70 protein-coding genes and 1 pseudogene (1 of these 71 running past the window's edge) are annotated in these 53858 nt (G+C 69.6%); 26 read left to right on the top strand and 45 right to left on the bottom strand.

What is annotated here, in order from left to right; genetic code table 11:
- The 29 genes and pseudogenes from OG700_RS37220 to OG700_RS37080 all read right to left on the bottom strand — a co-directional run.
- A protein-coding gene (locus OG700_RS37220; RefSeq protein WP_405622374.1) for a hypothetical protein crosses the window boundary here: on the bottom strand, positions 1 to 263 show its 5' portion. 55 nt of this gene lie to the left of the window's left edge; only the first 263 of its 318 coding nucleotides appear in the window; it begins with the start codon at positions 261 to 263; the stop codon falls past the left edge of the window.
- A 73-nt stretch (positions 264 to 336) separates the two neighbouring features.
- The gene (locus OG700_RS37215) at positions 337 to 732 is read right to left on the bottom strand and encodes a hypothetical protein (RefSeq protein ID WP_405622372.1); all 396 of its coding nucleotides are present in this window, start codon (positions 730 to 732) and stop codon (positions 337 to 339) included.
- Positions 702 to 1280 (bottom strand): hypothetical protein, encoded by a 579-nt coding sequence (locus tag OG700_RS37210; RefSeq protein WP_331762468.1) that lies wholly within the window; start codon positions 1278 to 1280, stop codon positions 702 to 704. The genes OG700_RS37215 and OG700_RS37210 overlap by 31 nt, the downstream gene beginning before the upstream one ends.
- Positions 1281 to 1348: 68 nt before the next feature.
- Positions 1349 to 2059, bottom strand: coding sequence for a hypothetical protein (locus OG700_RS37205; protein ID WP_331762466.1), 711 nt, complete (start codon positions 2057 to 2059; stop codon positions 1349 to 1351).
- Between the two features lie 10 nt (positions 2060 to 2069).
- The gene (locus OG700_RS37200) at positions 2070 to 2561 is read right to left on the bottom strand and encodes a hypothetical protein (RefSeq protein WP_331762464.1); all 492 of its coding nucleotides are present in this window, start codon (positions 2559 to 2561) and stop codon (positions 2070 to 2072) included.
- Positions 2562 to 2564: 3 nt separating this feature from the next.
- Positions 2565 to 3413 carry a histone-like nucleoid-structuring protein Lsr2 gene (locus tag OG700_RS37195; RefSeq protein ID WP_331762462.1) on the bottom strand — a complete coding sequence of 283 codons (849 nt, stop codon included), beginning with the start codon at positions 3411 to 3413 and terminating at the stop codon, positions 2565 to 2567.
- On the bottom strand, positions 3413 to 3967 hold the full coding sequence (locus OG700_RS37190) for a WhiB family transcriptional regulator (protein ID WP_331762460.1): 555 nt from the start codon (positions 3965 to 3967) through the stop codon (positions 3413 to 3415). Before OG700_RS37190 ends, OG700_RS37195 begins: the two co-directional genes overlap by 1 nt.
- The gene (locus OG700_RS37185) at positions 3964 to 4401 is read right to left on the bottom strand and encodes a hypothetical protein (RefSeq protein WP_331762458.1); all 438 of its coding nucleotides are present in this window, start codon (positions 4399 to 4401) and stop codon (positions 3964 to 3966) included. Before OG700_RS37185 ends, OG700_RS37190 begins: the two co-directional genes overlap by 4 nt.
- Complete coding sequence (locus OG700_RS37180) at positions 4398 to 5072, bottom strand: GGDEF domain-containing protein (protein WP_331762456.1); 675 nt, start codon at positions 5070 to 5072, stop codon at positions 4398 to 4400. Before OG700_RS37180 ends, OG700_RS37185 begins: the two co-directional genes overlap by 4 nt.
- 133 nt (positions 5073 to 5205) lie before the next feature.
- Complete coding sequence (locus OG700_RS37175; protein WP_405622368.1) at positions 5206 to 5463, bottom strand: hypothetical protein; 258 nt, start codon at positions 5461 to 5463, stop codon at positions 5206 to 5208.
- A gap of 270 nt (positions 5464 to 5733) precedes the next feature.
- Positions 5734 to 5787 (bottom strand): annotated as a pseudogene (locus OG700_RS37170) (hypothetical protein); the annotation flags it as partial.
- A 224-nt stretch (positions 5788 to 6011) separates the two neighbouring features.
- A complete protein-coding gene (locus tag OG700_RS37165; RefSeq protein WP_331762452.1) occupies positions 6012 to 6644 on the bottom strand; it encodes a hypothetical protein in 633 nt (210 codons plus the stop codon).
- Positions 6645 to 6730: 86 nt separating this feature from the next.
- Positions 6731 to 7390, bottom strand: a complete 660-nt coding sequence (locus tag OG700_RS37160; protein WP_331762450.1) for a hypothetical protein — start codon at positions 7388 to 7390, stop codon at positions 6731 to 6733.
- A gap of 96 nt (positions 7391 to 7486) precedes the next feature.
- The gene (locus tag OG700_RS37155) at positions 7487 to 7870 is read right to left on the bottom strand and encodes a hypothetical protein (protein ID WP_331762448.1); all 384 of its coding nucleotides are present in this window, start codon (positions 7868 to 7870) and stop codon (positions 7487 to 7489) included.
- A gap of 113 nt (positions 7871 to 7983) precedes the next feature.
- Complete coding sequence (locus OG700_RS37150) at positions 7984 to 8553, bottom strand: hypothetical protein (protein ID WP_331762446.1); 570 nt, start codon at positions 8551 to 8553, stop codon at positions 7984 to 7986.
- Positions 8554 to 8556: 3 nt separating this feature from the next.
- Entirely contained in the window at positions 8557 to 8703 is a 147-nt protein-coding gene (locus tag OG700_RS37145) for a hypothetical protein (RefSeq protein ID WP_329156373.1), read from the bottom strand.
- Positions 8700 to 9167 (bottom strand): Pycsar system effector family protein, encoded by a 468-nt coding sequence (locus tag OG700_RS37140; protein WP_329156371.1) that lies wholly within the window; start codon positions 9165 to 9167, stop codon positions 8700 to 8702. The genes OG700_RS37145 and OG700_RS37140 overlap by 4 nt, the downstream gene beginning before the upstream one ends.
- 92 nt (positions 9168 to 9259) lie before the next feature.
- Entirely contained in the window at positions 9260 to 9949 is a 690-nt protein-coding gene (locus OG700_RS37135; RefSeq protein WP_329156369.1) for a hypothetical protein, read from the bottom strand.
- Between the two features lie 12 nt (positions 9950 to 9961).
- The gene (locus OG700_RS37130) at positions 9962 to 10561 is read right to left on the bottom strand and encodes a hypothetical protein (protein ID WP_329156367.1); all 600 of its coding nucleotides are present in this window, start codon (positions 10559 to 10561) and stop codon (positions 9962 to 9964) included.
- Positions 10558 to 10791, bottom strand: coding sequence for a hypothetical protein (locus OG700_RS37125; protein ID WP_329156365.1), 234 nt, complete (start codon positions 10789 to 10791; stop codon positions 10558 to 10560). Before OG700_RS37125 ends, OG700_RS37130 begins: the two co-directional genes overlap by 4 nt.
- Before the next feature lie 127 nt (positions 10792 to 10918).
- A complete protein-coding gene (locus OG700_RS37120; RefSeq protein ID WP_329156363.1) occupies positions 10919 to 11356 on the bottom strand; it encodes an RRQRL motif-containing zinc-binding protein in 438 nt (145 codons plus the stop codon).
- Entirely contained in the window at positions 11343 to 11840 is a 498-nt protein-coding gene (locus OG700_RS37115) for a hypothetical protein (protein ID WP_331762440.1), read from the bottom strand. Before OG700_RS37115 ends, OG700_RS37120 begins: the two co-directional genes overlap by 14 nt.
- Before the next feature lie 147 nt (positions 11841 to 11987).
- A complete protein-coding gene (locus tag OG700_RS37110) occupies positions 11988 to 12170 on the bottom strand; it encodes a hypothetical protein (protein ID WP_329156361.1) in 183 nt (60 codons plus the stop codon).
- Positions 12167 to 13666, bottom strand: coding sequence for a hypothetical protein (locus OG700_RS37105; protein ID WP_331762438.1), 1500 nt, complete (start codon positions 13664 to 13666; stop codon positions 12167 to 12169). Before OG700_RS37105 ends, OG700_RS37110 begins: the two co-directional genes overlap by 4 nt.
- A 180-nt stretch (positions 13667 to 13846) precedes the next feature.
- Positions 13847 to 15979: a hypothetical protein gene (locus OG700_RS37100; RefSeq protein WP_331762436.1), complete on the bottom strand. Its 2133-nt coding sequence runs from the start codon at positions 15977 to 15979 to the stop codon at positions 13847 to 13849.
- Entirely contained in the window at positions 15979 to 16434 is a 456-nt protein-coding gene (locus OG700_RS37095) for a hypothetical protein (protein ID WP_331762435.1), read from the bottom strand. Before OG700_RS37095 ends, OG700_RS37100 begins: the two co-directional genes overlap by 1 nt.
- Positions 16435 to 16543: 109 nt before the next feature.
- A complete protein-coding gene (locus tag OG700_RS37090) occupies positions 16544 to 16756 on the bottom strand; it encodes a hypothetical protein (protein ID WP_405622362.1) in 213 nt (70 codons plus the stop codon).
- 769 nt (positions 16757 to 17525) lie between these two features.
- Complete coding sequence (locus tag OG700_RS37085) at positions 17526 to 17771, bottom strand: hypothetical protein (RefSeq protein WP_331762431.1); 246 nt, start codon at positions 17769 to 17771, stop codon at positions 17526 to 17528.
- A 612-nt stretch (positions 17772 to 18383) separates the two neighbouring features.
- Positions 18384 to 18788 (bottom strand): hypothetical protein, encoded by a 405-nt coding sequence (locus OG700_RS37080; RefSeq protein ID WP_331762429.1) that lies wholly within the window; start codon positions 18786 to 18788, stop codon positions 18384 to 18386.
- Positions 18789 to 18968: 180 nt separating this feature from the next.
- On the opposite strand from OG700_RS37080, the gene OG700_RS37075 reads away from it, so the two are divergent.
- From OG700_RS37075 to OG700_RS37060, 4 genes are read left to right on the top strand one after another with little or no spacing between them, the layout of a single operon-like run.
- Positions 18969 to 19790 (top strand): GntR family transcriptional regulator, encoded by an 822-nt coding sequence (locus tag OG700_RS37075; protein WP_331762427.1) that lies wholly within the window; start codon positions 18969 to 18971, stop codon positions 19788 to 19790.
- Complete coding sequence (locus OG700_RS37070; protein ID WP_331762425.1) at positions 19781 to 20557, top strand: glycosyltransferase; 777 nt, start codon at positions 19781 to 19783, stop codon at positions 20555 to 20557. Before OG700_RS37075 ends, OG700_RS37070 begins: the two co-directional genes overlap by 10 nt.
- Positions 20554 to 21336, top strand: a complete 783-nt coding sequence (locus OG700_RS37065; protein ID WP_331762423.1) for a glycosyltransferase — start codon at positions 20554 to 20556, stop codon at positions 21334 to 21336. The genes OG700_RS37070 and OG700_RS37065 overlap by 4 nt, the downstream gene beginning before the upstream one ends.
- On the top strand, positions 21333 to 21629 hold the full coding sequence (locus OG700_RS37060) for a hypothetical protein (RefSeq protein WP_331762421.1): 297 nt from the start codon (positions 21333 to 21335) through the stop codon (positions 21627 to 21629). Before OG700_RS37065 ends, OG700_RS37060 begins: the two co-directional genes overlap by 4 nt.
- Here OG700_RS37060 and OG700_RS37055 read toward each other — a convergent pair.
- Positions 21590 to 22372, bottom strand: coding sequence for a dihydrofolate reductase family protein (locus tag OG700_RS37055; protein WP_331762419.1), 783 nt, complete (start codon positions 22370 to 22372; stop codon positions 21590 to 21592). The two genes, OG700_RS37060 and OG700_RS37055, sit on opposite strands and share 40 nt — an antisense overlap.
- 91 nt (positions 22373 to 22463) lie before the next feature.
- Here OG700_RS37055 and OG700_RS37050 point away from each other — a divergent pair, with 91 nt between their 5' ends.
- The 3 genes from OG700_RS37050 to OG700_RS37040 all read left to right on the top strand — a co-directional run bounded on the left by OG700_RS37050 (position 22464) and on the right by OG700_RS37040 (position 26346).
- Positions 22464 to 22607: a hypothetical protein gene (locus OG700_RS37050; RefSeq protein ID WP_405622358.1), complete on the top strand. Its 144-nt coding sequence runs from the start codon at positions 22464 to 22466 to the stop codon at positions 22605 to 22607.
- A 1067-nt stretch (positions 22608 to 23674) separates the two neighbouring features.
- A complete protein-coding gene (locus tag OG700_RS37045; protein ID WP_405622356.1) occupies positions 23675 to 25327 on the top strand; it encodes a hypothetical protein in 1653 nt (550 codons plus the stop codon).
- A gap of 263 nt (positions 25328 to 25590) precedes the next feature.
- Complete coding sequence (locus tag OG700_RS37040) at positions 25591 to 26346, top strand: phage Gp37/Gp68 family protein (protein WP_331762493.1); 756 nt, start codon at positions 25591 to 25593, stop codon at positions 26344 to 26346.
- Here OG700_RS37040 and OG700_RS37035 read toward each other — a convergent pair.
- Together OG700_RS37035 and OG700_RS37030 are read right to left on the bottom strand one after the other, a co-directional pair.
- Entirely contained in the window at positions 26333 to 27436 is a 1104-nt protein-coding gene (locus tag OG700_RS37035; protein WP_331762415.1) for a three-Cys-motif partner protein TcmP, read from the bottom strand. The genes OG700_RS37040 and OG700_RS37035 overlap by 14 nt on opposite strands.
- A 233-nt stretch (positions 27437 to 27669) precedes the next feature.
- Positions 27670 to 28311 carry a hypothetical protein gene (locus tag OG700_RS37030; RefSeq protein ID WP_331762413.1) on the bottom strand — a complete coding sequence of 214 codons (642 nt, stop codon included), beginning with the start codon at positions 28309 to 28311 and terminating at the stop codon, positions 27670 to 27672.
- Between the two features lie 611 nt (positions 28312 to 28922).
- On the opposite strand from OG700_RS37030, the gene OG700_RS37025 reads away from it, so the two are divergent.
- Positions 28923 to 29195 carry a hypothetical protein gene (locus tag OG700_RS37025; RefSeq protein WP_331762412.1) on the top strand — a complete coding sequence of 91 codons (273 nt, stop codon included), beginning with the start codon at positions 28923 to 28925 and terminating at the stop codon, positions 29193 to 29195.
- Entirely contained in the window at positions 29192 to 29434 is a 243-nt protein-coding gene (locus tag OG700_RS37020; protein ID WP_331762410.1) for a hypothetical protein, read from the top strand. The genes OG700_RS37025 and OG700_RS37020 overlap by 4 nt, the downstream gene beginning before the upstream one ends.
- Positions 29435 to 29583: 149 nt before the next feature.
- Here the strand turns inward: OG700_RS37020 and OG700_RS37015 are convergent, their stop codons facing one another.
- Together OG700_RS37015 and OG700_RS37010 are read right to left on the bottom strand one after the other, a co-directional pair.
- The gene (locus tag OG700_RS37015) at positions 29584 to 30486 is read right to left on the bottom strand and encodes a DUF4231 domain-containing protein (RefSeq protein ID WP_331762408.1); all 903 of its coding nucleotides are present in this window, start codon (positions 30484 to 30486) and stop codon (positions 29584 to 29586) included.
- A gap of 25 nt (positions 30487 to 30511) precedes the next feature.
- On the bottom strand, positions 30512 to 31072 hold the full coding sequence (locus tag OG700_RS37010) for a hypothetical protein (protein WP_331762406.1): 561 nt from the start codon (positions 31070 to 31072) through the stop codon (positions 30512 to 30514).
- Positions 31073 to 31699: 627 nt separating this feature from the next.
- On the opposite strand from OG700_RS37010, the gene OG700_RS37005 reads away from it, so the two are divergent.
- The 4 genes from OG700_RS37005 to OG700_RS36990 all read left to right on the top strand — a co-directional run bounded on the left by OG700_RS37005 (position 31700) and on the right by OG700_RS36990 (position 35087).
- A complete protein-coding gene (locus OG700_RS37005; RefSeq protein WP_331762405.1) occupies positions 31700 to 31912 on the top strand; it encodes a hypothetical protein in 213 nt (70 codons plus the stop codon).
- Between the two features lie 34 nt (positions 31913 to 31946).
- Complete coding sequence (locus OG700_RS37000) at positions 31947 to 32792, top strand: helix-turn-helix domain-containing protein (RefSeq protein WP_331762403.1); 846 nt, start codon at positions 31947 to 31949, stop codon at positions 32790 to 32792.
- Positions 32793 to 32891: 99 nt separating this feature from the next.
- On the top strand, positions 32892 to 33068 hold the full coding sequence (locus tag OG700_RS36995) for a hypothetical protein (RefSeq protein WP_331762401.1): 177 nt from the start codon (positions 32892 to 32894) through the stop codon (positions 33066 to 33068).
- Positions 33069 to 34058: 990 nt separating this feature from the next.
- The gene (locus tag OG700_RS36990) at positions 34059 to 35087 is read left to right on the top strand and encodes a NucA/NucB deoxyribonuclease domain-containing protein (protein ID WP_331762399.1); all 1029 of its coding nucleotides are present in this window, start codon (positions 34059 to 34061) and stop codon (positions 35085 to 35087) included.
- Between the two features lie 46 nt (positions 35088 to 35133).
- On the opposite strand, the gene OG700_RS36985 is transcribed toward OG700_RS36990, so the two are convergent.
- Positions 35134 to 35559 (bottom strand): hypothetical protein, encoded by a 426-nt coding sequence (locus OG700_RS36985; RefSeq protein WP_331762397.1) that lies wholly within the window; start codon positions 35557 to 35559, stop codon positions 35134 to 35136.
- Positions 35560 to 36063: 504 nt separating this feature from the next.
- Here OG700_RS36985 and istA point away from each other — a divergent pair.
- Complete coding sequence (istA, locus tag OG700_RS36980) at positions 36064 to 37746, top strand: IS21 family transposase (protein ID WP_331762395.1); 1683 nt, start codon at positions 36064 to 36066, stop codon at positions 37744 to 37746.
- Positions 37743 to 38585, top strand: coding sequence for an IS21-like element helper ATPase IstB (gene istB, locus OG700_RS36975; protein WP_331762393.1), 843 nt, complete (start codon positions 37743 to 37745; stop codon positions 38583 to 38585). Before istA ends, istB begins: the two co-directional genes overlap by 4 nt.
- 8 nt (positions 38586 to 38593) lie before the next feature.
- Here the strand turns inward: istB and OG700_RS36970 are convergent, their stop codons facing one another.
- On the bottom strand, positions 38594 to 40291 hold the full coding sequence (locus OG700_RS36970; RefSeq protein ID WP_331762391.1) for a DUF4158 domain-containing protein: 1698 nt from the start codon (positions 40289 to 40291) through the stop codon (positions 38594 to 38596).
- A 417-nt stretch (positions 40292 to 40708) separates the two neighbouring features.
- Between OG700_RS36970 and OG700_RS36965 the strand changes: the two genes are divergently transcribed.
- The 3 genes from OG700_RS36965 (at position 40709) to OG700_RS36955 (ending at position 42608) form a co-directional block, all read left to right on the top strand.
- Positions 40709 to 41254: a sigma-70 family RNA polymerase sigma factor gene (locus OG700_RS36965; RefSeq protein WP_331762389.1), complete on the top strand. Its 546-nt coding sequence runs from the start codon at positions 40709 to 40711 to the stop codon at positions 41252 to 41254.
- Positions 41251 to 41928, top strand: coding sequence for a hypothetical protein (locus OG700_RS36960; protein ID WP_331762387.1), 678 nt, complete (start codon positions 41251 to 41253; stop codon positions 41926 to 41928). The genes OG700_RS36965 and OG700_RS36960 overlap by 4 nt, the downstream gene beginning before the upstream one ends.
- Positions 41929 to 42368: 440 nt before the next feature.
- Positions 42369 to 42608: a hypothetical protein gene (locus OG700_RS36955; protein ID WP_331762385.1), complete on the top strand. Its 240-nt coding sequence runs from the start codon at positions 42369 to 42371 to the stop codon at positions 42606 to 42608.
- 62 nt (positions 42609 to 42670) lie between these two features.
- Here OG700_RS36955 and OG700_RS36950 read toward each other — a convergent pair whose 3' ends face one another.
- Entirely contained in the window at positions 42671 to 43153 is a 483-nt protein-coding gene (locus OG700_RS36950; RefSeq protein ID WP_331762383.1) for a hypothetical protein, read from the bottom strand.
- Between the two features lie 795 nt (positions 43154 to 43948).
- Between OG700_RS36950 and tap the strand changes: the two genes are divergently transcribed.
- Positions 43949 to 46141 carry a telomere-associated protein Tap gene (gene tap / locus OG700_RS36945; protein WP_405622348.1) on the top strand — a complete coding sequence of 731 codons (2193 nt, stop codon included), beginning with the start codon at positions 43949 to 43951 and terminating at the stop codon, positions 46139 to 46141.
- Positions 46142 to 46144: 3 nt separating this feature from the next.
- The gene (tpg, locus tag OG700_RS36940; protein WP_331762379.1) at positions 46145 to 46702 is read left to right on the top strand and encodes a telomere-protecting terminal protein Tpg; all 558 of its coding nucleotides are present in this window, start codon (positions 46145 to 46147) and stop codon (positions 46700 to 46702) included.
- A 67-nt stretch (positions 46703 to 46769) separates the two neighbouring features.
- On the opposite strand, the gene OG700_RS36935 is transcribed toward tpg (OG700_RS36940), so the two are convergent.
- Together OG700_RS36935 and OG700_RS36930 are read right to left on the bottom strand one after the other, a co-directional pair.
- Positions 46770 to 47264: a hypothetical protein gene (locus OG700_RS36935; RefSeq protein ID WP_331762377.1), complete on the bottom strand. Its 495-nt coding sequence runs from the start codon at positions 47262 to 47264 to the stop codon at positions 46770 to 46772.
- An 83-nt stretch (positions 47265 to 47347) separates the two neighbouring features.
- Positions 47348 to 47821, bottom strand: coding sequence for a hypothetical protein (locus OG700_RS36930; protein WP_405622345.1), 474 nt, complete (start codon positions 47819 to 47821; stop codon positions 47348 to 47350).
- 158 nt (positions 47822 to 47979) lie between these two features.
- On the opposite strand from OG700_RS36930, the gene tpg (OG700_RS36925) reads away from it, so the two are divergent.
- The 6 genes from tpg (OG700_RS36925) to OG700_RS36900 all read left to right on the top strand — a co-directional run bounded on the left by tpg (OG700_RS36925) (position 47980) and on the right by OG700_RS36900 (position 50721).
- Positions 47980 to 48573, top strand: coding sequence for a telomere-protecting terminal protein Tpg (tpg, locus tag OG700_RS36925; protein ID WP_331762373.1), 594 nt, complete (start codon positions 47980 to 47982; stop codon positions 48571 to 48573).
- Positions 48574 to 48675: 102 nt separating this feature from the next.
- Positions 48676 to 49380: a hypothetical protein gene (locus tag OG700_RS36920; protein ID WP_331762371.1), complete on the top strand. Its 705-nt coding sequence runs from the start codon at positions 48676 to 48678 to the stop codon at positions 49378 to 49380.
- Positions 49377 to 49631, top strand: a complete 255-nt coding sequence (locus OG700_RS36915; protein ID WP_329156321.1) for a hypothetical protein — start codon at positions 49377 to 49379, stop codon at positions 49629 to 49631. The genes OG700_RS36920 and OG700_RS36915 overlap by 4 nt, the downstream gene beginning before the upstream one ends.
- Positions 49632 to 49945: 314 nt before the next feature.
- Complete coding sequence (locus OG700_RS36910; RefSeq protein ID WP_331762368.1) at positions 49946 to 50134, top strand: hypothetical protein; 189 nt, start codon at positions 49946 to 49948, stop codon at positions 50132 to 50134.
- A gap of 103 nt (positions 50135 to 50237) precedes the next feature.
- The gene (locus OG700_RS36905; protein WP_331762366.1) at positions 50238 to 50474 is read left to right on the top strand and encodes a hypothetical protein; all 237 of its coding nucleotides are present in this window, start codon (positions 50238 to 50240) and stop codon (positions 50472 to 50474) included.
- Positions 50464 to 50721, top strand: coding sequence for a hypothetical protein (locus OG700_RS36900; protein WP_329169377.1), 258 nt, complete (start codon positions 50464 to 50466; stop codon positions 50719 to 50721). Before OG700_RS36905 ends, OG700_RS36900 begins: the two co-directional genes overlap by 11 nt.
- A 253-nt stretch (positions 50722 to 50974) precedes the next feature.
- On the opposite strand, the gene OG700_RS36895 is transcribed toward OG700_RS36900, so the two are convergent.
- From OG700_RS36895 to OG700_RS36870, 6 genes are all read right to left on the bottom strand, one after another.
- Positions 50975 to 51367: a hypothetical protein gene (locus tag OG700_RS36895; protein WP_329156314.1), complete on the bottom strand. Its 393-nt coding sequence runs from the start codon at positions 51365 to 51367 to the stop codon at positions 50975 to 50977.
- Positions 51368 to 51394: 27 nt separating this feature from the next.
- On the bottom strand, positions 51395 to 51583 hold the full coding sequence (locus tag OG700_RS36890) for a hypothetical protein (protein WP_329156312.1): 189 nt from the start codon (positions 51581 to 51583) through the stop codon (positions 51395 to 51397).
- 44 nt (positions 51584 to 51627) lie between these two features.
- Entirely contained in the window at positions 51628 to 51978 is a 351-nt protein-coding gene (locus OG700_RS36885; protein WP_331762360.1) for a hypothetical protein, read from the bottom strand.
- 28 nt (positions 51979 to 52006) lie between these two features.
- Positions 52007 to 52489: a hypothetical protein gene (locus tag OG700_RS36880; protein WP_405622340.1), complete on the bottom strand. Its 483-nt coding sequence runs from the start codon at positions 52487 to 52489 to the stop codon at positions 52007 to 52009.
- Positions 52490 to 52833: 344 nt separating this feature from the next.
- On the bottom strand, positions 52834 to 53280 hold the full coding sequence (locus tag OG700_RS36875; protein ID WP_331762356.1) for a helix-turn-helix domain-containing protein: 447 nt from the start codon (positions 53278 to 53280) through the stop codon (positions 52834 to 52836).
- The coding region (locus OG700_RS36870) for a hypothetical protein (protein ID WP_331762353.1) at positions 53277 to 53858 on the bottom strand (582 nt) is incomplete at its 5' end. The genes OG700_RS36875 and OG700_RS36870, both read right to left, overlap by 4 nt.

The following is a 53858-nucleotide window of genomic DNA, read 5'->3' as shown; positions in this document are numbered from 1 at the left end:
GTGGCGGAGCGTGCGGTGGTGGTCTTGTCGATGGCGGGGGCGAGCGCGTCGTAGACGCGGCCGGAGACGGCTTCCTGGTCGGGGAAGTCGGGTCCGAGCCAGCCGGGGTGGGCGTCGCCGTCCAGATGGCTGAGGTAGGTGACGAGCTGGGCGCCGGTGAGCGTGATGCGGACCATGCCTCGCTGTCCGCGTTCGCCGTCGGCGGGGGTGGTCGTGACCTTCTTCAGATCGTCGGGGCGGGGGACTGAGTGCCGGAGCCGCACGCGGTGAGCGTCAGCGCGGTGGTCAGGACGGTGGCGGCGAGGGCGGCGGTGTGGCGGATCTGCTGCACGGGGGTTATGCGTCCAGGGTGATGGCGGGGTCGATGGTGCGTCCGGCGAAGGCGTGGGTGAGGAGCCGGTACGGGCCGGTCCAGGCACCGTGGATCCGACTCCTGGGGCAGTGGAGTACGCCGGTGAGGGCGCCCTCGGTGTCGGGGTGGATGAGGACCAGGGCGACGGGGTCGGCGTCCAGCGGCTGATCGGGAAGGGGGCGTCCTCGCTCCACGCCGCGCCCGCCGACCTGTACGGCGGCGTCGCCGCGGCCGGTCCAGGGGGTCGGCTGCTGGCGGGCGGCGAGTAGGGCGGTGAACTCCGCGACGGCTTCTTGGTCGTCGGGGTGCATCGGTCCGGTGCCGTGCCCGCAGCGGCGAAAGCGGGGCGTCACGAACTGCGGGCCCGGCGGTACAGCCACGGTCCGAGCCTGGTGCGGAGCGGGGCCATGTTCTTGATGGCGTCGGCGAGCAGTTGCCCCAGGTCGGCCATGTGCGTTTCGGCGAACCACTGGGGCTGGTAGTCGTCGCCGTGGCAGACCGGGCACAGGTGCCCGTGGCCGTCGTCCTCGCGCCACGACGGGCAGCCGAGGTCTTGGCATGTCGGCCGGGTGGGGTCTTCGCCGATGCCGGAGCAGTACGGGCAGCGGGTGAAGCGGTAGTCGACGGGCGCGCCGTGGTGGAGGTCGGAGTGGAGTGTGGCGAGTCCCCGGATGCCGTTCTCGCGCAGGAGGGCGTCGGCGGCAGGGATTTGGCGGCCGATGGGGGTGTGGTGGTGGTCGGCGAGCATCGTCACGGCGGTGCACCAGGCGAGGGTGGAGCGGTCGACCGGCACAGGGCGGCTGGGGGCCCACGGGTCGTCGGGGGCGGCGGGCGGCGCGGCCGGGGCGGTGAGCGGGATGCCGTGGGTGGCGAGTTGGGCGGTGACGTCGGCGGTGCGGCGGGTGAACTGGTCGAAGACGGTGTACATCGGCGGCCCTCGCATTCGGCTGGGGCGCCGGGGCCCGAGTCGGGCCCCGGCGGCGGGCGGGTGGAGGGTCAGGACGTGGCCGGTACGGGCGCGGCCTTGTGGCCGTTGCGGTGCGCCCGCGCCTCGGGCTCCACGAGCAGGCGCAGGTAGGCGGAGGAGATGACCCCGCAGTGGCTGCATGTGGCGCGGAATCCGGTGCGGCCGGTGCAGCCGGAGGCCGGGTCGCGCGGCTTGCCGGAGGGTCGGAGGTCGTGCTCGCAGACGGTGTCGTCGGCGTGCAGCGACTCGATCGTGATGGTGATGCGGGCCACGGGCTGCTCCTGTTCGGGGTCGGGGAAGGGGAGTTGGTGGAGCGTGGTCGTACGGGCGCGCCCCCGGTTGGGGCGCGGCGGGGTGGGCGGCTCGGTGCGGACGAGCGTGGTCTCGGGGAGGAGTCCGAGCTGTCCGGCGGCGGCCGCGCGGGCGGCGAGGGTGAGCGAGCGGGTGACCCGGTGGTGCCCGTGGTCGATCCTCAGATGGCACAGCTGGCAGGCGGCGAGCAGATTCGTCTCTCGCACGTCTTCGGGGGTGTGGTCGAGGTGAGCGGTGGTGAGGCCGACCACGGACCCGGTGTCCGGGTGGATCTCCTCGTGAACGGCGGGGCAGCGGCCGCCGGGGTGCGTCAGACCGCAGTGGCCCGTGCACTCGCAGCGGCCGCCCGCCCTCACGAACCGGATCCGCGCGCTGATCTCGTTCCAGTCGCGCGGGTACCGGTGCAGGTTCTCGGGACGGATGGGCACGGCGGCTCCGCTACTCGCCGCCGGCGGCCTGGCGCTGCTCGAACTCCTCGATCAGTTCGCCCAGCGCGCTCGGGTCACCGGCGTGGCCCACCCACACACCGGCCTCGGTCCACACCGGCACTTCGCCGCTGTCCTCCCCGTCGAACCAGCAGACGTACGGCCCGTACCGCTCGATGACCGCCGTGGCGGCGGCGGCCGGGTCGGACAGCGGGGGCGCGGTCTCCAGTACGGCGAGGGTGGTGACGATCAGCCACATCGGCTCGTCCGGCGTGCGGGGGAGCCGGAGGTAGCCGGTGACGCGCAGCTGGTCGCCGGGGACGAGCTCGTGGAGCACGGTGTGCGCGAGCTCCGAGTCGGCGACGCTGCAGGGCAGGATCATCTCGTCCGCGCGCTCGTCCGTCGGGGAGACGGTGAGCCGGAATCGGGCCGTCGATCCGTGCAGGTCGCCGGGCGCGGTCTCTTCGTCCAGGTACCCGTCCAGGGCTATCGCGTCGGTGTCCACGGGTCAGCCGGCCTTGCGGACCGGCGCCTGGTGGGCGGCGTCGTACGCCTGAAGGACCGTCTTGCGCATCATGCCCGCGTCGGCGACCTGGTGGCCATTGGCGCGCGCCCACGTCCTGATGGCGGCGAGCTGCTCGCGGGTGCGGCCGCTGCCCAGGCCCGTACGGATCGGGGTGGGCGCGGTCGCGGCCGCCGTGGTGCGGGTGCCGGCCTTCACGGTGCGCAGCTGCTCCTGCGCCTTCTCCAGTTCGGCCTTGGCCTTCGCGACCTTCGCTTCGGCCTCGCGCTGCGCGGCCTCGCTGTCGCGGCGCTCAGACAGCTCGCAGAGGTCGGCGGTGATGCGGGTGGCGCGGCTGCGGACCGAGGCGGCCGGGTGCGCGGCCGCCCAGGCGAGCAGCTCCTGCACCTCGGTGGAGACAGCGGCGCCCAGGGGGATGACCGGGACGTTGATGGCCGGGGCGTCGGCGACCGTGCGGGGCAGTCCGAGGACCTGGTCGGCGATGAAGTCGCTGAGCTCGCTCTCGCTCAGGCCGGTGGCCTCGCGGATGGCCTGCTGACTGTCGCCGTTGTTGTGCATCGAGATCGCCATGGCCTCGTGCGCGGACAAGGCCGGGGCGGCGGGGGTGGTGTTCGTCATGGTGGGTGCATCTCCGGATTCCGGGAGGAGGGGGAGCAGGGCGGTGAGGGTGTCGGGGTCGGTGGGCAGCCCGAGGACGTCCAGGAGCAACCCGAGGTCGTCCTTGTCGCGGGAGGCGCGGGCGGTGACCCGGGCCGCGGCGGCGAGCTGCTGCGCCGGGGTCGGCTGAAGGGGCAGCGAATCGGCTTCGAGCGCTTCGGTCCAGTCGGTGAACATCACGCGGCCTTGCCGCTGGCGACCAGCTCCAGCACGTGCCGGTTGGACGCCGCCTGTCGGGCGGTGATGGGTTCCTTCCAGCGGTTGTACGGCTCGGGCCGGGTCGGGATGAGCTCCAGCTCCAGCCGGGCGAGCGCCTGTTCCCGCACGGTGGGCGGGACGACGCGCGCCGACCGCTGCCGCAGACGTCGGCGGTCCTGTTCGGCCACCACCGCGACCCAGTCGTCACCGAGGCGTGCCACGAGGTTCTTGCGCAGCTGCTTGCGGTCGCGGACGGTGGTCGCCGCCCACACCCCGGTCTTGGTCAGGTCGGGGTTCGCGAGCGCCCACTTCAGGCAGCCCTGCACGATCGGGCACCCGGAGCAGGCGTGGGTGGCCTTGGTGAGCGCCTTCTCCCGGGCGTCGCGGTTGTCGCCGGTGTGGATGTCCTCGATCTCGAACAGGGCGGGGTTCGTGCGGCAGCGCAGGGGCTGCTCGGTGTGAGGGAAGGGGATGCGGTCGTCGGCGGGGATGATGGCCGGCGCGTTGGGGACGCCGGTGCGGTTGCCGTTCATGAGGTTCCCTCCGGTGCGTGCAGGTCGGGGAGCTGGAGGCGGACCTGGTCCACGAGGTCCTCGCTGGGCTTCCACGGTCCGAGCGCGCCCGCCGGGATGGGGAGGGCGAGCTCCTGGACGTCGGCGAAGACCAGGTGGAACCGGCCGGGCTCGGCCCACGGGGTGCAGCGCCCGTCCCCGGCGTGGACGTCGGCGAGGCGGGCGACGCCGATGACCGCGCCGCGCTCCAGCTGACGGCCGCGGATCGTGGTGGCGACCAGCGGCAGGCGCAGCGCGGCACCTTCGACGGCGAGTCCGGCGTGCAGGAGGTAGAGCCCCAGCGGCCAGCCCGGGGAGGGCCGGTTTTCGATCGTCTTCTCGCCGGTGAGGAGGCAGGTCGCCCAGGGCTGGCGAACCGTGATGCCCCGGATCCAGTCGACGCGTGTCTGGCTCATGCGACCCTCGCCACCGCGTGGGTGCCGGGGCGTCCGGCGCGGCGACCGTTGATGCTGGCCACGTTCACGTGCTCGCGGCCGGCCACCACCGGGATGCCCGTGTGCTTGCCCGCGTACATCGCGGCGTCCGCACCGCGCAGCAGGGCGGACAGGTCCCGGGTGCGCAGGGTGTCGGGGGTGGCGGCGCCGACCGAGGCGGCGACGTCGACCAAGTGGCCGTCGACGTCGACCGGCTCGGACAGCGTCCGGGCGAGCTGGGCGAGGCGGACCTCGCGGCGGCTGGGGCCGATCCGCGTGGCCACGGCGAACTCGTCCCCACCGAGGCGGCCGACGACTCCGCGGCTGCCAGCCCACTCGATCAGGCGCTCACCGGTCGCGGTCAGCGCCCGGTCGCCCGCCGCGTGGCCGTGGCCGTCATTCAGAGCCTTGAAGTGATCGAGGTCGATGAGGGTGACCATCACGGTGTCGCCGTACCGGTCGATGAGGTGTTGTGCCCGACGCTCGAACCCCGCGCGGCGCTGAGCACCGGTCAGGGGATCGCGGTGAGCGTTGGCGAGTTGGCGGTGCAGGGCTACCGCGTGGAGGGTCCAGCCGGTGAGCGGGACCGCGAGGGTGGTGATGAGAAGCGCGCGTTGTCCGGGACGGGCCTGCACGCGTGCGATGGAGGTCATACTGGTGACTCCCTCTCGTCTTGTACGGGATGGGTGGCCCGGGGCAGGCGACGGTTTCGACGCCTATGGCGCCTGCTCCGGGGCGTAACTACAGCTCGTAGAGCTTCTTGCTGCTCCAGCTGAACGGGTTGGACTAGAGGCCGGCCTTCGCCGCCGCCCAGTCCAACTCCCAGCCGTCGCGGACTCCGCGTGCTCCCCAGCCGCCGTCCTGCTGTCCGGGGATCTCGCGTCCGGCCTGCCGCGCGGCGAACGCGGCGTCGTAGACCTGGTGGGCGCGGTTCAGGGCCTCGGTGACCGAGGACGCCTGGCCGGTGAAGACGTGCCCTCCGTGCTGCGCCCGGCTGGTGTCGTGTATCGGGACGTCCACCTCGTAGAACTCCAGGTGCGGCATGACGCCCTCTCCTTCCTGTCGCTGGTCGTGGCGGAACACCGCGACCGCCCCGGCCGGTGAGGCCGGGGCGGCACGGAGGAACGCCGCTCTCGCGCGGGACGGGTCAGCGGTTCGCGGCCGCCGTCACGATCTCGGCGTGGTCGAACGCGAGGTCGGGGAGCGCGTCCAGGGGCCACCAGCGGGCGGCGGTGGCGTCGTCCCCGGCCGTCGGTGGCGGCACAGGGCGGCGAGCGTGGGGACCAGGTGGGCGGTCTCTTCATCCGGGCCCCAGCCCGGGGAGTAGCCGGGCCACGAGCGGATTTCGCCCTCCAGCCACAGCGCCATCGGCTGTCCGAGTTCGGTGACGCTCTGCGGCGCGCGCCACCGGCGGCGGTCGGGCCAGCTCAGCCACGGGAATTTCACGAGAGTCCTCCAGAGCAGGGGAGTTGGACGTCGAAGCGCTACGGCCCGGCCTGGTGCCGGGCCGTAGCGCTCGTTGCTGGGACGGGGCGGGCTGACGGGGCACCGTGCCGTCCCGGCGGGCGAGGCCGGGGCGGCACGGTGCTGCGTCAGGCGGCGGTGCTCTGCGCGGTGGCCGCTTCCTCGCGTGCGGCCTCGTTCTCGGCCTGCCGGTTCTGCCGGATGACCTTGCCGACGATCTGGTGGGTGACCTTCTCGGCTTCGGCCTCCAGCTCGGCCTCGATCCGGTACAGACTGCGCGCGTCACGCTTGGACAGGATGTGCGTGCCCATCTCGTGCCGGGTCAGGGCGATGCGCCGCTCCAGAGCGCCCTTGCGGCACAGCTGGTCGACCTCGACGAACGCGAAGACGAGGTTGGCGCCGATCTCGCCCTTGCGGCGGCGCAGCCGCTTGGAGTTGAGCAGGACCAGGATCGTTTTCTTCGGCGCGATCACGGCGACGGAGTACAGGTCGCCCGGCTTCGAGGTGAAGCTGAGCACCTTCTCCATGTGGACCTTGGCGGGGACCCCGGCGGCCGTGCCCTGCGCCGTGGCGGCGTGGCGGCCGATCCGGTTGGTGGTGGTGACCACCAGTTCCACGGCGGTGAGCGGGCGTCGGCCGAAGTGCTGTTTCACCAGCTTCTGCGCGGTGGGCGCGATGTCGGCGATTTGGGCGGTCAGGCGGCGCGAGGTGAACAGCCCGTCGCGGGCGATGGACACCTGGTTGGGCGTGGACTTCGGCATGCTCAGTGCCTTCCGGCTCGGTGGGGTGGGCTGATTGGCCACCGCACCGCCCCGGCCCTCGAGGCCGGGGCGGAACGGGCAGTCCGTCAGGCCGCAGAGAGCGCCTTGTGGTTGTCGACCGGCTGGGAGACCGGCAGGCCGGCCTCGCGGGCAGTCAGGTGCTGGTGGAGCTGGGCGAGGCTGGTGATGGCGACCGGTGCGTCCTGCTCAGCGGTCAGCAGGGTGAACTTCCTGTCGCTGGCGCCGTAGTTGTCGGCGACGCAGACGAAGTGCAGCTGGACGCCGGGGGCGAGGAACAGGCTGGCCTCGCCGTTCTCGTAACCGCCCCACCGTTCGGCGACGGTGAGGAACGACCCGTCGTCGGAACGGTCCAGCTTGATCCGGGCGGCCAGCGCGGCCTGGCCGGCGGCGTCGCGGGCAGCCACTGCGGCGACGGTGGTGATGCTGTCGGCGAGCGAACCGGGCAGGGCCGGAACGTTCTTGTTCGGCACGCGGTAACGGCTGTTGTTCAGCAGCCGCCGCAGCGGGGTCAGTACGAGTTCGACGAGACCGTCGACGGCGACAGCACCGACGACGACGACCGCCCCGGCGAACGCGATGGTGGCTCCGTCGGTCCAGGAGACGGGGGCGATCTGATAGCCGACGTAGGCACCGGCCGCGCCGCCGATCAGCGCGGACGCCATACTCGCGCCCTCGATCATCGAACTGGCGATCTGGTGGGCGGTCCGGCGCGGGGTTGAGGTCATGATGGGGGAGCTCCTTCATCTGTCGGATGCGCTCTGAGAGGGGGAGGGGCGTGCTCCGGGGCGGCCTGGTTCGATGCCTGCGGCCGCCCCGGGCGCTCAGTGGCCGGCCGCGTGGGCGGCGGCGGTGGTGCGGACGGTGTCCGCGAGTAGCACGGTCATCTCGTGGCCGTGGTCGACGGCGTCCTCCAGGCGCTCGATGAGCTCCGGGGGCAAGCCGCGGTTGCGGGCGCCGGTCAGGACGCCTTCGAGGTAGAGGACGTCGGCCAGGACGCGGCCGCGGACGTCCAGGACGCCGGGCTGTACGGCGAGGGCGTCGGTGTTCTTCGCGGTGGCCAGGGCCGCGTGGTCGGCGGCCCCGGTGTACGCGGTCTCGGTCTGCTCGCTCAGCAGGCTGTCGACCTGAGTGGTTCCGCCGTACGCGCGGCGCCAGCCGAAGCGGGCGGCGGCGGCTTCTATCAGGGAGCGGCGGGCGAGGGACACGGTGACCTCCGGGGGAGGGCCGGTCGCCTGGTCTTGGCTGACCGGGCGGACACCGAACGGCCCCGCGCGGCCGCCGGCGAACGGCGGGGCGGGGCCGTACGGAGAGCGACCGGTCAGACCTTGGGGAAGCGCAGGATCGTGAACTCGGTGCCGGTGCCGTAGGGGCGCGGCTTGGCGGTCAGGATCTCCGGCTGGGTGTCCGCGAGGCGCTGCAGTTCCTCCTCGATCCACTCCGTGGAGCGCTGAAGGGCGAGGCGGTCCAGGTGGAAGCTGGTGAGGTAGACCGTGACGTCGTAGTCGGAGCGGCGCTCCGCGTGCAGCCGCCGGCGCACGATCTCGCGGGCGGTGCCGTCGTCGGGACGGGGCGGCAGATCCCGGGGCAGCGCCCGGCACTGAGCGGCGTGGGTGTTGGCGATCTCGCCGCCCGCCTGCTCGGAGGAGATGTAGTTGGTGTCGGCCTTGGAGCGGGTGCGGTAGGAGCAGCCCAGGCAGGTCACCGCGTAGTAGGTGCCGTTGACCCCGGCGTCGGCGGTGTAGACGAGGACGACGGCACCGGCCAGTCCGAGGAAGCGCTGGGTGACGATCACGCCCTCGGGCTTCCAGGTCTCGCCGATCTCCGGCCACGGCTCGGGGGTGAACTCCGGCGCGGCGGGGGTGCGGGGGCGGAAGAGGGTGAGTGCCATGGGCTACTGCTCCTTCTGGTCGGCTTGGGCGCTGGCGTGGATGCGGGCGAGGGACCGGCGGGCGGCGACGACCACGAACGGCATGGCGAGCGCCCCGGCGAAGCTGGCGACGGTGATGAGGTAGCCGGCGGCCTGGTGGAAGGTGCTCACACCAGCACCCCGATCGCGGCGACGGTCAGCAGGGCGAGCGCGGCAAGGATGACGTCGACCGCCAAAGCCAGGCGCTGGAACTTGCGGGCCGCGAGAGTCGACAGCGCCTTGATGCGGGCAAGGCGGTGGTCCTGCTCCATCGCCACCTCGATCTCGTTTTCCTCCAGGCGCGCCCACTGCGGGAAGGTGCCCGGCGCGGCGGCGCCGACGGTGAGGCAGGGCCGGACGACCAGGAGGAGTAAGACGGCTGCGGCGGCGAGGGCGAGGACGGCCACGCCGCCGACGACCTTCGTGAACCCGGGCAGGTCCTTGTCGGCGACGCTGGCCAGACCGGCGAGGACCGCTCCGTCGAAGGCGAGCAGCAGGCTGGCCTTGCTGTCGGTGCGGGCGATCTCACCGGTGACGGCGGCGCAGGCCGCGTCTCGGTTCCGGTCGCCGACGATGGTGAGGGGTGCGGTGGTCACGTGGGACTCCCATCCGGGCCGGGCTGTCCGGCTCCCCGTCACCACCCGGCCCGCAGCGCGGGGCGGGTGGATCAGGCAACCGTCAGACCGGTTCAGGCGGCGCGCTGGAGAGGGAGAGCAACGGCCCGGCACGCCTCCGCGTGCTCCTGCGCCCAGCGCTTGAGCTTCCCGCCCTCGTAGGTGTTCTCCAGGAAGTTGCTGCGGGACTCGGGGGTGTCGTACACCGACTCGCGGGTCTCCTCCTCGCGATAGCCGCAGCCGGAGCAGAGACTGACCAGCTTCAGGTCTACGCACTTGGAGGAGTAGCCGTAGCCGGGTTCCGCGTTGGTGTCCTCGGTGACGAACAGGGTGAGGTCGATGAGCGCGCCGACCAGGTTCTGGTACCGGGCGACGACGCCTTCCGGGTTGGACAGCGGGTGGGGCAGCTTGCCCTTGAGCTGCTCGATCTCCGCGTTCAGCTGCCGGACCTTCTCATCGGCCCGGCGCTCGATGCCGTTCGCCCGCTGCACGGCCGCGTCGATCAGGGCGTTGCTCTGCTGCTGTGTCCGCCGTACCGAGGCCGCGGCTTCGGCGACGCGGGCGTCGGCCTGCTGACCGAGGTCCGTGAGCTCCTGGCGGAAGCGGGCGTCTGCCTGCTCCGCTTTCGCGGTGAGGCTCTTGGTGAGGCGCTGTTCCGCCTCGAGGTCCTTTTCCAGGCGGTCGCACTTGCTCCGGACCATGGGGAACGCGGAGGCGAGGTTGTCCAGCTCGGCGAGCCGGTCCGTGCTGATGATCCGGAGCATGACGACGTCCTTTCAGCGAGCGGGGTGGTTGTGGTTGTGCAGGTGGATCAGCGGGCGAAGGGACAGGCCGCGCAGGGCGAGGAAGCTGCCGATCGTCCAGGCCAGGACCGCGAGCGCGGCGGCGACGGGGCGGCCGGCGGCGGGGGAGGCGTCCCAGACCATGAACACCGAGCAGGCCCCGTGTGCGGTCCAGGTCAGCCGGGCGCCGACGGCGCCGGTGAACCAGGACAGGGCCAGGGAGGCGATGCCGACGCCCTGCCAGATGACGAACGCGCTGGTGGCCGTGAGGGGCAGGCCGACCGTGTGCGCACTCAGGTAGGCGTGGACGGGGTCGGCGACGGTGGCGGTCCACTGCGTGAACCACGCCCAGTCCTGGTGGTGATACCAGTCGATGCCCTTGGGGATGCCCCACTTCAGGACGAGGACCAGGGCAACCAGGCCGACGACGCCGAAGGCGGCGATGGCGCCGGGCGGGATGTCGGCGGCGGCGTTGATCGGCTGCGGGCGGGGCGGGGCCGGCCGCCGGGGCGGCGGGACGCGCTGGCTGTCGGGGATGGTGTCCAGCGGCGGAACGGCGGGGTCGGGCTCGCGGGACTTGTCGGGCTCACTCACCGGTGGTTCTCCTTCGAGGTGGTCGACGGCGTCGCGGACGGGGTGACGCTGTGGGCGGGGCGGTCGGGGCCGTGCTGGTCGTGATCGGCGGCTCCGCTGCTTGCTCCGCACAGCTGCCAGCCGAGGAAGATCCCGACGATCAGCAGGACCTGGTGGCGGTGGGCTCTCCACCAGGTGGGCGGGGCGGGTTCGGTCAGAACGCCGATCACGGCGGGCGGCTTCTTCGCCATCACAGGTGGGCACTCCCAGGCACAGGGGACAGGTCATGTGCGCGGGGCCGGTCTGCCCGGCTCCCCGTCACCACCCGGCCCGCAGCGTGCGGTACGGGTGGATCAGGCAGCCGTCAGGGGTGAACGCTCAGGCTGCGGCGGCCAGTTGACCGACGCTGTGTCGCATGTAGCTGTCGGGTGCGGCCGGGGTGCCGTCGTAGCACTCCAGGCACGATCCGAGGGTGCGTAAAGGGAGGCAGTGGTAGTACCGGCGCGCGCACTTCGGGCAGGTCTGCCGGGCGGCCATCGCCTTGTCGAGGGCGACTTCCATGGCGAAGGTCATCGGCCGTATCGGCTTGGCCTTCTTGATCTCGTACAACCACGCCATGCGCTTGCCGCCCCGGCACTCGATGACCGCGACCGGGTCCTGGCCGCCGGGCCGTAACCGCCGCTCCCGCAGTTGCCGCCTGGTCGCGAGCCCTTTCGGGGCCTGCCTCCAGCGGTGCACGGGCAGGGCCCCGGTGGGGTCGGCGTACATGTCGACGTCCCGGACGGCCGGCGGGGACGCCGGTTCAGCGGCGGCCACGGCCTCGGTTGTGTCCGCGGCCGGTGTGGACCTGGACCTTGGCGCGGCCCCGGGCCTGGACGTTGACCGAGCCGCCCTGGCCGGGGCCGGTGGCGAGCATCTTGATGAGGACGAAGCCGCCCAGGCCGACGGCGGCCAGGATGGCGACCGCCTTGGCGAGCTCCATCAGCGCGGCGGCCAGGAAGTAGACGCCGACTCCGGCGACTCCGACGATGAACGCGACCAGCGCCGCCTTCACGAGGAGCGGGGAGACGTACGCCTGCGGGGCCGGGGCGGGCGGCGCCGTGTAGTACGCGACGGGCTGGCCGTTCGGGCCCGGCATCATCACGACGCCGTCCAGGCCGGCGGTCGACGGGTAGACGACGCTGCCGTGGGGGAGCGGGACGACGTGCTGGCCGTACTGCGGGGCGGGCTGCTGCCCGTACTGGGGCGGCAGCGGCGTCGGGTAGTAGGTGGGCTGGGGCTGCTCGCCGTAAGACGGCATGATGGGGTCTCTCCTCTGCTTGGGGAGCTCGGGCGAATGTCATTTGGCGTGAGATCGTCCGGGGAGGCTTCGGCCTCTTCACCGGCCTCCGGGGGTGCTTGATTCATCCCCGGAGGCCAGTGGAGCCGTCGAAGCGCGGCGGGTACGTCAGTCCGTCAGGTGCCGCCACCGCGTGGGCAGCAGCTCGTCCCGGCGCATCAGGATCGTCGTCGGGTGGCCGGGGCCGGCCTTGGGGAGCAGGGCGACCGGCTCGGTGCCCAGGTGGGTGAAGTCGAACTCGAAGTCCGTGTCCACGGTGTCCTCTTCCTCTTCTTCCGGCCGGTGGGTCATGCCGCACCGACGCTTTCGCTGTCGTCGTCCTCGAAGACGTCCAGGGCGTCGGCGATGACCGACTCCTCGAATCCGTCCTCTTCCGCGAGGCGCTTCTTCGCGGTGCGGACGCGGTCTCCGACCCACGTCTCGCCCTTGCCGTACTGGTTTCCGAGGCGCTCCAGATCCGGTGCGAGACCGGACAGCGAGCACTTCGCGATGTACCGCTCGGCTTCGTCACGCTGCTGCTCGCGCACTTCGCGAGGGACGCGGCCGCCGTTTTCCGAGGCGGTCAGGGCGGGTACCGCGCTGAGCGCGACCCCACTTTCCGAGGCGCGGCCCGAAGAAATCGAGGCGCGGGCGACTGCACTTTCCGAGGTTCCGCGAGCCTTGGCGGCGGCCCGCTCCAGGGCGCGCTGCCGCTTGATCTTCTCGGCTTCCTCCAGGGCGCGGGCTTCGGCCTCAGCCCTGATCCGCTCGGCATCAGCGGCGGCTTCGGCCTCCCGGCGCAGGGCTTCCGCCTGGGCGTCGGCTTCCTTGCGCAGCGCCTCTGCCTGCGCTTCTGCCTTGACGATCTCCGCCTGGCGGGTGGCCTCACGGTCCCGTTCGGCCTGCTCCCGCTCCCACTGCTCGCGGCGGCGGCGGTCCTCGATCTCGGCCTCGGTCTTGCGCCGCGTCGTCTCGATTTCTGCGGTGCGCTCGGTGAGCGCGAGCCGCTCGCGGTCTGCCGCGATTTCTGCGCGGCGGGTCCGGTCGGCCGCCTCGATTTCTGCGGTACGCCGCTCGTTTTCGAGCCTCGCGATTTCCTCGCGTTCGCGCCGGGCGGCCTCGCGTTCTGCGTCCGCGCGCTTCGCGGCGGCCTCGCGTTCTGCCGCCTCGCGCTTGTCGGCCGCCTCGCGTTCTTCCTTCTCGCGGGCTCGCTTTTCGGCTGCCTCGCGTTCCGCGGCCTTCGCGCTCTCGAACTGCGCGATGGTCGCGGTGAGTTCGCCGCGGCGCCGGGTGGCGTACTTGCGGTAGCCGGTGGCGGCTTCCGCGAGCAGGATCAGCAGGGCCGGGGCGACGGAGTGGAGCAGGATTCCGCCGGCGTCCGGCTTCTGCGGGACGAAGTGGAAGTGCCCGTCGGGGTACAGGCTGGTCCAGCAGTTCATCACCCAGGTGGAAAGGCCGGCGGTCCAGCGCAGCAGGAACGGCCAGCCGCCGGGCTTGTAGTCACCGCCGTGCTCCGCGAGGACACCGTCGACGTACAGGACGGTGATCAGGGCGAGGCTGGCCAGCGGGTCCAGCATCCAGGCGATGTACCAGGGGATCTGGTGGGAGATGCCGAACAGGGTCACATTCACACAAGTGAAGATCAAAGCGCCGCCCCCGAGGGTGAGCAGCGCCTTGGTGACCATGGCCAGGGCCTCGTCCAGCTTGCCGATGGACTTCTTGGCCTTCGAAGCGTCGTCGGCACTGACCGGCGCGGGGGTTCTGGGGGCCCCGGCCGGTGTCGGCCGGGGAACGGTCGGGGCACTCATGTTGGTTACCTTCCGTAAGGTGCGCGGAGGCGCGTCGCGCACCGTGCGTGGGGGACATATGGGTACGCATTGGGTGGTGCGCGGGCAGGGTGCGCGCCCCTTACCTGGGGCGGGGACGGGTGCGCACGGTGCGCGACGCTGCGCACCATGCGCACCCGGTTTTCGTTACTCTCCGTACTCTCAGGAGAGGGGGGAGCGGAGGATGTCGTACAGGCCGAAGCCCTCGTCCGACTCATCCTCGGAGATCACTCCGTCCTTGATCAGCCGGTCGCGCTCGCGGTAGAACCAGCGCTTGGTGTCGGCGAGGTTGACCTTCATGTAGATGTCGGTGACATCTCGCGGGGCGAAGCTGTTTTTGCCTTCGCGAACCCATTTGTCGAGCCGCTCGTACAGCTCCTGGCGGCCCTGCTCACCGGTCAGCTTGTCGGCGTCGTCGACGGGGCCGCCCAGGCTGAACACGGGGGCGTCGTCGGCCGGGGGCTCGATGTCGTCCTCGATGCGCAGGTTGTCGTACTCGCCGGGCTCGGGGTCCTCCGCCAGCACGTTCTTCAGCATCTCGTTGAGCTCCTCGACTTCGGCCGCCATGGTGTCCTCGTCCACGTCGTCCATCTCCTCCTCGGGCGGTCCGGAGTAGGCCGGCGCCGCCGGGGTGACCGAGGCGGTCGCCATGGCGGTGGGGGCCGAGGCCGCCTGCTGCGGGCTGCTCTCCTCTCCCTCTTCCTTGGGCAGCAGGGGGGTGTCGTACGTGGTGCGGTTGACGTACAGGTCGCCGAACGCGTCGGCGGTGATCGTGTCCAGCGGGGTGCGGATCGCCGCGCCGGCGGTGACGGCGTCGGCCTGGTCCTTCTTGGTGGCCAGCTCGGTGCGGGCGGTGATGTGCCACCGGTCCTCCGGGATACCCAGACCCGCCGCGTAGTGGTAGCCGGGCTTGCGGTTGCCCCACTGCGGCCAGGCACCGGCGTCGGTCGCCTCGTCGGGAAGGCAGTACTGGGCGTCCGCGCCGTCGCGGAGGCCGAAGCACAGCCCTGCGGGCGAGTTGGCCCGGGAGTCGGTGTCCATGTTGTTGTGCGTCGCGCGCTGGATGGACGTCAGGATCCAGATACCGGCGGCGCGCGCCGTGCGGAGGATCTTCTGGTAGTGCTCGTTGTCGGCGGCGAAGTCCGCGGCCTCCTCACCGACGATCACGAGGAAGTTGAGGCCGCAGCCGGGCTCCCACTTGCTCATGCCCTTGGCGGCGAGGAAGTCGGTGCGCTTCTCGATCGCGTTGGGCAGGAGCTTGAAGAACCGCCGGGCTGCGTCCTTCTTGTCGATCGGCCACTCGATGCCGTGCCGCACGTGCCCGAAGTCCTGCTGGAACTTCGAGCAGTCGATCGCGATCACGGACACCTCAGTACGGGTGCCGCACTCGACGATGATCAGCTGGTTGCCCTGGGTCTTGCCCGCGCCGTTCACGCCCATCGCGATGGCGTGTTCGACGTTGCCGTTGGTCAGCGGGCCCGGGTCACGGAGCATCCCGGTGAGGTTGAGCAGGAGGTCCTCGCCGTCCTCGTAGCGGCCGGTGCGGATCGGCACGTCGCCGATGGACGCACCGAACGCGGACGGGCCGCGCCAGGGGAAGCCCTCCTTTAGGAGGTCGGCGACCTGGACGCGCACGGTGATCTGGGAGGAGTCGTCATCGTCCACGGTGTGGGTGATGCGCCCCTTGCCGATCTTCATGGCGGCCGCCATGGCGGGGATCCTGCGGACCAGATCGTCCGCAGTCGCCCCGTCCTTGGCCTCCACCTTGGCGATCACCGTGCCCTTGCCGTTGGACTGAGCGTCCTTCAGCTCGTGCTTGGCCAGGCCGATCTCCGACTCCAGCTTCTCCCACTTGCTGGCGCCCTTCTGCGTGCTCTTCGCGTGGAAGGCCGACCAGAGGTTGTTCGCCAGGGAGAGGCCGATGCCGCCCAGCGCCCAGGCGCCGGCGGTCTCAGCCGTGTCGACGCCGGTGATGGTGCCCAGCGTCGCGGCCGCAGTGACCACGATCGTGTTGACCTGGTGCAGCCGGACGGTGTCCTTGTCCCGCTTGGCCTTGCTGTCCAGGTGACCGAGAAACTTGCAGAGCGCGGTGCCGGTGCCCGCGATGCCCAGGGTGGCCAGGGCGAGCGCGGCCGGGTTCCCGGCGACGGCCAGGTGGCCGCCCTCCACCAGAACGGGCCCCAGAGCGGTGACCGCCCAGGGCCCGACGAAGCGGAGCCGCCGGGCGCGGTCCTGCTGCTGCTCATCCTCGGTACGGGTATCGATCGGCTTCGACTTCGAGACGCGGCGTGCCATCAGGCAGCCCTGCCTTCCTCACCGGGGCGGCCGGCGGATCCAGTGCTCGGCTTGTCGCCGATGGAGAACCCGGGCTTGCCCTTGCCCTTGCCCTTGCGGGCATCGGCTTCGGCTTCCTGCTCGGGTCGGATGAAGTGCTTGACGAAGCTGGCGTACATCTTCACGCCGCTCAGACCGAAGACCTTCGCGGCCGTGGAACCGGCGCGGAGGTGGCCGCCGACCAGCTTGGCGCGGATCTTGGACTGGGCACCGAAGGTCCACCACTTGCCCTTGTACTGGGACAGGATGGCGGTGACCATGTCGGCGTCCATCCCGATGCGCATGTACAGCTCGAAGCCGATGGCGCGCAGGATCTTGGCGTAGTTGTAGAGGTCGCGGTCGGTCTTGAACTCGATCGCGTCCAGCTGCTTGATGAGCTGTCCGAGGTTCGAGCCGACCGGGTCGCCGTCGCTCATGCCGGGTGGTTCCTTCCTGAAAAGGGATGAGAGGGGTTGTGCGGGCGGGGGTGCTGTCACCTCCCCGCGGTCCCGGGCCGGGGCCCGGAGCCACGGGCAGACGGCAAACTCACCGACTGCTGGTGCTGGCCTGGTCGTTTCCGGCGTTCTGCACGGCCGTACTGATTCCGCTGCCCATGCCGTTGATGGCACCGGCGAGCGGGGAAGTGGCCAGGGCGTAGCCGCAGACGAGCGCGGCGATCATGACGCCCGCTCGCATGTCGGAGCGCCAGAACAGGTACGTGGCGCCACCGGCGAGCAGGAACAGGGGAAGGCTGATCACGAGGTCCTCCAAGGACGGGGAGTCGGGGAAGTGCTCTCCAGCCGCGAGGGCCGAACCGAGCGGGGGAAGCGGGTGCTCCTTCGCTCTCCACCGCCACCGGACCGCGCGGGGCGGGCCGGTGGCGACTGGGCAACGCAGGAAGCGCGGTGTGCGGGTCAGCGGGCCAGGAGCACCGTGGCGATGACGATGACCGGGCCGGCCATACCGAGCAGATAGATGAAGCGCATAGCGCTTACCTCCGGGGTCAGTTGATGGATCAGGGGGCGGATCGCAACGTCGGCCGAGGGTGATCCGCAGGGGCGTGCAGGCCGTGCACCGGGTGTCCAGCCGCCCAGGCCCTGGCGGCAGCCGCGGCGGCGGCAACAAGCAGGGCCTGGGCGAGCGGGTGATGAATGCCGTGAACGGCGAGGGCCCGGGCCGCGGTGTGCTGCGCGGTCCGGGCCCGGGTGATCCAGAGGGTCACTTCTTGCCGGCGTTCGATCCGCTCGACTGCCGGTTCTGTTCCGCGTTCTTCCGCGAGAGCTCCTCGCGTTCGGCCTCGGTCATCGCTGACCACCGCCCTGCGCGTTGCGGCGGTCGGCCTCCTGCGCCCTGCGCAGCGCCTCGTCAGCCTGGTTGCGTGTGATGATGTTCATCGGGCCTCCACATCAGGTCCTGACGGCCCCGGGGGTGCGATCCTCGGGGCTGTCCTTGTGGTGCGGGACGGGCTGTCCAGCTCCCCGTCACCGCCCGTTCCGGCCGGGGCCGGTGCGGGCGGATCAGGCAGCCGTCAGACCTGCTCGAACTCGAGCGCGCTCATCACGCCGGTACCGTGCAGCGCGACGACGGTGAGGCGGTTGCCGTCCCGAGTCCGCAACTGCTCACCCTTCGCGGTGCGGTTGTGCACGACCGGCTCGAAGCCAGCCATCGTGTTCGCGCCGATCAGGCGGTACGCCTCATCCGAGCTCAGTCCGGCGACGTTGTAGCGGGTCGCCGGAGTCGGGCCGAAGAACTGGTGGTTGATCAGGGAATCCATGGGCTCTCCTGCCGGGGTGGATGGTGGAGCGGGGCATTCCTCCGCGCTCTCCACCGCTCACCGACCGCCGAAGCGGGCGGTGAGCGACTGGGCAGCGCGGGGCTGCAAAAAAGGGGGCGCGGCCTCTGCCGCCGCGCTGCTCGCCTTGTGTGCTGAGAGGGAGAACGAGGTTCCCTCAGTCCCGACGCGGCTCCTCGCCTCGGCTGGGACTGGGTGCCGAGGGTCTGGGAGCGTGTCGCGTCGTTCTTTACGTCGTGGGGTTGTAGGCCCTCCGCACTCGCCATCAGTAATGAGCGCCCGGTTGGTACTGCACCGGGCCACCCCAAGCTCAGGGCGCCTGACGGGTCATTGCACGTGCCGACTGCCACCACCAGGGGTAATGGCGCCTCACGACGGGTTTCCACTCACCTCCGGCCGGTGCGGTCACGGCCGGAACTGCGGTGGTGGATCACGCTGTTGAGTTCTCAAGTAACAGCCGCTTCCTTCGTACTCACCCCTGCGGGCTTTCCTCCGAGCGGTCAATCGGGGACCGAGGGTCCGGCTCCCTCATCCGGCGCCGCCCAGGGGCGGTTCCGGGTGGGGGAGCCGGGTCCGCGAGGGACCCGGCTGGAGCTAGGCCGCGAGCGGCAGAGGCTCCGTGGCGGTGGCCGGCGGCGCGATGCGCAGCTGCGCGGCGTAGGGGAGGAGCACGTCGACCAGGCGCTCGCGGACGAAGGCCGTGATGGTCGGGTCGGCGGCGGTGATGTCGCGGGCCGCGTGCATCCGGGCCCGGCGGGCGGCGTCGGCGGCGATGAGCGCGTCCAGGAACGCCTCGGGGCTCATGTCCTCGCCGCCGGTGACCTGCTCGTCAGGGAGGAGGCCGGCCTCGTACATCGCGAGTGGCGTACCGAACGCGATGTCCATATCGACGTCGCCGAAATCCGGCAGCTCCACGGTGAGCACGTCCAGGAGCTCCTGGGTCTCGATGTCGAAAACCTCAGTGACGAGGCCGGCAGTGGGGCGGCGGGTCGTGTTCATTGGGGTGGTCCTCTCTCCGGGCAGGCACGGTCAGCACCGACCCCTCAACCTTCCTAGGAAGGACCGGCGAGACAGAGACTTGCAGAAGGAGGGGCACCCCGTCAACACCTTCCTAGGAAGGTTGGTATGTTTCCTAGGAAGGTGTTGCTACGCAGTCGCTGATCTGGAAAGGTGCACGCCATGAGCACGAAGACACCAGGGGATGCGTCTGCTCCCTACGACGCCAGCCGCCTCGCTGGCGAGCTGCAGGCATCGATCGACCGTGGTGAGCTACGCCCTGGTGATCAGCTGCCGACCACTGCCGCGCTCGCCGCCCAGTACGGGGTCAACAAGAACACCATCAGCAAGGTGATCTCGGGGCTGAAAGCCGCAGGGGTGCTCACCGGACCGGCAGGAGGACGCACCTGGGTGCGCGTCCGTCCGCAGCAGGTCAAGCGGCATAATGCCCGCTACCTGCGGGAGAAGGTCGAGGTGCTTCTGCCGGAGGAGGAGCGCGCCGGATACGGCGTAGCCGAGGCTGATAGCGGGATGTCCGTACATAGCCTGCATGAGGCGGTCTATCTGTACGAAGTGGTACCTGGCCCGGACGATATTCGGGCAATCCTCGGCGTCACGGACGAGGACCAACTTCTGCGTCGCACCTTTACACGGCGGCATGTGGCAAAGGCCGGGGCCAGCTGTTCCACGAGTTACCTCCCGTACAGCCTGGTCAGCCAGAACCCCGATCTCCTGGATGCCGACCGCGAGCCTTGGGCTGGCGGCACAATGCACCAGCTCTACACCGTTGGCGTCGAACTGGACCGCATCGAAGATCGGGTAGTCGCCTCCATGCCGACCCCAGAGGAACAGCGGTTGCTGGACATCCCCCCTGCGATCCCGCTTCTGCGCGTACGCAAGATCAGTTACGCAGTGGGTGGTGAGGCAGTTGAGGTGTCGGACATTCCGCTGCCTGGAGATCGAGCTGAGCTGATCTACACGACTCCGCTTGAGCGGTGGAAGTAGTGCCTCTCATCAGCATCATCACTCCCGTGTACGACGGCGGGCATGCGTTCCTGGCGGAAGCGTACGAATCGCTCAAGAATCAGACCCTGCCAGAAGGCTGGGCTTGGGAGTGGATCGTCCAAGAGGACGGACGGTCAGGAAGCCCCGCCACAGTACTTTCGGCTGAGGACGAGCGCGTGCGCTTCGCCAAAGGCGCTCGGGGCGGTGCTGGTGTCGCCCGGACCTTGGGCCTTGCGCGAGCCCGCGGCGCTCTTGTCCGCGCTCTCGACGCGGATGATCTGCTGACGGACGGAGCGCTCGCTCGCGACATCGAGACGGTTTACGCCTTCCCTGAGATTGGGTGGTGCATTTCCGGCTGCCTGGACCTGCTGCCTGACGGCACGTTCGTCGCTGGTCCGTACGACCCCCCCGCCGGCCCCCTGACGATCCAGCAGCTGCGGGAGCAGTTCGAGGCTGATCGTTTCCCAGTCGTCGGTACGCATCTCACGGCGCGGACTGAACTGGTTCGCGCGGTGGGTGGGTGGCCGGCGCTTCCAGCATTGGAGGCTCTGGCGCTCGTTCTCGTGTGCGCAGCCGTGTCACCGGGACGCATGATCGGCGAGCCCGGCGGTGTCTATCGAAAGCACCCGTCGCAGACGACTGCTCAGCGGGGGTACCGCGATGAGGACGAATTCAGCGTCTTGCACGCTGCGATCGTGTCTCGCCTCGACTCACTCCAGTCGTCAGGGTGGCGCTGGGCGTCACGCAGCCAGGAGGGCCAGAGATGACCAGGACGATTTCGATCATTACTGCGGTGCACCAGGCCGGTGTCAGCTACCTGCACAGCACGTACGAGTCGCTGATAAAGCAGGCTCTTCCCGCTAGTTGGGACTGGGAGTGGCTGATCCAAGAGGACGGCAAAGACGTTGGCGCTGGTGCACATGTTCCGGTGGACCCTCGCATTCACGTGTCGAGCTCCCGCCGTGGTGGTCCACACGTGGCTCGGACAGTGGCCCTAGGCCGGTCGTCAGGTGAACTCATCAAGACGCTCGACGCGGACGATCTCCTCACGAAGGACGCTCTGGCCCGTGACATCAATGCCTTGATGGAACGCGATGACATCGGCTGGACGACTTCCGCGGTGCTCGATCTGCTCCCCGACGGAACCCTCGAATCGTTCCCGGGAAACCCGCCCACGGGCGTCCTCCAGCGGGGCGCCGTACTGAGCCACTGGCAATCCGCCCGACGGCCGCAAGTGCATCCGGCAACCCTGTGCGCACGCCGGTCGCTGGTGATGGCCCTCGGGGGATGGATGGCTCTGCCCTCATCCGGCGACACGGGCCTGCTCTTGGGGCTCGACGCCCTGTCCATGGGCTGGTTCATCCCCCAGGTTGGTCTCCACTACCGAAAGCACAGCGGGCAGATCAGTGCTGACGTACGGCATTCCCACGGACCGGAGTGGGAAGCGCGCATGCGCGTCATGGGCGAGCATGCTGAAGCGCTCCACGCGCTGGTCGACGTGCTCTCACAACCGCAACCGAACCACTCGTTGAGGAGGGCGAAGTGACGGACAATCCTCGCTGGTCAAAGGACGTGCGCTGGGAAATTCAGCGCGCCATGAACGCCGTCGTTCGCGAAGCCGCCGACATCGTGAACCGCCGGAGCTCCAACGGCAAATGGATCGCTCCGGGCGAAATCGACGAGCTGGGTGACAACCCCTCCCTGGGTATGGCGGGGCAGATCTGGGTCCTGGACAAGCTCGACGCGAAAATCCGCGAGGCCCGCGAGGTGATCGAACGGGTGCAGGAGGAGTGCCGTACTCAGTCCGGGATCAAACGCCCAACGGGGGAGTCCGAGTGACGGCCGTACCGAGTGAAGAGGAACCCGTCAGCCTCCAACAGCGCCGTCAAGCGCAGCTCGGTGAGCTCCTCCCCGGTCCCGTTGACGATCCGGGAGGCATCTCCAGCCACCATCCGTGGGGCGATACTCAGGCAGAGCTCATCCAGCAGCCCGTGGCGCTGCAACTGCGCGAGTACGCGCGGCCCACCTTCGCTCAGCACGGCGGTCATACCACGCGCACCAAGAATGCGGAGCGCCTCTCGGACATCGACCTCGTCCTCGCCGGCCTCGATGACTTCGAGACCACGCTCCTCAAGGGACCGTCGGCCTGCGGGCGGTGCGCCGCGAGACGTGATGACCAGCGTCTGCGATCCGGGAGGCGCTTGACGATCGAGAAGGCCGTCCGCCAGTTCCAGTCGCTGGCTGACCACGGCAATCGGTGGCGTGGCGGGACGGCCCGCGGCAAGGCGAGCACTCGCAAGGTTCGGATGCGCGTCGGCGGGGCCGTACCCTTCGCGACGGGCGGTCTCAGCCCCCACCAGGATGACGTCGGCGAGCGCCCTCAAGACCGCGAGCAGGATCTGATCCGTTCGCCCGGACAGCCCAGCCGATCGAGACTTCCAGGCCGAAGCTCCATCAAGCGAGGCAACCATGTTCGCCCGGACCCAGGAGCGCGACGGATACCCGTACTCGCGCGCCAGCCAGTAGTCGAGCTCAACGGGATCGGCGGGGGCCGGTTCGGCGACTGGGAAAAGACGTTGCATGCGCGAGAGTCTGGCAGGGAGGCGACAGCCCAGGTGATCGTCGCTCTCCTGCACTCAGCTGATCCTCGCCTCAGGTATCCCGCGCGTCCTTGTGGCGTGGCGCGAGCTGTCCTTCTTCGTCGACGACTGCGTCGGAATAGAAACTCTGGCATCGGCGGGGGTGATCGTGGTGGAGTTGTCGGAGTGCGCGGCGGCCGCGAAGGCCGTCAACGCGCACTTGGGGAAGTTGGCATGACGGCCCCCCAACCTCCTATCTCCGCTTGCCTGGATGTCACCGGCATTCGTGTCCTCTCGAATCGAGAGGAGAGGGATAGGGTGACGTCCAGTTTGATCGATAACGGCGAAAAGCCCCCGCAGGACGGCAAGGTCCAGGGGGGCTCTCGGGCGGGAAGTCCCGTCCGGGCGACACACCTGAGTGGAGGTGATCGCGAAGTGCAGGTTACCCGTAGCTGCGGAACTACACGCGCTACTTGGCCGTTGAACGGCGTGATCATGCTCCGGTCGGGTTTCGCGCATGCAGACGCCAGCCTCCGGATCTTGGAGGCTGGGATGACATAGGTCATCGGCCGCAGCCGTCCTTCGTGGCTTTGTGACCACGCGGCTCATGCGGCCCGTCTGGCTCGCGTCCGGGGTGGTGCCCGGTTCGAGCGAAAGTCTCGGAGCCCTTGGCGAGGGCTCCCTGCGGCTCCCTGGCAGGAGTCGCATCCGCAGCACCCGGTCCCTTGGTAAGGACTGGTTCCGCAGTACCGGCCTGGGAGGGCCGGGCAACACCCGCTCCGTGAGGAGCGGTCCTCTGCCCGTCTGCTAAGTAAGAACAGGAGGTCGTGTCATCTTGCACGACCTGGTGTCCCCTTGTCAGCTTTGCCGTGGCGTCCGGTGGATCCCGCCGGGCGGAACGCCCTTGTGCAACGGCACCCCCACTCCTGACACCGTGACGCACATCACATGGATGTCTGGCCTGTGCGGGGGTGTCGGGCAGGCGTTCGTCACCTGCCTCGTATACCCGAAAGCGCGCAGGGGCGGGCAGGTTCACGCCGCTGGCACGCGGATTCTGTCCACAGGCAGTCCGGTGCAGGGTCGGCGAGTGGATGAGGAATCACGGGTTCGGACTGCGCCAGACGGGGGTGTCCGCTTCGGCGGATACACCGGCCCGATGACGACACAGACGACGTTGGAAAGTTCGACCCTCGCGGTGCCCACCGCTCCTGCCGTGGCGGCGGGCCGATGACCTCCCGGGCGGCTGAGGCCGCAGGGGAGTCGACCGATGGTGCGCCGGTTCGCCGGCAGCGGGTGAAGGTGCCGATGCGGCTGGTGACGTCGCCCGCGTACCCGGACGTCGCGCTGACGACGTATGTGAAGGTGAAGGCGCTTGGTGCGCGCCCGGAGGGGTGCGAGGCGAAGGCCGGGACCATCGCGTCGTATCTGGGAGTGTCGAAGGCGTCGGTGGAGCGCGGTCTGAAGGCGTTGTCGCGGCCGGCGCCGGACGGTGTTGTCGAGCTGATGGCGCACCGCCGGACGATGCCGGGGGGCCGTGGCACGTCGGCGGTGCGCCGTACGCGGCCGATGGGCCGTACGGAGATGTTCGTGTGGCTGCCGGTGGCGGCCGCGGAGGACCTGACACCTCGGCAGCTGCGCGCGTACGCGGTGATCGCGTTCTCGGAGCGGATGGGCATCGCGCTGACGGAGCAGGAGTTGGCGGGGCATCTGCTGCACCACTCGGGCAGGAAGGCCGGCCAGTCCATCACCGCGGCGGCGGCCGGAGTAGTCGTCGACGAGGTGGAGGCGGCGAAGTGGGTGACGGTGCAGCGGCGCGCGGGGACGCAGGGCCGTCACCGGTTCCTCGTGCACGACATCGCCCCGACGGTGCCTGGAACGGCCGGAGTCGGAGCCGCGCCGGTGGTGGACGCCGTGGTGGGGCCGGTCCAGGAGGGTGCACCGGCGTCTGTGGACGATACGACGGGTGCATCGGTGAGTTCGTTGGTTGGTGAGGGATCGGGTCCGCTGGTTGGTGAGGGATCCCTCGCGAATAAGGAATCACCTAGGACTGACTCACCTGATGACGAGAGCGCGATTTCCTCACCCGCCGTAGGCGAGGTACCGGTAGTAGAAGCTGTGGAAAACTCGGTTGGAACGACTGCTCGCACACATGCTCCGGGTGGTCTCGCGCTCCGCGCGGATGCCAACAGCCAGCCCTCCCCCTCGAAGCCGAGAGGCGAAAAGCGCAGCAGCGGCGGGGGGTCGGTGCGGTCGGCTTACACCGGACCGCAGTTGACGATCACGCCGGACATCTACGCGGTGCTGGAGCCGGTGCACTGGCTGCTGAAGCGGGTGAACAGCCCGTTCGTGGAGCGGAAGATCGCCCGCGAGGTGGGACGGCAGCTCGAGGAGGGCATGACCCGCGAGCGGCTCTACGACCGGCTGTCCGTCCGGGTTGCCGGGGTGATGGCTGCGGACATCCGTGACCCGGGCAGGTGGCTGCTCGGGGTGGCGCTGCCGCGCTGGGGCTGCGGTCACATGGCCTGCGAGTCCGGGCGGATGTGGCCGACCGGACGCCGCTGCGACGTGTGCGCCGAAGTCGTCGCGGGCCGGGCGGCCGAACGGCGCCGTGCCGAGCGGCTGAAGCAGGGCCTGTGCCCCGACCACGGCACCCGGCCCGGCCCGACCGGGGCCTGTACCGACTGCGAGCTCCAGGAGGCGGTCGACGCCGGCGGGGCCGTGGTGGAACGCCGGGCACTGGAGGGCCCGCCGCGCAGCTCCTGCGGCGAGTGCGGATGCCGGATCTTCCTGACCGGCCCGGCCGTCGGGGACGGGCTGTGCAAGCCGTGCCGGACCGAGCTGGGTGGCCGCAGTGGTGCGGCCACCCCCGCCGTGGCGCAGCCGCAGCGCACGGGCGACTGGTCACAGCACCTGGCGCGGCTCGCCGCTCAGCCGCTGAGCGCGGACGTCGCCTCGTGAGAACCGCAGGATGGTGCGCGCAGTCCGCCGGGGCCGGCCCCGGCAAGACGGTCGCGGTATGTGCCGACGCGGGGCCTGACAGTGACAGCCTCACGGACTAAGTTTTCAAACGGAGGTTCGAATCAAATGTTACGAAGTCCGATCGAGTACGTACGGATACCGGCAACCAGCCCTCGGTATCCCGGCAGGGACGGCATCGTTAGGCAGCACACCGCGACCGCCCCGGGCGGCGCAGCCGCATGCGCGAGTGCAGGAGGAAACCGGTGAGCGACCGCAGCGCCATCGAGTGGACCGAGGCGACGTGGAACCCGACGACGGGGTGCGACCGGGTCTCGGCCGGTTGCGACAACTGCTACGCGTTGACGCTTTCGAAGCGGCTGAAGGCGATGGGCTCGGCGAAGTACCAGAACGACGGGGACCCCCGGACGTCTGGGCCGGGCTTCGGGCTGACGGTCCATCCGGATGCGCTGCGGGTGCCGTACGGGTGGAGGGCCCCGCGCACGGTGTTCGTGAACTCCATGTCTGACCTGTTCCATGCCCGTGTGCCACTGGACTACGTCCGGCAGGTCTTCGACGTCATGGCGGACACCCCGCAGCACACCTACCAGGTCCTGACCAAGCGGGCCCGGCGGCTACGGCAGCTCGCCGGCGCGCTGGACTGGCCGCCGAACGTGTGGATGGGAGTCTCGGTGGAGAGCGCGAAGGAACTGCCCCGCGTCGACGACCTGCGCCAAGTGCCGGCCGCCGTACGGTTCCTGTCGTGCGAACCGCTGATCGGTCCGCTGGACGGCCTCGATGTCGGCGGCATCGACTGGGTGATCGCCGGGGGCGAGTCCGGGCCGAGGTTCAGGCCCGTACAAGAGGAATGGGTCACCGGGATCCGCGACATCTGCGTAAACGCCGGCGTCGCGTTCTTCTTCAAACAGTGGGGCGGTCGCACCCCGAAAGCCGCGGGCCGTGACCTGCTCGGGCGTACCTGGGACGAGATGCCCGAGCGCGCACCGGTCACCGCAGGCTGACCATACTGCTCTTGGTGAGACGGCCGGCCGGTGTCACGAGCCGGCCGTCCTGGTCCAGGGCCCGTATCGCCCGCCCCGCGTCACGCACGCGCCACTGGGACGTCTCCAGCAGCAGCCACGAGCCCAACTTTTCCAGCGTCGCCGGGCCCTGGCGTAACCGCTGCTCCACCAGCGACAGCAACTCCGGGTCGACTGCTTCCTCCAGCTCGAAGAAGGAACCCTGCCCGACCGAGATGGCGCTGCGGCACCGGGGGTCCTTGAAGCTCATCCCGTCGCTCTTGTCGACGGTCCACATCGCCTCCTTCATCACCTCCACGCCCTTCTGGTGGCCGGTACCGAAGACGAGATACAACGGCTGACCGGTCCGGGGGACCACCTGGAACTGAAGTCGGAAGCCGAATCCGGCGCGCTGAAGTCCCTGCCGGTAGATGTCCAGCCAGGCCCGCCACTTCTCGTCGCTGTCCCCGATGTCCGCGGCGTGTTCCCAGAACTGGCGGCCTCCGAAGACGCTGTCGAGGATGTCCGGGTTGAGGTTCTCACGGCGGCTGAACCAGTTCGGGCCGAACGTGGTGATCACCTCGCTGGCTGGGTTGCGGGCGATCCGGCGCATCAGACTCATCGGCGTGTTGACGCTGCCCCAGCTGTCGAAGACCCCCAGTACCGGCTGCCCCCAGGCCCCGACCTCCGTCAGGATGCGTTCGCTGTCCCGGCCGGCCTCGCCCTGGCGGACCTCCACCCTGACCGGCAGCCGGTCCAGCGGGCCGAACTTGCGGTGCAGCTCTCCGAGCAGATGCTCGTACCGGTCTCGCTGCTTCTCGATCAACACCAACTGCACGCGTTCGCGCGTCAGTCCCATCCGGGCCACGGATCCGTGCTCCAGCAGCCGGTGCAGAGTGAACACCGGAGAGCCTTCCTCATCGCCCTCGTACCGGCCGGGGCCGGCGAACGCGTCGAGGAGCGTGACCTTCGACCAGCTGCGGCCGGTACGGCCGTTCGGCTGGAGGAGGATCGGCCACCACGCGTCGAAGTACCGCTTGTACAAACGGTGCTTCGCCTCCGTCGCCGGCTCCAGTGCCCACAGCACGCCCATGTGCCCTCCCCGGATCGCCACCTATGGCCAATGCCGTGATTGTCCGATGACGGTACGTGTCGGCGCCAGAGTGCCTTCGCCGACGACGGTGACACCCTGCGGCCCTCCAGCGACGACCTCACCCGCGCCGCCAGGAACTCCCGCGCGTTCTCCCAGCCCAGCAATCGAACGGGATGTTCACACCGTGGCGTCGGCGGATGTCGCGATGGTAGAGGTTGGTGGACTCACGGCAGTCACCGTCCGGTGGTGGGCATGTCGGACGCCGTCGCCTGCGCAACATAGGCGTCGACGGCCTGTTTCAGGCAGGCTGCCGTGAAGCCGGGAAGCCGGCCACCCGTACCACCGTCATAGCGGGCGTTGATCTTGCCTCGGTTGGGCCGCATGATGCCGACCTCACGCATGATCGCGCACAGATCGGGTCCGATGGTGTTCGGGTGGTACTCAAGCGCGGCTGCCAGATCACGCGACGCCATCTCCTTCTCCGGAACGGCGGAAACGACCGCGTGCGCGCGTACGAGAAGCTGCGGTACGTCTTCGTGTCCGGCGTGTTCACGTTGGCGTGAGACGCCGCCATTCCCGCCCTGCACGGGGACGTGAGGTTCAGCCGCAGCGGGCGCCCGCCCCCGAGAAGGCTGCTCCCCGTCAGGCGAGTTGTGCGGCGCGAGTCCCGACGCAGGCGAAGCGTTGTCCACCGTGGCCAGCAGCCGTCCCAGCTCAGCCCATGAGGTGCCCGTGCTCAGTGCCGTTCCGACGAGGGTGCCGATTCTCTGGCTGCTCTCCTGCGCTTGAGCCCAGAGTTCGCGTGCCCGCCTGGCCAGTTCGTTGTGTTCTTCGATGCAGTGCGCCAACTCGGCAATCTGCCTGGTGTGCTCCATACCTGCAAAACGGCCGGAACGCCGCCGAAGATGCGTGGCGAGCGCATACCCGACCAATCTGTCGGGCGGCACCGACAAGGCGTGCCCTCGCCGCCGCGACGTAGTCTCCGAGGTGCCACTTAGCGAGCAGAACCTGAACGGGACGCCGAAGTGATGAACGACGCCCGCAGAGGCCTTCGACACCCGCTCACTCATTGTGGTGGCGCCCTGCTGATCGCGCCCCTGCGCCGTACGGGGTCCCATGAGAATCACGCGGTGGCCACCCAGAGACCGAGTACTCCTGACCGTCCCGACCCGGGCAGTGAGCCGGCGTCCCTAGCGAGCGAGGGAGTAGCGCCTGCGACCGGCCGGGTGCGTTTCTCTGTCGCCCGGTGGGTGCTCGCCCCGCGAACGACCTGGCAGGCCCGGCGCGTCGCGGCATCGTTCGGACCCGGCATGGACGCCGATACGGCCTGGAGAATGGCCCGCCTGGCTCGCCACCCCGAGGAACGTCTCTACGCCATGCGCCACCGGGGCGGCGGCGACCCTCCTCCTGCCGACAGCCGTACGCCGTGAACCCACAGCCGTAGTCAGAGCGCGCGTACCGTACAGAGGAGGAAGGAGGCGCCCCCGTGGATGCCACCCTGAAGACCGTCATCGGCGGCGAGCTCGTGGAGCTGCCCGGCACGATCGCGGCCGTGCGCGCCATCCTGGACGCGGGCCAGGCGGCGGAGTTCGACCGCGAGATCGAGCACGTGCCCGCCGCCGAACTGCCAGCCGCTCTGGTGCGCTGGGCGCTCGCCGGGACCGGCGCCGACGAGGAGGACGAGGACCTCTTCGAGCGCCTGGCCCGCGGCGAGGACATCGGCGCCACCGGTGGCGCCCCGGACCCGGAGGCCGCGTGAGCTACCGCCTCCAGTACGCGCCCCCGGCGGACCAGGCGCGCAGCACGATGCCCCACGCGTTGCGGACCGCTTTCGACGCGGGCATGCGACGCCTGACGGCCGATCCGTACGGGCACGGCTCCACCCCGGTCAAGGCTGACGACGATCGTCGCGAGGCCACCGTCAGCGGAGTCGTCGTGCGCTACTACGTCGGCGCCGCCGTGCTGATGGTGACCGTCGTCCGCGTCGTCTACGTCTGACTCCACCGAGCCTCAGCGGGGCCTCTCAGCGGATCACTGGCAGCGGGGTGCCGTCGGCGTCCTGGCGCCCGTACCGCACGGTTGGCAGTTCGGCGAGCAGCTCCCTCTCGCCCGGTTCGCGGCCGCCGCCACCGATAGACACTTCGCCGTCAGGCCGCCGGTGACTGGCTGGAGGGGGTGGCCTGGTCGGCCGGTTGGTCCAGCTGCTGCTGACGGCGCCGCTGCTCGTTGCGCTGGTCTTCGACGCGCTGGGTGAACAGCTTCAGCGCTTGCTGCTCCTGGTCCGCGTCGAAGTCGCTGTATGGGCCGACGCCAAGGGTGAAGGCGTTGGCCTCTTCCTCGATGGCGTCGGCGGTCTGGAGGAGGAAGTAGCTGCGCTCGCGGTACTTGTAGTAGCCGGTGAAGGCGGCTGCCAATGTGACGGTGAAGCCGATGGCGACGATCGTGATGTTCTGCCAGGTGAACTGATTACGGGTATCCAGGGCGGCAACGGTGGTCGTGGACGCAGCTCCGATCATGATGAGGTTCTGCAGCGTGTTGTGGATGAGCCGGTATTTGCGGCTGTCCGTCCGGTGCTGCTCGATCACCCCGGCCACGTCCTCGCGGTAGAGGCTGCGCCGCTCCTTCAGGGTCGGGTGGATGAGCGCGCTGAGGAATCGGAGGGACTCACGGTTCGTCGCGAGCATGTCCTCCAACTCGGTCAGGCTCAGCTCACCGCGGGGAGGCGCGGCGACCCAGGCGGCCAGGCCGGAGAGCAGCGCGAGCACTGAGCAGGTGATGTCGACCCGGACGAACCGTGAGGGTGAGTCCCAGGTGAGTACTGTCCATAACAGGCCCATCAGGACCGCACCGCCCGCCACGGCCAGGGCCACGCCCACCGTGCGGACTCTCCTCCTTCGCCGCACCAGGTCCCGCTCCGTCTGCCTCACTTTGTGCCTCAGCCTGCGCAGCGAGGCGTGTTCATCGGCTTCGGCCTGCCGCTGTTCGGCACTCAGGTGTTCATCAGCGTCGCTGATCCGGCGGGGTGCATCGTCGTCAAGACTGCGGGCCACGGTTTGTCCTCTCGTTTGCGCAGGCTCAGCGGGCGAACGCTTCAGTCAGGCTGATGCGGTAGCCGTTCTCTTCCATCAGCACAACGGTGACGCCGAACGGATCGGGGTGGTCCAGCTCGATCGGAGTGAAGGAGAAGTTCACCGCAGCCTGGATCGGCGGCACCAGTTCACCGCCGGGCTCCGGGGCAGGGGCCGGCCTCCAGTCCGGGGCGACCGACGCCCAGCCCTCGGGGCTTCGGGACAGGAGCTGCTCGCTGTAGGGGAACTGGTGCAGGACGTGCCCGCCCGGAGCGGCGAGCACCATGTTCAGGCACGGCACCAGGCCGACGACGGGCAGCTCGCAGGCGGTGGCGACGTCGTGGGTCTCCCAGGCGAGGACGACCTCGTCCGCGCTGGCCGCAGAGGCGACGTTCGAGAGTTCCGCGATCCCGGCGAGCGCGTCCTGGCCGACCTTGAGCGGGCGAACCCAGATCAGCCCGACCAGCTCGCCGCGCACCAGCGGCATCATGACCGGACGGGGCACGGCCCCCTCGCCCAGCCCTGCGGTGTACGCCTCCTTCATCACGCCGACCAACGCGTTCCACATCCGCGCTTCCACGGAAGCCCCCCTTTGTCTGCCGATCCGAACACCGCACCCTGCCACGGAGGTTGAGGTCGTGTCAGCGCGATGAACAGCCAGCTCCCGACCGCGTATGCCGGGCGGCCCCAGGCGGATCGGCGGTGGTTGCGCGCGCTGAGTGGTCGGCGAGATTCGCCGCCGACCGCTCAGCGCCTGTCGGCAATTGACCCGACCGACGATCGCGGGGGCCCTCGCGGCAACGCGGCCGCCCGCGGCAATGTCCCGAAGTCGTGGGGGAGCCCCACAGTGTCCGACGGGCCTATCCGACCCCCGATCGTGATCGGAGGTCGCACCCAGCATCGACGGCCTAGGCCAAGCGCTCAACAGCAATCGGGAGGGGAATGGTGAAACGGTCCGAGGAATCTCGCTGCTGACCTGCAGAGCCCTGCGATGCGGAGCACTGGATGCGCAATGCGTAGTGCGGACCGAGGACGGGGCTATACCCCTCTTATCCCCGTGCGCATCCAGAGAGCGGTCGGACCAGGACCCGGCATGCGTCAACATTCTGAACAGCCAATCGTACGGGCGACGGCAACCGCCCGTACGTGAAGGCCATTTGGGGAGCCCGAAACACAAACCGACAGGAGAAAACTCATGCCTCACACCACTCTCGCCGGGTGCGTCCTGCCCGGCGACCAGCCACTGACCCGTCACGAGGTGACCGTCGTCGTGGTCGTCCTGGTCCTCGCCATGCTGCTCGCCCTGGCAGGGATGTCGGCCTTGTCGGTGCTGGTTCTGCTCGCCGAGGCGACGGACACGGCCTTCCGCCTGGCCCGCCGTTCGCGCGCTGCGACGGCGAAGGGCTGACCCATGGGCCGACGGGAAAACCCCATCGCGCCATGTGCCCGGGAACTGGAGAAGCTGGTCCGCTCATTGCGGAATCAGCGTGCCCGAGCCTGGCCTGACCTACTCGCAGCTCGCCGCACGATCAGGGCTCAGTGCCTCGACGCTGATCCGGGCCGCGTCAGGTGAGCAGGTGCCGAAGCTGAAGGTAGTCCTGGCCTACGCCGAGAGCTGCGGAGCCGACCCGGACGATGCCGAGCGGCTGTGGAAGCGAGCCCGCTACCGCGCCGCCCGCGGCGACGACGACGACGGGCATGTGCCGCACCCCTGCTACGTACGGGACTTCGGGGCATTACACGCGGCGCTGGTCGACCTCTACAGGAAGGACGGCGCCCCGACGTACGAGGAGCTGGAGAATGCCAGTGACGGCGTGCTGGCCCACGCCACCATCTGGCGGTTCCTCCACCAGAAATGCAGGCGCCCATCCCGCGAGTTCGTCCTCGCGTTCGCCCAGGCGTGCGGAGCGAAGGGGAGGTCGCTTCAGGAATGGGGGCAGGCATGGGACCGGTCCGAGGAACAACGGCTGAACCCCGGCGGGGTCGGCCCACGGAGGCGTTCGAACCTCCTGGTCGAAACCGGTCGTCACTTCGGGCCCCGGGTACGGGTGTTCTCGGACCCGGCACGCACCCCCGACGGGCAGGAGAGCCGGCGAATCACTTTCGAGGTCGACGCTCACCCGACGCTGACCGAGAGCCGCATCGCAACCACGGCGAACACGATCAGCATGCTCCTGACGTCGCCGCGCGGGCCAGCAGCCTCACGCCACATAGCCCGCTTGCACTTCACCTCAGAGCCGAACGCCCGGCCCGCCGACGAGTCGGTCCGCCTCGGCCTTCCATGCTGAACGCGGCGAACCGCCAACGCCGGACGGTGCGAGCCTCATCGACCCGCACTCCTCGCTCGAAAGTAAGCACCTCACTGATCCACCCCCAGGGACGAGCAGGTGATCGGGCACGTCCTCGAACGGCCCGCCATGTTCGGGCGCGGCGGCCAGGCCGGTACGGACAGAGAAGCGCTCGCGTGGTCCGGTGCTCATGACGTGAAGGTGCCGGTGGTAGATGTCGCGGCGTTGGGGTTTTCGGTACGGCGCCTGGCCGGAAGCAGGTTCGTCGCGTTGTGATGTATGGGGGCTTCACACCACCGGAGCAGTGGTGTGAAGCCCCCGGCGTGCCCGGGGCTGGCTTCGTAGGTGACAACCGACTCCAGTTGTAGGTCTCTTCTGACTCCACGTGAGGGGTTCACGGCCCCGTTCTGTTGGTGAGATTTGACTCCACCTAGGCGTCTCGATTGGCCCGGTCATGGGCTTGCCGGGGGTGTGCTTCTCCCGTTCCACGCGCGCCGTCCGCGTCACCGGGCTGTTTGGTCGGGCGAACATGAGAGCTCGTGAACGGGCAGCCAGCTCGATGCTGTGCCTCGGCGCCGGAGCAAGCCGGCGGAGGGGACCTGCCCCGAGCCGGTCAGCGGCCATCCCCTGCGTGGGGAGCGGATCGCCCTCGACTACGTGCTTTTGGTGGAGCAGGTGCTCCTCGTGCCCGCAGGTCGGCCCCAGTGGGGTGCCGTCGTGAGTGCGTCTTTGCGCTGCCCAAGCGTGAGCGTGTCGACGCCAGTCACTGCTCAGCAGCCGTACTCCACAGACCATAGTGACAACCCGCATATAGATAATCACTTTACGTGCGGGTTCGGGTCTTGGTAGAACCGATGTGCTCTTGCTGTCCCGAACTTAAGGATGATGGTGTCTCAACTCAGAAGCAGACGTGGGCGCTTATGGAAAGCATCTGTGATCTCCCTGCTGATGGTCGCGTCAGTCTCGGTACCCGCTACCGCAGCAGAGGGAGGCGCCGCGACTTCGGAGCTGATTCTGGAGAGTCGTGTGCTGCCTCTGATGTCGGCCAGTGAACTCCGTGACCTGGCGGTCAACCCTCAGCGCCTCGCTGCGGTCCGTGAACTTCCCGTCGGCAGGAATGCTGTTCTTCCGAAGGAGGTGGTGGGGCCGGCGGCATCATTCGCCCAGCGGGCGCCCGAGGACTCCTCTCGACCAGACCCTGAGAGGGTCGCGGATCGTTCCACGGCTGGTGCGGCCGCTGTCTCATACCCCGAGCCAGCTCACGACATGACCTGGGAAGAGTGCCGCGACGGTCTCGGTACTGAGAACCGGGTCTATGTGAAGTCACGCTTCGCCGTCTGCTCCGGAGCCTCCTTCACTCAGATCTGGAGTCGCAACGGACAGCCGGCGGGCTCAAGTTTCTTCAACCTACGGGTGGTCGGCACCATCCCGCTGAACAGCCGCACCATCACGTACACGTACCACTACACGGACCTCGGAGCGGTGGGCACCAACGGTGCCGCAGCCATGGGGATCACTACCTCCGCCACTATTCCGTTCATCTCGCCCTCAACCGCAAAGACGACGCAGGGCGGAACCGCCATGCCGTCCACCAGAACCTTCGCCCAACTCGCTGCGTCCGGAACGTTCGCACAGACGCAGACTGCCGCCGCTGGCCAGGGCTCCAACGGAACAACTGACACCGTGTTCGGCGTGTACCAGCCCAGCGTGAAGATCAAACCGCCCGCCGGCTACACGCTGACCGGCAACCTGGAGGGCAGTCCCTTCATGTTCGCCCCGCGTTGGGACAAGGCGTCCTATCTCAACTCGTTTGCCACCGGTGCCGCCGTCTTCAGCATGATCACGCCGATGCTGTACAGCAAGGCGGCCGACGCCCCCGAGCGTGCTGTCGCGCTCCACATTGAGAAGGCATTCAAGACCCCCGGCCTTACCCAGCCGCCGAGCTCGACGAAGAAGGTTCCCGGCCAGACCGCCGGCGCTCCTCTGACCCGTCTCTACCAAGACCGGAAGCGGCGCGACGACAACCGCGCCCAGGCGGTGAACGCTTGCAGGAGGCACTTCGGACCCGACTACACCGCTGGTGGAAAAGACTGCGACGAATACCCCTTCGCGACAACCTACGAGGGCGCCGCCGGATCGCTGTACGACCCTGAACAACTACGGGACAACTACAGCGTGATGGCGCTGGACTCGACGCAGAACCAGGCGGCGGGCACACTCCTCGGTCAGTTCCTGACCAAATCACGCCTCATCGACGGCCCGGACGACGGCTTCCTCGTCCAGATCGTCCCGTAGCAGACGCAGAGCCGGTGGCGGGCTGATCCCGCAGTCCGCCACCGGCTCACCGCTTGGGCCAGAGCTGCACAAGGTACTGCTCGACGCCGTGAGGCACCGTCTGCGACGCAAGACGGGCGACCTCGGCACGTCCTGTTGCGTGGACTCGCACACACCACGTTTCTGGCCCAGGCTGCTCGGACACTTCGAGCAGATAGGGCATTGGGCCGCCCGCGACGGCCCACGCCCGAAGCATTCCTGAGGGATAGTCGACTTCACCCTCGCCACTCACATCCCAGGACCCGACGAGTTCAGGCTCCTCGTCCCAGACTTCAAGGGTCAGTCCAGCGGTGTGCGTATGACCCGCACTGCGGACGTCAATACGCCCCGTTCGAGTGGAGACGAAATCAACGGACTCGAAGCCCTCAGGCCATTGCACCGGGACCGCCGTGTCGTCGGCGTCCTGGAGACAGAATCCGTAGAAGTCCACCATCACGGACTCCTCGTGACGCCTGACCACGCGTACCACTGAGCGTCCTTTCATCAGACAGCAGCCAGATCCCGAAAATAGGGATACCACTATGTCAGGTGGCCTACAGATCTGTCGGGGAGGCGGTCCAGTTCATCCGAGCCCGCCAGCCTCCGAGTTGCACGTCCGCACGAACAAGTGCCAGCAACTACCTCCCCAGATGGGAATCATCCCGCGCGTACGGGGAGCAGGGCTGGACGGCCACCTCGATGACCTTGGTGTAGGGACCCATCCGGCGCGGGGAGCACTCTCGCTGCGCGGCGAGCGTGGTGAGCCTCTTGGGACCATCCCCGTGTCTAGGACGGCCTCTTTTGGCCCCGGGGAAACGGGTTCGCCTGGACCGGGGTCAGGAACGGATTGTTTTGGCCCCACCTAGGAGTTGTTGGGGTGGAATGCACTCGTTTGGAGTAATGCCGGATTGACCCGGGTTCGTGGCCGGGATCACGCTGTGCGAGTTGTCGGCTGGCCGTGTCAGGAGGCCGGGTTTTGCAGCGTGTTGAGTTGTTCGAGCTGATTCGTCGTGACCGCAGGCTGGAAGACGCCTCGGTCCGGAGTCTGGCGAAGCGTTACGGAGTGCACCGCAGGGTCGTGCGCCAGGCGTTCGACAGTGCGCTGCCCCCTGCGCGGAAGGCGATCGAAGTGCGCCGGTCGGTTCTGGAGCAGGGCAAGGGCTGGATCGACGAGATGCTGCGGGCGGATCTGACCGCACCGCGAAAGCAGCGGCACACCAACAAGCGGATTATGGAACGGCTGAGGGACGAGTACGGATTCCCGGTCGCCTACACGACGCTCAACGACTATCTGCGGGTGCGCCGGCCGCAGATCCGCGAAGAGGCCGAGCGGTCCCGGATGCTGACCGAGGGCATGGTTCCGCAGTTCCACCGGCCCGGCGAGGAAGCGGAGGTCGACTTCGCCGAGGTCTGGGTGCGGGTCGACGGCAAGCCGATGGCCTGCCAGTTGTTCACGCTGCGGCTGTCGTATTCGGGCAAGGCGGTCCACCGGGTGTTCTCCACGTCCGGTCAGGAAGCCTTCATGCAGGGGCACGTGGACGCCTTCCGGATCCTGGGCGGCATCCCGACCCGGCACATCCGTTACGACAACCTCAAGCCCGCGGTCTCGCAGGTCTGCTTCGGCCGCTCGCGGGTGGAGTCGCAGAGGTGGGTGGCCTTCCGCTCGCACTACGGCTTCGACGCTTTCTACTGCCGTCCCGGCATTGAGGGCGCCCATGAGAAGGGCGGGGTCGAGCACGAGGGCGGACGCTTCCGCCGGTCGCACCTGGTGCCGGTTCCCGAGGTCGACACGCTCGCGGAGCTGAACGAGAAGATCGAGCAGATCGAGATCGCCGAGGACGTCCGGCACGTCGACAACCGGCCCACCTCGGTGGGCTTCGACTTCGACTACGAGGCGCCGCTGATGGCGCCGTTGCCGTTCGAGGAGTTCGACATCGGGCTGACGCTGACGCCGAAGGTCGACAAGACCTCCCGGATCACCGTCCGGCAGAACAAGTACTCCGTCCCGGCCCGCTTCATCGGCACGAACGTCCGCGTCTCGCTGCGGGCGGACGAGGTCTGGGTCTTCGAGCGCAACGAGCTGGTGGTCCGCCATCCGCGGCTCGCGGGCCGCTACGGCTTCCGCGATTTGCTGGACCACTACCTGGAGATCCTGCGGCACAAGCCGGGCGCCCTGGAGCACTCCACCGGTCTGGCCGCGGCCCGCGAGAGCGGGAAGTTCACCGAGACTCACGACGCGTTCTGGGCGGCGGCACGCGAGTCGCGGGGACGCTCGGAGGGGACTCGGGCCCTGATCGAGGTCCTGCTGCTGCACCGGCGGCTGCCCGACGAGGCGGTCGTCGCGGGCATGAAAGCGGTCCTGGAGGCCGGTTCCATCTCGCCGGACCTGGTGGCCATCGAGGCCCGCAAGGCCCTCGCCGCGGCGGGTGGTCCACCACCGGTCGTGATCGCCCGGCAAGCCACCGCCGGCACGGTCGCAGCCGAGCCCGACACGGCGGAGCCGACGGAGCCGGAACCGGAATCGGCCCAGGTCATCTCGCTGCCGCAGCGGCGGCCCGCCCTGCCGCCGGACTCCCGGCCCGAACCATCGCTGGCCGCCTACGGCCAGTTGCTCTCTATCCAACCGAAAGGCTCAGCATGACGCAGAGCACCACCCCCGCCGCCCCTGCGAACTCGGGGCGGTGGGGTTCCTTCGGTCTGCCTGCTCAGCGCGGGCCGAACCCCTCGGACACCATCGACGCGGCCTGCCGGACCCTGGGGCTGTCCGGGGTCCGCTCACGCTGGGACGAGTTCGCCTCGCAGGCCCTGCGGGAGCAGGCGTCCTACGCCGACTTCCTGGCCGACCTGCTGGAAAGCGAGTGCGAGGACCGTGACGGCCGCCGCAAGATCCGCCGGGTCAAGGAAGCCAACTTCCCCCGCCCGAAGCGGATCGAGGACTTCGACTTCGCGAAGAACCCGAACATCCCGCAGGAGGTGATCAACACCCTCATGCAGCCCGCCTGGGTCCAGGCCGGCAACCCGCTCTGCCTGATCGGCGACTCCGGCACCGGCAAGTCGCACCTGCTGATCGGCCTCGGGACCGCGATCGCGGAAGCCGGCGGTCGCGTCCGCTACACGACCGCGGCGAACCTGGTGAACGAGCTGGCGGAGGCCGCCAGCGACAAGCAACTGGGCCGCACGATCAAGAAGTACGGTCGGGTCGACCTGCTCTGCCTGGACGAGCTCGGTTACGTCAAGCTCGACCGCCACGGCGCGGAGCTGCTGTTCCAGATCTTCACCGAGCGCGAGGAACGACATGCGATCGCCGTCGCGTCGAACCGGCCGTTCACCGAGTGGGACCAGACCTTCACCGACAAGCGGCTCTGCCAGGCCATCGTCGACCGGCTCACCTTCGAGGCCCACATCATCGAGACCGGCACCCAGTCCTTCCGGCTGGCCAGCACCACCGCCAAGCGGAAGAAGGCGGCCACCGCCGCCTGATCCAGCCGTCACCACCCCCGGGCGGGCGCCACAACACGGCGCCCGCCCTTTCGCGTTCCTGTCAGGGGAAAGCGGCCGGGCGGGCGTCGTGAATCACACGCTACCGCCACCAACCCGGGCCAAAAGACACGATCCGTCTCCCTCCCAGGACAGCCCAGAAACGTCACCCGATTGAGGGTGGGGCCAGAACAATTCGTTCCTCCCGCAGACCTCCCAGACCGTTCACCCACACGGTCTAAGAGTGGGGCCAACACAACTCGTTCAAGTGGGGCCGCTACTGCCCGTCGAAAACAATCCCCGCGCCCGCGGGGATGGTCCCCACTTCTTGAGTTCCTTCGGGTTGGCGAAGCCGTGCTCCCCGCGCCCGCACGGTGATCGTCGATCTTCTTGCGGCCGATCAGGTGCGGCAGCTGCTTCAAGGCCTTCACCACCGGGACGCCGGCCTGCACCGCGCCGAAGTCGACGACGTCGACCAGCAGGCGGATAAAGCCGCGCACGGTGCTGTAGCGGGTGGCGAGCGCGGCCCGCCACTCCGCATCCTCGTCCCCCTCCTCGTCGGGGACGACCTCGGCGATGATCGCGAGGGCCTCGGCGAGCTTCTCGCGGGGCACGACCTTCTCGATTGCCGACCACGCATCGACCACCGAGACCAGCTCCCCGGTATCGGTCGCTGGCACGGTATCCAGCAGTACGCCGACCGCCCTCGCTACCCGCCCCGCCGCCCTGCGCAACCTCGGCAACGATTTGAGCTTCTCCTCCTTGCCCACCCGCTCCGCCCTTGACAGCAGCCGCGAGGACATCAGCACGTCCAGGAGGTCTAGGGCGTCATCGACTGTCGCGGTCTCCAGGCGCTGCACGGTGGCCAGCAGCGTCGCGGTCTTCCGCGACTCCTCCAAGTCCCGCAAGGTGGGAGCCTTCGAGCCCATCCCGTACCGGGCCAGCCCCGACATCCGGGCCGCTGGCACCACCGACGTCGCCACTAGGTGGGCGCCCAGGCCCTGGATCTCCTTCGCCCGCTGAAGGGCCGCGGTCATCGCCGTCCCCGAGACCCGCGTCGGAGGGGTCCGCAGCCGCTCCAGTTCCGAGACCCGCTTGCCCTCGGGAACCTTCAACAGGTCCCGCAGCGACTGCCGCAGATCCCCCGGGACGGCCTCGTCCAGCGTCCGGTACAGGGCGGTGTTCTCGCTCGCGCGGACCTCGGCGACCAGCCGAGTCAGCGTCGTGATCCCCGGCAGCAGCACCCGGTTGTCCACCAGCCACACCACCGCCCGGTCGAACAACGCCCGCGGCCCCTCCAACGACGCCCACACCCGCGCCGCCAAGAACGCACGGACCTCGTCCTCAGCAGCCGAGAACTCCCGGTAGCCGTAGGCGTCCCGGATCTCCCACGTGTGCTCGTACGCCGTCTTCGCCCGCGAGGCGTACTCGGTCAGGCAGGCCGGATCTAGCCGCAGCTGCTCAGCCACGAACGCGACCGTGGACCGAGGCACCCGCGCCGGGTCATCGAGCAGGAACGTGCCCAGCATCCGCACGGTGCCCCACTGCACCGCGAACCCGAGCATCGTCGCGTCCCGCCGCTTGCTCGCAACGAGCTCATGGCCATTCGGATCGAGCCGGAAGAACTGCTCCAGCTCCCCGGGCGTTGGCTCCGAAGCGAACCGACCGTAGCGGGAGACCTGGTCATCTGAGAGGAAATCAACTGCCATGAACCGGAACGTAGGCCCGCTGAACTGGCCATATAAGTGGAGTCACCGAACCGGTATCAAGATCATCGATCTACCGCCAAAACCCGGTCCGATCCTCCCCAGGGGCCGGTACGGGGAAGGTTCACCCGTTCGTGTCGGACGGCGGGCTGGCAGGCGTTGGCCTGACATGTGACCTCTGTCACCTTGGGTTTGGCGGGGCGAAGCGATACACCCGATGACGGACTGTAAATCGGCAGGTCGCGCGGGGTGACGGGCCATCAGGGGTGTGACAGCCCGCACCCGTTGATGATCTCTGCGTGATATTCGCTGGTGCGCGCATGCGTGTTCGGCCCATTGGGCCGGTTGAGTAACCCCTGAGCGATCGAGCCCTACCGCTCACTCCCTCATCAGGACCTTCAACGAAGAGGACTCCTTCGAATGACCGAAGACGTTCGTGCGGACGGCGGCAGTCCGGCCGTCGGCGCCGCCCACGCCGTGCTGCCGATCCCACTGGATTTCGAGGCGCACTACATCACCCATCAAGAGGCGTTCCACGACTACGCCCTGGTCTACCTGGGCACCAACGAGGCCGCCGAAGAAGCCGTGCACCGCGCGTTCCTGGAGATCCTCCACCACTGGAACGCGCTGCTGGAGGAGAGCAACCTCCAGCAGCAGGTGTGGGCGATCATGCGGCGGGTCGTCATATCGCAGTCGCTCATCAGCTTCCGCAAGAAGATCGCCCGGATGGACAGCAACGTCGGCCTGTTCGTCGCCCTGAGCAAGCTTCCCCCGCGCCAGTTCGACGTGGTCGTCATGCGGTACTTCCTCAAGTGCGACACCAAGCGCATCAGCTGGTACATGGGCGTCACCGACAGCACCGTCGACTACCACTGCCGCAAGGCACGCGAACGACTGGGAGGCGACGTCCTCCATCTGCCCGGCGAAACGAAGACGACGACCGAGGCGAAGGGAAACCGCACGTGAGCACCACCGCCCTTGACCAGCTCCTGGCCGACGCCGGAGCATCGCTCCACGAACCCCGCCGGCCCTTCGACGTCCCCACCGCACTGCGCCGCCTGGCACACGACTCCGGATACACCCTGCCCCCGGCACACACACCGCCGGTCTCCCGCGCCCGCCACCGGCTCAGCGTCGTCACCCGCTGGCAACTCAACCAGCCCGGCGCCGCCTTCCACATGGAACGCCTCACCGACGAACTCGGAGAAGACGACTCCCAGCACACCCCCCTCAAGCGACTCGACATCGAGGGCGCCCAGGTCTTCGCCTGCATGCTCTACCTCGCCGACCACCCCGAAAGCGCCCAGTTCTGGTGGCAGCTGGCCGCCGGCGCCGGGAACCGCGCCGCCGCCTACTGCCTCTACCTGCGCCACCTCGCGCTCGGCGAGATGCGCGAAGCCACGCACTGGCTCCACCAGCTCCAGTGGGTCTTCGACGACGGCCCCTCGGACGCGTTCCTCCAGGGCGTGGAGACCTTCGCCGGATACGTCGGCCGCCACGGCTCGGCCGCCACCGTCCCCACCGGCGGCCTCGAAGCCGACATCGAACGCCTCGCGGACAGCGGCGACACCGGCGGCCTCGTCTGCCGCCCCAACCAGCAGCTCGCCGACCGGCTCAACGACCTCGCCTGCCGACGCTGACCCGAAAACACCAAAAGCCCTCCTGACGACCACCGGTTCCTAGGCCAACGGGTCGACAGCGGGCTCCTGATGACGAAGCACCCACACAGAAAGGCACCTCCGTTGAAGACTAAGCCCCACCGCCTCCCACTGACGCAAAATCCACGACCCGGCCCGCACCGCAGGCTCGCGCACCGCCGCGCCATGACCGCCCACGCCCTGCGCGGCGCCTGCTACGGCATCGGCACCGGCGCCGCCGGTCTGCTCTTCTGGTGCATCGAGCAGGCCCTGTAACAGCAACTCCTGCCCACCCAGGACAGGAACGGTGTGGGCCCGCCAACCGGTCGGCGGAGCTCACACCGTTCCACTCGAACTGCACGGCCCTGAGGAATTGGTCCGGGGGCGCGCTACCGTAGAGGCCGACACCCGGTCATCCCTTCATTTTTCCGGCAGGAGCTGACGTGCCCGAGGATCCCGTCGCCCACAGCGAACTCGCTGCCCTGACCCGGCGTTTCGAGGAGGTCACGGACAAGCACGACCGCGAGTTCGGGATCGTCAAGTCCGACCTGACCGCGGTACGCCTCCAGATCGGCAACCTGGACCAGAAGGTCGAAGCCCTCGGCGAGAAGATCGACCGGAACCAGGCCCAGATCATCGAGCTGCTCACCCAGCTTGTCGGCCGCCACCCCGACACCGACTGATCCCCCGGCATGTGCGGCGGCCCCGAACCAGACACTTGGTTCGGGGCCGCCGCACGTGCGGGTCAGTTTCGGGTGCGCAGGTGTTCCTGCCGGGCCTGGACAAGGCCGCGCCACGTGGAGCGGACGTGTTCTTCGTTCTCGGTCCAGCGGATGACGGATGCCCCCGGCAGGGGCAGGCCGGCCATGAAGTGGGCGATGTCGGTGAAGTAGGCGAAGTCGCGGGTCGCGGTGAGTGCGCGCAGGCGGCCGATGGTGGCGGCTGTGTCCTGGTCTTCGCCGCGCACGGCGTGGTGGAAGGCGAGGGCGAGCTCCACGAACCGGTGGAGGAAGGGCAGCCCGGCGGTCTCGATGTCGGTGTGCAGGCTCTGGGCCCGGTCGGTGACGCCGTTGGTTCCTGCGTCCTTGATCAGGGCGACGGTGTGCGCGAGGAGGGTGTTGGAGCGCTGGTCGAGGCCGTCGAGGAGCTGGTGGGCGAGAGCGAGTTCGTCCTGGGCCCGGACGGGGTCGGCGAAGGAGACCGCGAGCGCGAGGCGGACCTGTGTCATGGCGCGTTCGCCGTCGGCGCCGTGCTGCTCGGCTTCGGCGCGGCCGGCTTCGAAAGCGGCGACGGCCTGCCCCGTGTTGCCGTGGGACCAGAGGATGTCGCCGAGGACACGGTGGTGGCGTCCCTCCCAGCCCAGGGTGGGGACGGCGGCCAGGGCGGCGGGGAAATCGCCGGCGAGGCGGGCCAGGTTCGCCAGGCCCCGGCGGGCCCGGGAGCAGGCCGGAGCGGGGATGGAGCGTCACCAGGGCGCGGTGGGTGCCGCGCCCCAAGTGGTGGCTCCAGGAGTCGGCGTCGACTTCCCCCTCGGGCGCGGCGACGTGGCCGTCGACGAAGTCGCCCCGGGTCGTGGTGCAGCAGTTCCAGCCGTAGTCGATGACGCACCGCTCGCAGGCGAGGGTGCCGTGCATGTTCGGGTAGCGGCGCTGCCACTCGCCATCGAGGGCGATGACGTCTCCGGCGAGCGGGATGTGCTTGCGGCACAGGCAGCACCTGATGCGGAACGCGACGGACACGGTAGAGCTCCCAATCACCTTGCGGGCCGGACCTGCTCAGCCTGGCAGCCGGCCCTGGTTCTGCTCCGTCGCCATGCCGCGCCCCGGCACCCGTTGACGGCACCTGCAACACGCGGTGCAACAGCCGCGTGCAACGCACCCTCTGTTTCGGCTCTGACCTGGACGAACAGTCGTTGCGCCGCTTACCCACCTCCGTGTTGCACTCAAATACGCGCGATTCAATGCGCGATTGAGTGCGCGAATCAATGCGCGATCGGGTATGCTGTCTATTGGAGGTGACCTCTGTGTCCACTGAGAACGAGCTGTTCAGCGCCGTTGATGCGCTGCTGGAGCAGGTTGCGCAGGACGATCTGCCGGACCCTGCGGAGCGCAAGCGTCTGCGGGAGGCGGCGGGCCTGAGCCAGGCGCAGATCGCCACGGCGCTGGACGCCCGCCGTGAGGCCGTGGGGAACTGGGAGACCGGTCGGACCGAGCCGCGGCCGCCGAAGCGCGCCGCGTACGCCCGGCTCCTCGAGGGCCTCGCCGCCCGCTTCCCCGTCCCGGCCGCCGAAGCGCCCGCCGCCGCCCCGGCGCCCGTGGTCCCGGAGGCGTTCACCGGCCCGGCCCCGGAGCCGGCCCCCGCGCCCGCCGCTGTGCCGCCGTCCCGTCCGACGAAGGAGGCGAGCAGCACCGCCAGGCCGTCGACGACGTCGCGGCGCCCGGGTGCGAAGAAGGCGGCGGCGAAGACCACTGCGGCGGCCGCCAATCCGCGCTTCGAGAACGGGCCGCTCGCGGTCATCGACTGCGAGGACGGGCAGGTGTCGGCGTACTGCGTCGGCGGGCTGGTCCTGGACGTGCCCGCCAAGTCCATCCCGGCGCTGGTCGACTGGACGCTGACCGAAGCCCGGCTCGGGCAGGCCCGGCTGCACCGCAACGGCCGCGACGCCGACCCGATCCTCATCCTCACCGCGTCCGCACTGGAGCGCTTCGGCCTGCCGGTCGCCCTGTCGGAGGAGGAACGGCACGCGAGCCGACTCCCGTCCGGCCACAAGGTGGTCAAGCAGATCGAGAAGGCCGGACTCCAGATGAGCCAGCGCGGCTTCGGACCGTGGGCCCGGGTCTACCGCGACCCCGAGGGCTCCCGGCGCCGCTGCGTCCAGCTGTGCATCCTGCCCTGGAACGCGCTGGACGCCCGCGAGTGGGACAAGAAGGACGACCCGCAGCTGCCGACGATGCACCCGGCCGAACTCGTCCAGTACCTCGGTCTGTACGCGGCCCGGGTGATCACGCCGCGCGGCAGCACCGCGACGACCGGCCTGGAGCTGATGACCGCGCTGCGCCCGCCCACCCGCGCCCAGAAGGACGAGGCGACCGGCGAGTTCGAGCGCGCCTTCAACGACGACGCGATCACCGCCAAGTACGACGTCGTGCCGTGCGAGGTCCCCGACGAACACCCGATCCTGAAGGACGCGGGGTTCGCCCGGCACCACCTCCGTACTCCGGCAGAGATGCTGATGGAGGAGCCCTACGACTGGTGCCGGCCGCTGACCGATGAGGAGTGCGTCAACAAATACCTGGTCGTCGTCGACCTGAACATGTCGTTCGCCGCGGCCGCGAACGGGCTCACGGTCGGACTGAACGGGCCGACCCACCTGGAGAACAACCCGGCGTTCGACCCGGCACTGCCCGGCTCGTGGCTGGTCGACCTGAGCCACGTCGACCTCTCCCGCGTACGGGTCAACGGCCGCACCGTCGACGGCACCCTGCTTCCCTCACCGTTCACCCCGACCGGCGAGCGGCCCGAGGGCCCGGCCTGGTACGCCACGCCGACCGTCGCCTACGCGGTGGAGCTCGGTTTCGACGTCGCGCCGATCGAGGCATACGTGCGCACCCAGACCGGCCGCTACCTGGACGCCTGGTACAAGCGCCTGCGCGACGCGTACATCGCGACCATGGCCGACATGGACGTCACCACCGACCTCGGAGAGCAGGAGTTCCTCGAGGCGATGGGGCGGCGCAAGCAGGTGGACCCGACGATGGCGCTGCTGGAGACCGCGATCAAGGCGACCGCGAAGGGCGCGATCGGCAAGCTGCGCCAGCGCAGCCGGGGCCAGGTGCCGTACTACGAGCCCTACCCGGCGCTGGACCGGTGGACCTGGCGCCCCGACATCCGGGCGGCCGTGCTGGCCAACCAGCGCACCGGCCTGCACCGCAAGCTGATGAAGACGGCGGCCGCCGCCGACCTCTACCCGGTCGCGATCGGCACCGACGCGATCGTCTACCCCTCGCCGGGCCCGTCCCCGCTGGACGTCCTGCCGCGCACCGACGAGGGCAAGCCGGCGCCGGGCACGTTCCGGCTCGGAGTCTCGCCCGGGATGGTGAAGCACCAGGGCACCCAGACCACCTTGTGGGCGGAATCCCAGTTCGAGGAACGCGGCTGCGTCTTCAACATCGCCAACCTCATCAAGACCGACCAGAGCGCCGGAGAAGGGGAGTAGGTCATGGTCGATTCGCTCGGGGACAGCCTGGACCGCGCGCTGGAGGGGGCGTTCACCCGCCGCATCCCGCAGAGCGCCCAGGCGCAGATGAAGTACCTGGTCAAGCAGCTCAAGGGCACCAAGGCCGCCGCCCAGGCGCTCGGGATCTCCCAGCGCACGGTGGAGCGGTACGTGTCGGGCAAGCTCAAGCGGCCCCGTAAGGACCTCCGGGGCCGCCTGGAGCGCGAGGTCAAGAAGAGGTGGCAGCCGCAGATCCGCGCGAAGGCGAGGAAGAAGGCGGCCTCCACCGGCGGCCTGGTCGTCTCCACCCGCGCCCGGTTCGGGTTCACCGCGGCCTCGGGCACGACCGACGACGCCCGCATCCGCGACATCACCCAGGCGCTGCCGCCTGCCTTCGCGGACCAGCTGTTCACCGCGCGGGAGCAGGGCGCCACCGAGCAGCAGCTGAAGCAGATCGCCGCCGACGGCCTCGCCCGGATGTACTTCCGCGCCAACAACAGCAGGGCCCACGGCCTGGGCGTGGAGTTCACCGACGTGGAGCGGCTCGAAATCGATCTGTGATCACCCGCCCACGGCAGGGGCCCCGAACCGCGCGCCGGTTCGGGGCCCCTCGTCATCTGCCGACGGGTCAGCCGGCTTCGGCCTGCCGGTCGGCCGCCTTCTTCCTGGCCTGCTGCAACTGCTCGTACGTCGCGGCGTGCAGCGTCTCCATCCGGCTCAGCGCCGTCGCCGTGTCATCCGGCTTCATCGCGCCGCCGGCGAACTCCACCAGGAGCTCCACCATCAGGTGGTTCTTCCAGTGCCGCAGTTCCGCCTCGTTCACGAGCTCCGGACCGGCGGCCATCATCAAGTCGGCCAGGCGCCCCTGCGCACGCCACGCCCGTCGCCGACGCCACCCGCCGCCGCCCGGCCGGTTCAGATTCCGCAGCTTGCGGATCTGCTCCACCAGGGCCTTGATCTGCGTCTCCTGCTCGGGCGTCCACTCCTGCCCAGCACCCTCATGGAGCGCCTGTACGGCCTCCTGAGCGGCCTGGACATCATCGCCCAACCCGTCGCCGCTCAGCTGCTCCACGGCCTTCCTGAGCGACGCCTGCGCCGCCGTCGCATCGTCCTGTTCGGACATGCTCACCCCTCGTTCTCCGGAACGCGCAGCATGCCCGCCGCGCGGCGCCCCGGGCAATCGGACGGACCGGCCGGGACGGCGGGCTACTGCGAGTCCACCTCACCCGGGACGGCCGTCGTACGGCGCCGGCGGATGACGTCGGGCAGCTGACGGGAGGCGGCGGCCGGGATGAAGAACAGCCCGATCATGCCGAGCCCGGTCACGGCGGCGCTGAGCAGGCCGACCGACACCGACGGGTCGTCGACCGAGGCGACCCCGCAGAACACCGAGAAGACGGCGACGAACCCCAGCGACGCGAGGATCCACGGCTCGCGCAGCGAGGAGCGGGCGCCGGACACCACAGTTCCCCACCACACCCAGCCCGCCGCCACGCAGAACAGCACGGCCGCCGGCGGCAGCAGGACCGGCGGCGCCCACCGCGCGACGTCACCGCGGGCGAGCTGTTGCCCGGTCTCGTAGCCGACCTGGACCAGCCACACCAGGTACACCGGCACCTCGATGGCGATCACCACCCACATCAAGACCCGCAGACCCCGTAACGCGCCGCGCTCGCTCATCCCTTGGCCCTCCCCCTCGATCATCAAGTCCAGGGGAACGTAGCGGCCCGGCACCGGCGCTCACCAGGGCGCGTCACCCACAGGGGTGGAGATCAGCCGTAGGAGCGTCCCGTCGTCGGCGGTCTCTGTCCACAGGTCCGCAGCTGTGAGCTACCCCCATGACCGAGGAAGAGAAGGCAGCGCAGGCTGCCAGGACGCGTACCAAGCTCATGGAGGGCCTCGCTCGCGCGGAGCGTGCCCTGTTCACCCGTTCCGCGCCGAAATCACCGCGAGCCCAGATGAAATTCCTCCGCAAGCGGGAGAAGGGCTCCACCAAGACCCTGGCGGAACGCCTGGGCGTCTCCCGCAAGACCGTGCAGCGCTACCTCTCCGGCGCATCCACCAAGCCGAACAAGCGCCTCCAGGAGGTACTGGTCAAGGAGACCGAGTCAGAGTGGCAACCGCAGGTCAGAGCACAGGCGAGGCAGCATGCGACCACCTCGGGCGGACTCGTCATCAAGTTCCGGGCCACCCTCGGCTTCACCGCGAACGGATCCTCGGACGACACCCGAGTACGGGATCTGAGCATCGCCGTGTCGCCGTCCCACGCAGCACTCATCCTGGCGGCACGGGAGGAGGGTGCGACGGACGCCGACCTCCACGAGGCCGTCGCGGAGGCCATCGCGGACGCCTATTTCCGTCAAGGCGGGGGCGGTCGCGCAAGCCTGGAGGTGAAATTTCGGGACGTTCAATCGCTCGACATCGAGTTTTAGCAGCGCGCAATTCTGGCGTGCTGTAGACCTGGATAACCGGCTCGCCGAACCGCATTACCGGGCGGGCCCCCATTTCCGTATCCGAACTGAAAGCGAGTCCTGATGAACACGTCCGACGGGTGGCGAAGCCGTCGTGTCCCCGAGGCCCGCGGCCGCGCCGGCGCTCCGATCGACTACGCGAAGGTCGGCCGGTCCTCGGTGCGGCGCCGCGTGCGGGGCATGACGCACAACGAGGCGGTGGCGGCGCTCGAAGAGGCGGAGCTGCACGCGCACATGGACCGCCGCGACGAAGCCGCGGCCGACGACGGCGGCCGCCGTGCTGCGGAGCTCGCGGAGTGGCAGCGCCTCGTGCAGCTGCTCGCCGCGACCGGCGGCCCGTACGACCCGGACGCCGACGTCGTCGTCCAGGAGGAGCTCGCCGACCGGGCCGAAGAACTCGCCCGGCTGGGCGGGGCCGGCCGACTCGATCGCAGCGTGCCGAGCCAGGCCGGGGACGAAGCCGCCCGCGACCTCCTGGACGACAACCGCGACTACCGCGCCGCGAAGGTCGACGCCTGGCTCGCCCGCGCCCTCGCCGACCAGTCCGGCCACTACGCCGACCCGGCCGCCCGCGCGGCCGCCGTCGGCTCGCTGCCCGTGCCGGTGCGCGCCCGCGCCGCGCTGCTCGCCGCCCTCGCCCGGACCGGGGCCCCGGTCGACGGCGACCTCGAGTTCGTCGGCCGCCTCGCCCAGGCCGACCCGGCCGCCACGAACGCGCTCGCCGCGTGGCTCGACAACGCGGCCGCGGTGAAGGGCGGCGCGGCGTGAGCGCGGCGGACGAGGTGGTGGCCACCTGGAGCGAGCACAGCGGGATCGGGCACCACTACGAGGACCTGCTCGCCGACGGCTCGGTCATCGCCTGGACTGAGCCGCCCTTCGGCGAGAGCCTCATCCCCGGCGACGACGACCCCGACTACAACCCCGTGTGCAACTGCCCGCGCGCACCCCAGGCGTGGTGCCAGGAGTGCGCCAGCTGTGCCGACTGCTGGGAGTGCAGCCACCGACCCGGGCGGCCGTAGCGTTCGCCCTGCCCGCTCCGTCCCGGCCCCCCGGTGTCTTCCCCGGCGGGCCGGGGGGAGGCGTTCAGATCGACGGAGAGTAGCTGTCACGCCCTCCGGGCCGGGTGTCACGCTCCCATGAAGGCCGCGCCGCGAGTGTCCCGATGTGTTCGTTTTTTGGGTCCGCCAGACCCTCTGGAGGCCAGTTTCGAGCGGGAGCGTGACACGTAAGATCGGGCGTGACACGCACATATGAGTAAACAGAGCGTGAGCGTTCTGGGCTGTGTTGGGCGCGTCGCGTTCACTAGGACGGACCGGCTGGGGATCGTGAGGTCATGGTCTTCATCCCTCCAGTCGACAGGCACTACTGTCTTGACCCGTGGTGCGAGAACCCGGACCCGGACCTCATCCCCGACGCCGCCTGCGGCTGCCACATCCTCACCGACGGCGAGCTCGAACGACGCAAGCAGCAGTACCTCCTGGCCGCCTCCCTGCAGAGCGGATCCCAGAAACTCCAGGCGTAGTCCACGCGCGGCGTCGGGCCCCGGTTCGTCCGTACCGGGGCCCGGGGAGCGGGCCCGGCGCTACCGTGGGAGCACACGCCAGAGAGAAGCCCAGGAGCCCCGGATGAGCCAGCAGCCGGCCACCGCGTCCGCGCCCGACCGTCAGCCCCTCGATGAGCACGCCGCCGAATCGGTCCGCGCGTACGCGGCCGATCAGCGTGCGCGGGTCGACGTCCTCGCCTCGGTGTTGGAGGACATCGCCGCGAACGGCTACCCGTCCCCGGAGACCGGGGTGCCGTGGGAGACCGCCCGCGACGCGCATCTCGCCCGTCTTGCTGACGAGCAGCCCCGTGTCGCCTGAGCACGGGCCACGGCGCTCGCAGGTCATCGTGGTGGAGCCAGCGCTCACCCAGCTGTCCAAGCTCACCGCGGGCGAGACGCACCGATTGGACCGAGCGATCGTCGCGATCAGCGTTAACCCGGAGCTGGGCACCGAGGTGCCCGGCACTCTGCTGCGCGACTACGCGGACGAGATCGACGGAGTCCGCGTGATCTTCTACGTGACGGCCCTGCGGACGATCACGATCGTGTCGTACGTTGAGGCGTAGGGGCCTCCCGAGTACCCAAACAGCGCCCCGGACCGCGAAGGTCCGGGGCGCTGCTGTGTGTGCTGCCCCGGGTAGCACTTGGTGCTGCTCGGGGGTCGTGGGGTGCTGCTCGGTGGGTGGGTGGTGGTGTTCTGTGCTGCCGGAGAGCGATGACATTTCGAGGCCGGCCCCGGGCGGGACACGGGTGCTGCACGGGTAGCGGCCCCTTGCAGCAAACGGTCGTTCGTCTGCTGCAAGGGGCCGCTGCATCCGGTCAGCCGGTGGTGCCGGTGGCCCACCGCTCCAGCTCGCCCGGCGTCGTCTGCAGCAGCGTGCGGCGCCGGGTCTGGGCGGTGGCCCGGCTCTTCAGGTGCATGGCGGCCGCGAGGTCGCTATGAGAGATGGAGACGTCCCGGGCCGCGTCCTGGCGTACGGCGGCGTCCCGCACAGCCTCCAGCCGCTCCAGCAGCCCGGTGGTGCCCTCGATGACGGCCGCGAGTTCGGCGGCGCTCGCGCGGCCCGTGCGCAGCAGCGCCAGACCGTGCAGCGAGGTGGCGAGCAGCGCGGCCAGCTGCTCGCCGTCGCTGCCGAGCACGGCGACGTCCTCGGCGGCGAGCGGGACCAGGAGCTGCTCCTGGCGGTGGGTGTCAGACGCGGGGTCGGTCACCGCGGTCTCCTTCCTTGGGTGGATCGGTCAGCGGTCGGCGACGGTCCAGCCCTGGCCGGGCCGGATACGGATGATGCCGCCGGGGGTGTGCAGCTGCCCGCCGCCCGCGCCAAGGCCCAGGGCGTCGATCTGGTCGAGCAGTGCGGCGGCCTGCTCCGCGAGCTCGCGGGCCTGCGCCTGGCGGGCGCGGAGTTCTTCGGCGGTTCCGGTGAACACGGTGTCTCCCTCGTGGGTGTCGGGTGGTTGGCCGGCGGGCGGGTCTACAGCCAGCGGAAGAGGTCGCGGACCTGGGAGGCCGCGCCCGAGAGGTTGTCGGCGTCCAGGCGGGCGTCGAAGTCGAACGGGTCCTCGGTCTCGTCCATGACGTCCTCGGACGCGGCCGCCAGGACGTCGGCGAACCGCTCGTGGACGGCCGCCTCCTTCAGCGCCTGGACGACGCTCTCGCGGTCGGCGGTGCCACGCTTGATGGCGTCGGCCAGCAGCCCCAGCGCGGCGGCGGCCGCCGGGGCCAGGTACGCGAGCTCGCTGTGGACGGCGCCCCGGTCGGCGCTGGTCTCGATGGCGGTGATGTCGGCGACCTTCACGATCTCCGTAGACGACGTGCGCTCCATGACGGGCCTCTCTCTCGGCTGGCAGGGCTCAGGCGGTCCGGCTGAGGTAGCCGGCGGCGACGTCGACGAAGGAGTCGTGGGCGACCTTCGCGGCCTCCCGGGCGGCGGTGAGGTCCTCCGTGGTGGCGTACGCGTCGCGCAGCGCGTACGTCAGCGTGATCATCTCGTCAGCCGCGGCGCGCACCGCCTGGTCCGCGAAGAGCACCCGCAGCGCGACCATCGGGCGGGTGACGGCGGACCGGGTCATGTGGCTCGCGCTGCGAAGGGTCTGGATCCGCTCGGGCCCGTCGCCCTTGAGGACAGCGTCACCGCGCACCCACATCGCCGTGCGGTGGTCGCTGGCGGCGCAGGCGAGGGCGGTGACGGCCTCCAGGCGGTCGCGGCGGATCGCCTCGCCGTGGCTCACGCGGACGGTCCGTTCGGCGGCGCGCTCCTGGAAACGGCCGCTGACGATCGAGCCGAGCAGGGTGCCGACGATGGCGAGGGCGGCGGTGACGAGGGTGACTAACACGGTGGGTTCCTCCCCTGTATGAACTTCAATACATGTATTGAAGTTCATACAGGGGAGGCGACACAAGAGGGCCGCTCATGATTCTTTTCGCACTGCTTCTGACCTGGGCGTTTCCTGCCTGCGGGAACCGTGCGTCCGGATCTGACACTCACGACCCATGCACGAAAGCGGCGCCACGCCCCTCCTGAGAGGACGTAGCGCCGAACGAGCAGGCGACAGGCTGTTTGGCCCCGCACCGGTGGATCTTTGTCCACGCAGACAGGGACCTTCGGTGTCAGCCTCGACATCAGGAACACAAACGGCGCTGCACCAATGGGTGCAGCGCCGCCGGGGTGAGCGGTGGGTCAGGACACGGCCTTGAGGTTCTGGCGGCGCTTGGCGTCCTCGCGCTGCCGGCGCTTCTCGGCGAGCTGGTCCTGATAGGCCGTGACGGCCTGGCGGTACTGCTCCACGAACCCAGCCGAGTTCAGGCGCTGGCCCTTCGGCATCGACTTGACCGCCGCGATGGCGTCCTCGGGGGCAAGGTAGGCGGCCAGCATCGGGTTGAGCTGGTAGACGCCGGCCCGCTGCTTCTTCACCAGCTGCGCCAAGTCCAGGTCCCGCAGAGCCGCGTTCACCGCGGCCCGGCTCAGCCCGAGCATCTGCGCGAGTGTGACCTGGTCTACCTCGATCCGCCCGCCTGGCTCGCTGTGGGCACGCATCTTCAGCAGCACGCGGTAGGCCGCGGGCAACAGGTCCAGATCGGCGACGATCCCTTCCGCGTTCACCGCGGCGAAATGCAGACCACTCACTGTTCGGCCCCCTTCTCCTTCTGCTGCGCCCGCTCAGCGCGGCGCTCAGCACGCATCTTCGCTCGGTCCTCGCGCATCTGCTCAATCTCCTGGCGCATCCGCTCCAGCGACGGGAAGCGCACCAGGTCGGGCAGCGCCTCGTCAGACCGGATCTTCGCGATCGTCTCGTGCTGGTCGACACGGACGTACCGCGCCTCCGTCGTCTCTGTGCCCGGGATGAACTCGGCAACCCGGTAGGAGTACGGCGGGTTGAACTGGTAGACACCGCGCTTCACCCGGAACACGATCCCGTGGGACATGACCTCCTGCAACGCCTCGTTCACCTTGGTGCGCGCAACATCCAGGACGATCGACATCTCATCCTGAGTCAGAGGGATGCGGCCGCCGGCCTTCTGGCAGGCGATCATCAACAGGATCAGCCGCAGCGGCAGCGCCTCGCGGAAGAACTGAGCGATGACCAGGAAGAACTCCAGGCTGTCCATGGAGAAGGCGTTCGGCTCATCCGGCGGCCCGTAGAACTCCAGCGGCTTCCGCTCGCTGTCCAGCGTGAGCTTGCGGCCGGGGTAGGAGCGGGCGAC

The sequence above is a fragment of the Streptomyces sp. NBC_01508 genome, assembly GCF_045040315.1.
GTDB lineage: Bacteria > Actinomycetota > Actinomycetes > Streptomycetales > Streptomycetaceae > Streptomyces.
This window is presented reverse-complemented; position numbering and strand designations above follow the sequence as displayed.

Excerpts from the sequence above, each read along its gene's own strand:
- OG700_RS37210 (WP_331762468.1), bottom strand. The coding sequence starts at position 1,280 with ATGTACACCGTCTTCGACCAGTTCACCCGCCGCACCGCCGACGTCACC.
- OG700_RS37045 (WP_405622356.1), top strand. The coding sequence starts at position 23,675 with ATGCGGCTGGTGACGTCGCCCGCGTACCCGGACGTCGCGCTGACGACG.
- OG700_RS37165 (WP_331762452.1), bottom strand. The coding sequence starts at position 6,644 with ATGCCGAAGTCCACGCCCAACCAGGTGTCCATCGCCCGCGACGGGCTG.
- OG700_RS36950 (WP_331762383.1), bottom strand. The coding sequence starts at position 43,153 with ATGACACAGGTCCGCCTCGCGCTCGCGGTCTCCTTCGCCGACCCCGTC.
- OG700_RS37075 (WP_331762427.1), top strand. The coding sequence starts at position 18,969 with ATGAGCACGAAGACACCAGGGGATGCGTCTGCTCCCTACGACGCCAGC.
- OG700_RS36930 (WP_405622345.1), bottom strand. The coding sequence starts at position 47,821 with ATGAGCGAGCGCGGCGCGTTACGGGGTCTGCGGGTCTTGATGTGGGTG.
- OG700_RS37190 (WP_331762460.1), bottom strand. The coding sequence starts at position 3,967 with ATGAACGGCAACCGCACCGGCGTCCCCAACGCGCCGGCCATCATCCCC.
- OG700_RS37175 (WP_405622368.1), bottom strand. The coding sequence starts at position 5,463 with ATGCCGCACCTGGAGTTCTACGAGGTGGACGTCCCGATACACGACACC.
- OG700_RS37185 (WP_331762458.1), bottom strand. The coding sequence starts at position 4,401 with ATGAGCCAGACACGCGTCGACTGGATCCGGGGCATCACGGTTCGCCAG.
- OG700_RS37055 (WP_331762419.1), bottom strand. The coding sequence starts at position 22,372 with ATGCAACGTCTTTTCCCAGTCGCCGAACCGGCCCCCGCCGATCCCGTT.
- OG700_RS37035 (WP_331762415.1), bottom strand. The coding sequence starts at position 27,436 with ATGGGCGTGCTGTGGGCACTGGAGCCGGCGACGGAGGCGAAGCACCGT.
- OG700_RS36965 (WP_331762389.1), top strand. The coding sequence starts at position 40,709 with ATGACCGAAGACGTTCGTGCGGACGGCGGCAGTCCGGCCGTCGGCGCC.
- OG700_RS37010 (WP_331762406.1), bottom strand. The coding sequence starts at position 31,072 with ATGTGGAACGCGTTGGTCGGCGTGATGAAGGAGGCGTACACCGCAGGG.
- OG700_RS37095 (WP_331762435.1), bottom strand. The coding sequence starts at position 16,434 with ATGAGCGACGGCGACCCGGTCGGCTCGAACCTCGGACAGCTCATCAAG.
- OG700_RS37160 (WP_331762450.1), bottom strand. The coding sequence starts at position 7,390 with ATGACCTCAACCCCGCGCCGGACCGCCCACCAGATCGCCAGTTCGATG.
- OG700_RS36985 (WP_331762397.1), bottom strand. The coding sequence starts at position 35,559 with ATGGTGGACTTCTACGGATTCTGTCTCCAGGACGCCGACGACACGGCG.
- OG700_RS37135 (WP_329156369.1), bottom strand. The coding sequence starts at position 9,949 with ATGCTCCGGATCATCAGCACGGACCGGCTCGCCGAGCTGGACAACCTC.
- tpg (WP_331762379.1), top strand. The coding sequence starts at position 46,145 with ATGGTCGATTCGCTCGGGGACAGCCTGGACCGCGCGCTGGAGGGGGCG.
- OG700_RS36970 (WP_331762391.1), bottom strand. The coding sequence starts at position 40,291 with ATGGCAGTTGATTTCCTCTCAGATGACCAGGTCTCCCGCTACGGTCGG.
- OG700_RS36905 (WP_331762366.1), top strand. The coding sequence starts at position 50,238 with ATGAGCCAGCAGCCGGCCACCGCGTCCGCGCCCGACCGTCAGCCCCTC.
- OG700_RS37065 (WP_331762423.1), top strand. The coding sequence starts at position 20,554 with ATGACCAGGACGATTTCGATCATTACTGCGGTGCACCAGGCCGGTGTC.
- OG700_RS36935 (WP_331762377.1), bottom strand. The coding sequence starts at position 47,264 with ATGTCCGAACAGGACGATGCGACGGCGGCGCAGGCGTCGCTCAGGAAG.
- OG700_RS37080 (WP_331762429.1), bottom strand. The coding sequence starts at position 18,788 with ATGAACACGACCCGCCGCCCCACTGCCGGCCTCGTCACTGAGGTTTTC.
- OG700_RS37195 (WP_331762462.1), bottom strand. The coding sequence starts at position 3,413 with ATGTTCACCGACTGGACCGAAGCGCTCGAAGCCGATTCGCTGCCCCTT.
- OG700_RS37005 (WP_331762405.1), top strand. The coding sequence starts at position 31,700 with ATGCCTCACACCACTCTCGCCGGGTGCGTCCTGCCCGGCGACCAGCCA.
- OG700_RS37180 (WP_331762456.1), bottom strand. The coding sequence starts at position 5,072 with ATGACCTCCATCGCACGCGTGCAGGCCCGTCCCGGACAACGCGCGCTT.
- istB (WP_331762393.1), top strand. The coding sequence starts at position 37,743 with ATGACGCAGAGCACCACCCCCGCCGCCCCTGCGAACTCGGGGCGGTGG.
- tpg (WP_331762373.1), top strand. The coding sequence starts at position 47,980 with ATGACCGAGGAAGAGAAGGCAGCGCAGGCTGCCAGGACGCGTACCAAG.
- OG700_RS37105 (WP_331762438.1), bottom strand. The coding sequence starts at position 13,666 with ATGAGTGCCCCGACCGTTCCCCGGCCGACACCGGCCGGGGCCCCCAGA.
- OG700_RS37100 (WP_331762436.1), bottom strand. The coding sequence starts at position 15,979 with ATGGCACGCCGCGTCTCGAAGTCGAAGCCGATCGATACCCGTACCGAG.
- OG700_RS37085 (WP_331762431.1), bottom strand. The coding sequence starts at position 17,771 with ATGGATTCCCTGATCAACCACCAGTTCTTCGGCCCGACTCCGGCGACC.
- OG700_RS36910 (WP_331762368.1), top strand. The coding sequence starts at position 49,946 with ATGGTCTTCATCCCTCCAGTCGACAGGCACTACTGTCTTGACCCGTGG.
- OG700_RS37150 (WP_331762446.1), bottom strand. The coding sequence starts at position 8,553 with ATGGCACTCACCCTCTTCCGCCCCCGCACCCCCGCCGCGCCGGAGTTC.
- OG700_RS36990 (WP_331762399.1), top strand. The coding sequence starts at position 34,059 with ATGACCTGGGAAGAGTGCCGCGACGGTCTCGGTACTGAGAACCGGGTC.
- OG700_RS37030 (WP_331762413.1), bottom strand. The coding sequence starts at position 28,311 with ATGGAGCACACCAGGCAGATTGCCGAGTTGGCGCACTGCATCGAAGAA.
- OG700_RS37110 (WP_329156361.1), bottom strand. The coding sequence starts at position 12,170 with ATGACCCACCGGCCGGAAGAAGAGGAAGAGGACACCGTGGACACGGAC.
- OG700_RS36920 (WP_331762371.1), top strand. The coding sequence starts at position 48,676 with ATGAACACGTCCGACGGGTGGCGAAGCCGTCGTGTCCCCGAGGCCCGC.
- OG700_RS37115 (WP_331762440.1), bottom strand. The coding sequence starts at position 11,840 with ATGCCGTCTTACGGCGAGCAGCCCCAGCCCACCTACTACCCGACGCCG.
- OG700_RS37125 (WP_329156365.1), bottom strand. The coding sequence starts at position 10,791 with ATGGCGAAGAAGCCGCCCGCCGTGATCGGCGTTCTGACCGAACCCGCC.
- OG700_RS36885 (WP_331762360.1), bottom strand. The coding sequence starts at position 51,978 with ATGGAGCGCACGTCGTCTACGGAGATCGTGAAGGTCGCCGACATCACC.